This window comes from Bhargavaea massiliensis, from assembly GCF_050480245.1.
Lineage (GTDB): Bacteria > Bacillota > Bacilli > Bacillales > Anoxybacillaceae > Anoxybacillus.
This window is the reverse complement of record NZ_JBCNEQ010000046.1, coordinates 1-40,708: the sequence shown is the minus strand read 5'-3', so window position 1 is coordinate 40,708 and position 40,708 is coordinate 1. Positions and strand designations below refer to the sequence as shown.

Sequence of the window (40,708 nt, the reverse complement as noted above, 5' to 3'; positions counted from 1 at the left end):
TCCTTGCGTAAGTTTCGTGAAGCGCTTGTGTATGCCGAAAAAGCAGGATTAGACCCCGAACGCGTCTTGCAAAGCATTTCGCAAGGCGCCGCATCGAGTTGGTCGCTGTCTCATCTTGCGCCGCGCATGCTCGCTGGCGATTTTGCCCCTGGCTTTTACGTAAAACATTTTATTAAAGATATGGGCATTGCCCTTGCTGAAGCAGAAACGCTCGGGTTGTCGCTTCCGGGCTTAAAGCTTGCGAAACAATTGTATGAAGCGCTTGCCGAGCGCGGAGAAGAACAAAGCGGAACGCAAGCGTTATATAAATGGTATAAAGAGTGGTAAAAAAAGGTGCTGTTAGCGAGCACCTTTTTTTATGTACGATTCCATGCGATCCAACCCTTTTTCTAGCTCTTCCATTGAACAAGCGTATGAGATGCGAACGTATCCTTCGCCGTATGTCGAAAACGCACTTCCAGGCACGACAGCGACTTTCGCTTCTTTTGCTAGCTGTAATGCAAAGTCAAAAGATGATTGATGAAACTGTGCAATGGACGGAAAAATGTAAAACGCTCCGTTCGGTTTTTGGACGTCAAAGTCCATGGCACGAAGGCGATCATATACATATGTCATTCGTTCCGCGTATTGCTTTTTCATATCGTTCGCATCGTTTATTCCGACCGTTAACGCTTCTAACGCCGCTTTTTGCGCAATGGATGTGGCACATGACACGTTATATTGGTGCACTTTTACTATATGTTCAACAATCCATTGTCGCGCAAATAAAAAACCGATGCGAAAACCGGTCATCGCATGCGATTTACTAACGCCGTTAATGACGATCGTTTGATCAGGAAGCCATGTCGCAATCGACTCGTGTTTGCCTGTAAACACAAGTTCACTATAAATTTCATCGGAAATGACCCAAATTGGTTTGTCTTTTACAAGTGCAGCGATTTGTTTCAGTTCATCGCTCGTTAACGTCATTCCTGTCGGATTGGACGGATACGGCAATACGATGCACCGCGTCCGCTCGGTGATGAGCGGTTCGATGTGCTCGGCTAACAGTTTAAAGCCGGTTTCTCGCGTATCGACATATACAGGTGTTGCCCCACATAAACGAATAATCGGTTCATATCCTGGATACACAGGGGCAGGGAGAATGACTTCTGCGCCTTCCGTTAAAATGGTACGAAACGCAATATCAAGCGCTTGGCTCGCCCCGACGGTAACGATCACTTCATCGGTCGTATAGCGCAGTCCATATTTCGTTTCAACGAAGCGACAAGCGGCTTCACGTAACGGCAAATATCCGGCGTTATGCGTATAAGAAGTAAACTGTTCATCAAGCGCTTGTTTTGTCGCTTCTTTAATATGATCGGGCGTCGGAAAATCCGGCTGTCCAATCGTTAATGAAATCATATCTTTTTCTTGGGCAACGAGATTAAAAAATTGCCGAATGCCAGATAGTTGAATATGTTGCACACGTTCATTCATCGGAAGCATCTTGATCGTTCACCTCTTCGTTTTTTTCTTTATTAAACAATAAAAGGTGAACGTTTCGCAATGTGTTTTGCTGAAAACGTTCACCTTATGTGCTGTCCTGTCGTTTCACAGTCGATCATGCCAAATCCTCCAAGTGACGATAGCGTTGAAGAAGCTCATTGTATTGCGTCGAGAGGGTAAGAAACAACGCTTCATCCCGCTGCTCAAGCGACTGATCGATGTCGCGCATGAGCCGATCCCTTTCGAAACGGAATAACGCCTGTTCGATAATGAATTGTGCCGCTTGCTTATAATCGGCGAGATCGTACGGCTGCGATACGAGCGCCATATCATTGTATTTTCCATACATGTTTCATTCCCCCTTAGCGAGAAGAATAATCTTCTCCCTTTTCTACATTATAAAGAGTTTTTTATAAATTGTAAATAAAATTCCGAAAAATAAAAGCAAAAAAATAAAAGCTGACGAGCGCCAGCTTTTTAAACGATAGGCATGCGCTTTTCGCTTTTCTTATATTAATAACCGTAATCCCAGTCGATTTCTTCATCGTACCAAAGAACTGCTTCTGTTTCTTCGTCTACCACTTCTTCAAGTTGTTCTTTTTCTACATCTTCTACAATTGTTACTGTATGGTTTTCATCAAAAAGAATGGCTAACCCTTTCATGTCGACACCTTCTCTTTTCGTGTTTTTCTTCACAATCATTGTAACGCGTTCCGCTTGTCCACGTCTATCATGTTCATAAAGATGTCAATGTGTTTGTTTTTTCTGAAAATAAAAACGAATATAGCCGTCACACTTCTTATGTTACGATTTTATTTTCACTCGTTTTTGATGCGAACTTATTTTTTCCATTCCGAAGAAAAATGGTGCTCACATGGAAACAAAAAGTCATTTACGTTGCCATTGTACGGAGGGGATTAGTCCCCTTGCTACCCCGGCTTCATTTGTAATTTGCAAGATGGTCGTCTGTTCATATCCTTGTTTTTGAAAAAGACGAAGTGCTGTTTGTTGCAACAATATTCTCGTTTGCTTTTTTTGTCTCTCTCTCTTTTCATGGAAAATCCCCCATTGTCTCTATATATTTTTATTATAGTGGTTTTTACCTAGGAATAAAGTAATATTTATATAGGTTAAAAATTTTATTTAGACATGTATCATTCACATACATTTTCGCATACATTATGGAAGGAAGTGTAAAAAAAGAGGAATGATGCATGTGGGGTGTTGATTCAGCGGCGAAAGCACCAACATTTCGCCCGAACGTCCCGAACTGCCGTGCAAACGTCTGGATATGGCAATATGGGCGCGATGCCGACCTTTGCCCGATCGACACGAACGTCGCGAATCGAAAAGTAAGCGAGTACTTATATTAAATTTTGTTCGTGCACACAAGAAATATGATAAAATGGCAATAAATGATGTTGTAACGGAGGCTGTTTCATGGAAAATAAACATGGAATTTTGTTAGAAAGCGGAACGAATGAACTAGAAATTGTCGAATTTTTAGTCGGTGACAATCGTTTTGCGATTAACGTCATTAAAGTGAAAGAAATTATTCAGCCGATCGCACCGACGAAAGTGCCACATGCGCACCCGTACATTGAAGGCATTATCGAATTGCGCGGCGAGGTGCTTCCGCTCATCGATTTAGCAAAAGCGCTCGGATTCGGACCATCGCAAAACCCAGCGCAAGATAAATATATTGTCGCACAGTTTAATCAACAAAAAGTTGTGTTTCACGTCCATAACGTTACACAAATTCATCGCATATCATGGAAACAAATCGAAAAACCGTCGCAAATATATCAAGGATTAGAAAGCCAAATTATCGGCGTTGTGAAATTAAACGGAAACATGATTTTATTGCTTGATTTTGAAAAAATCTTTGTCGACATTAATCCGCAATCAGGCATTCACGTCGACCGCGTGAAAAAACTAGGTCAACGCGACCGCTCGAATAAAAAGTTAATCGTCGCTGAAGATTCTCCGCTTTTGCGCAAACTGCTTCACGATACGCTTGCTGAAGCGGGCTATGTGTACGTTGAGTTTTTTGAAAATGGGGAAGATGCGCTTCACTATTTACAATCGATCGTTGAAAAAGGAAAGCCAGTTGAAAGCGAAGTGCAGCTCGTTATTACCGATATTGAAATGCCGCAAATGGACGGTCATCATTTAACGAAACGCATTCGCGAACATGACAAACTAAAACATTTACCTGTCGTCATTTTCTCTTCGCTCATTACAGATGACCTTCGTCATAAAGGAGAGCGTGTCGGTGCGACAGCGCAAGTGAGTAAACCAGAAATTGCTGAACTCGTTCAAGTGATCGATCAATACATTTTATAAAACAGTAGGGGATTGTTATGGGTCGTTACGACAAATATCAACAACACTTTTTGAAAAATATTCGCAAACGGTTAGAAGAATGGGAAACGGTTGAAGAAATCGCCCCTCAAGACGTCTATCGTCTTCTCCATGCCATTGCCGGTACAGCGGCGATGATCGGCATGAACGATGTCAGCAACTATGCTCGGAAGCTGATGGAACAATGGGGTGAAGATGAACAAAAAAAATGGGGGGCAAAAGAAGTGAAAGAGCGGCTCACTCCGCTTTTTCAACTTTGTTACGAACATCAAATTGGAGACGTGGCATCAAATGAGCAAGGGGCGAAAAAAGGGGACGAACCGACCGTTTTACTCATTGATGATGACCCGTCGTTTTTAATGTATGTGAAAGAACATCTCGAACAAAGCGGATGGTATGTCGTCGCCATCGCTGATCCGATCAAAGCGGTCGCTTCTTTTTATGACGTTCGCCCGGATTGTGTCGTCATCGACATTCATATGCAAACGAAAACTGGCTTTGAAGTATTGACGTTTTTAAAAGAAAAACTAAGGCAACAATTCGTGCCGATGATTATGGTGAGCATTGACGACCGAAAAGAGACGCGCATGAAAAGTTACGAAATGGGCGCGGACGATTTTATTCCAAAGCCGTTTGCGATCGATGAATTTATCGTGCGCATTCGCCGTCAGCTCGAACGGAAAAAGCTCATTGATGAACTGCTTTTATTAGATGAATTGACGCACGTCTATAATCGAAAATATTTAAAACAAGCGTATGAACAGTTAAAAAGCGACTGGCATCGCACACATGAGCCGTTTTGTTTGGCAGTGCTCGATATGGACCATTTTAAACGGGTAAACGACCAATACGGCCATTTAATTGGCGATGTTGTCTTAAAACAATTTGCCCAATTTGTAAAAACGAACGTTCGCGCGCGTGACATTGTCATTCGTTTCGGCGGGGAAGAATTTGTCGTGTTATTGCCGGCGACCGAAGCAAGCGAAGCGTTTCTCGTGTTTGAACGCCTGCGCGAACAGTTTGAACGCATTCCGTTTCAAAGCGGTGAAACGACGTTTTTTTGCACGTTTTCGACCGGCATTGCTGAAGTGAACGACCCGTCTAAACCGATTGGATATTGGATTGAATTAGCAGATTCCGCATTATATAAAGCGAAAAACACAGGAAGAAACTGCGTCGTACTTGCAAAGCAACAAGAAACGTCGTATCGCCGCACAGTGAAAGTAGCCATTGTCGATGATGATGCGATCGTGCGTGCCATTGTAGCAGATGTCGTACGAAAAATGTCCCCTAAAGAACGAGTGGCGCTCGAGTTTCGTACGTTTAAAGATGGAGAGCAATTTATGTCATGCGATTGGCATGAAGGAAAAGAGCCGTGTCTCGTCATTTTAGACGGCGTCATGCCGAAATTAGACGGGCTAGAAGTGCTCCAACAATTGCGCAACAAAAAAGATGCATCGCGCTACAAAGTTATTATGTTAACCGCTCGAAAAAACGAAAGCGACATTGCGCGCGCGCTCGAATTAGGAGCGGATGACTATATGACAAAGCCGTTTAAATTGCTTGAGCTTGAAGCAAGAATACGTCATATGTTAAAAGGGATGAATTAATGATGTCGAATCCACTTATGTTATTTAGTTTGATCGTCGTGATATTATCGATCATTTTGCTAGCGATCTTCCTTTATTTAATTGTGCAAAAAAGAAAAGACGCGCGTTGGAAAAAAAAAGTAGAGACGTACAAACGATTGTACGAGCCAATGTTACTTCGTTATGTAGCGTACGGAGATGAACAAGTGCCCGCTCCATCTTCGCCTGCGCAATATGTGGCGATGATCGAATTGCTAGACCATTTTATCCGCGTGCTCGCCAACGGAGATGTGAGGGCGCGCGCGACATCGTTAGCTGAAGCGTATTTTGCTGACTATTTGCATAAGCAATTGTATCATCGCCGGCTCGGCAGACGAATGAACGCCCTCTTTTACATTGAAGATTTTGGGCTTCGCTCCCTTTTGCCCGAATTAGAAAACATGTACGAACAAAAACGTGTGACGACGATGGAAAAGCGCCAACTATTGAACATGTTTGCGCTTTTTCAACATCCGCACGTATATGAATATATGAAAAACGTTGACGAGTCATTTACGCAATTTGATTATCGTCTCATTTTATCGCGCATGGACGACGATACGTTTGCGAAAATGGTCGATCATTTTTTCGATTGGCATGAAAAAATACAATACGCGATCGTTGACATGATTGGCATTATGAAAAAGTTTCCTCACATCCGATTTTTACTTACACTGCTCCGACATGAACAAAGTGAATATCGCGTTCGTGCATTAAAAGCGTTAGCACAAATGTCATATCCACTCGACGTTGAACAACTACACATTCATTTCCAATCTCCCGTTTGGCAAGAGCGTTTAATGGCATTACGACTGTGCGCACGTACGCGCCGGCAAGAAATGGTCGATCATATTGTCTTGTTAATGAAAGATGCTGTATTTTCCGTTCGGTCGCAAGCAGCGGAAGCTTTGTTGCGCATGCCGAACGGACTGGACATACTCGAACACATTGCGCAAACATCAGACGACCGCTACGCGCGCGATATGGCGCTTGAATGGTTAGAAAGGGGTCGGGAACATGATTGAAATGGCAGCGATGTTCGTCTTTTATTTTATGGTGGCGGTCATTTTGTTTTATACGTTTTTACTCGTTGTTTCGTTCGTTCAATTGCGACGCATGTACGAATTGGACGAATGGGAACCGTATGAAGAAATGCTCGATGTCAGTTATACGAAACCGGTTTCTATTTTAGTGCCTGCTTACAACGAGGAAGCTGGTATTCTTGCGACGGTGCGCTCCCTTTTAAGCATCGAATATCCGGAGTATGAAATTGTTGTCATTAACGACGGATCAACAGACGATACGCTTGAGCGATTGAAGCGAGATTTTGACCTTGTTGAAATGAAGCGCGTCATTCGCCAACAGCTACCAACGGCACGTGTCCGAGCGGTATATCGCTCGCGAAAGTTTTCCCATTTATTCGTCATCGATAAAGAAAATGGTGGGAAGGGGGATGCGTTAAACGCGGGCATTAATTTTTCATCTTATCCATACGTTTGCTCCATTGATGGCGATTCTGTCATTGAGCGGCGCGCCTTTTTAAAAGTGATGAAGCCGATTATCGACTCAGATGAAGAAGTGATCGCATCAGGCGGAAGTGTGCGTATCGCCAACGGCTGCGACATTGAAAAAGGAGAAATCGTGCGCATCGGGCTATCCCGTCAGCCGCTCGTCGTCATGCAAGTCATTGAATATTTGCGCGCGTTTTTAGTGGGGCGCATTGGACTAAGCCGCCACAATTTACTGCTTATCGTTTCAGGCGCATTTGGCGTGTTTTCGAAACAATGGGTCATTCGCGCGGGCGGATATGCGCATACAGTCGGGGAAGATACGGAGCTTGTCATCCGTCTTCATCGACTAGTGAAAGAAACGAACGCGAATAAAAAAATTGTGTACGTTCCTGATTCGGTTTGTTGGACGGAAGCACCAGAGTCGATGACAGATTTACGCAAACAGCGCCGCCGCTGGCATCGCGGGCTACTTGAAAGCCTTTGGCTTCATCGCCGCATATGGTTTAACCCGCGCTACGGTTCGATCGGGCTCATTTCGATGCCATATTTTTTACTTATTGAATTTTTTGGACCTGTCGTCGAACTGTTTGTCTATATCCTCATCCTCCTCTCTCTCATCTTAGGAGACATATATGTTGAATTTGCGATTTTACTATTCCTCGTTTTCGTTTTGTACGGCTCGATTTTTTCAATGGCTGCTGTATTGTTAGAAGAATGGACAATGCGAAAAATTTCAAACGTATCCGACGTCGTGCGCCTCCTTTTTTACTCTTTTACAGAGACGTTATGGTATCGTCCGTTGACAGTATTATGGCGCTGTGAAGGCATTGTCGATGCACTTTTAAAAAGAAAAGGTTGGGGAGAAATGAAAAGAAAAGGTGTGTCGAAATGATGAACCGACAACGATGGCTCATTGTATATATCGTATGTATTTTTCTTGCCATTTCTTCGCCATATTGGTTGTGGAATATCAAGCCGACAACGACATTGAATGTGCTGATTGTGAATAAAACAGTTCCCGATGAGACGTATCGCGAACATGCAGGGCTCGTTTGGCTATTAAATCAACAAAAATATGTAAAACCAAACGGAACGCGCTATGAATTATCGAAAGATTACGTCGGTTTTGTGCCGACAACGAAACAGGAACGTCCATGGCCGACATCGTTACAACCGTACGATGTCATTTATGTGGCGGATACGTATGGTGTATATGAAAATGATTTCACTGTGGAAAAAAAGAAAGGGAAACGCTCGAAAAAAGTGTATGGCGGTTTGACAGAGCAAGAAGTGAATCGCTTGCACGATGCGATGTTTGCAGGAAACAAAACGCTTATTGCGGAGTTTAACTCGTTTGCGAGCCCAACGGATCGAGCTGTTCGTGAAAAATTTTATGCGTTATTAAACGTTGAATGGACGGGCTGGATTGGCCGTTATTTTCCGAAGCTTGAAGATGACGAAGTGCCTGTATGGGTGAAAGAAAACTACGAAAAACAATACAACAAACGATATACATTCACCGGACCGGGCTATATGCTTGTCGATGAATATGATCGGCTTATCATTTTGCATAAAAAAGAAATCGGAAAACAAGGCGTGCTTTTTACTCCGACAAAAAAAGGGGAAAAAGAGCTTGGCGTGAGCGGTTCGACTCCGTATTCCTATTGGTTTGATATTGTCAAACCGTTACACGACGAAGAAGTGTTAGCGACATATACGCTTTCGTTATCGGAAAGCGGAAAAGAGAAGTTGCAAGCGATCGGTTTGCCGACGACGTTTCCAGCGATCGTTTATCATCACAACAATCGGTACGATGCGTACTATTTTTGCGGCGACTACGCCGACCAACCAGATGTACCAAACATATATCAAACGGCCGGTATCGACATATGGCGGAAATGGACGACGCGCCACGATCCAAACAGCACCGCATCGTTTTATTGGAAAGCGTACGTTCCAATGATGAAAACGATTTTAAAACAAGCGTCTAACGATGACAAGCAATGGAGCGAGCGTGCGATCGCCAAAACAGACGACGGCATTCAACTCGCTGGTCGCGTTGGTGAGCAATATATACAAATTTACAAAAATGGCAAATGGGAAAATATGTTGTTGAAAGGGGTCAACATGGGCATCGCAAAGCCGGGGCATTTCCCGGGAGAAACAGCGATTACGAAAGAACAATATTTTCGCTGGTTTAAACAAATTGGGGCGATGCATGCGAATGCCTTACGGGTGTATACGATTCATCCACCTGCGTTTTATGAGGCTTTTTACGAGTATAATCAAATCGCAAAACAGCCTTTATATTTATTTCACGGTGTTTGGGTGAATGAAGAAACGTTTTTACGTACAAACGATGCATTTGCAAAAGAAAATACAGATGAGTTTGTCGCAGAAATAAAGCGAACGATTGACATTGTGCATGGACGGGCAACGATTTCACCTCGTCCCGGTCATGCGAGCGGTGTGTATAAACACGACATTTCACGATATGTACTCGGTTGGATTTTTGGCGTCGAGTGGGAGCCGACCGTCGTCCATGCGACAAATACGAAACATGCGGGCTTGTCAGATTATCAAGGGGCGTATGTGTATACAAAAGGTGCTTCCCCATTTGAAATTTGGCTCGCGCGCATGATGGACGAAGCGATCGCCTATGAAACGAAAACGTACAACTGGCAACGGCCAGTCAGCTTTACAAACTGGTTGACGACCGATTTGTTAACACATCCGAGCGAACCGTTAGAAAAAGAAGATTTCGTATCGGTCAATCCGAACGTCATATATGCGACAAAAGCGATGCATAGCGGCTTGTTTGCTTCGTATCACATTTATCCGTATTATCCAGACTTTTTAAACTATGAGCCGAAATACGTCAATTATATCGACCATCGCGGTGAGAAAAACAACTATGCAGGTTATTTGCACGATATGAAGCGAGTGCATCGTATGCCAATCGTCGTCGCCGAATTTGGCGTCCCTTCATCGCGCGGCATGACGCACCGTAACGTATACGGGATGAATCAAGGGTTTCATTCCGAGCAAGAGCAAGGTGTTATCAACAAAAAACTATTTGAAGATATCGTCCACGAGAAGATGGCGGGCGGATTTATTTTCACATGGCAAGATGAATGGTTTAAACGAACGTGGAACACGATGGACTACGACAATCCAGATCGTCGGCCGTTTTGGTCAAACGCGCAAACGAACGAACAGCAATTCGGTCTATTAAGTTTTGACCCTGCGCCAGACGAAACGAAAATGATGAAAGTCGATGGGAGAAAAGAAGACTGGGCATTGCAAAAAATCGCTCCAGCGTTCCAACAAAACGGCCGCGCGCTCTATATGACAAGCGACGAACGATACGTATACATTCGTTACGATACAACGGTAAAACAAAACAAAGACGTATATATATTATTTGACACGATCAACAATCAAGGACAATCGACTATTCTCGATGTGCCGAACGTACGAACGGAAGGCGTTGACTTCGTCCTCCATTTACGCGGTGAAAAAGAAGGGCGATTATTGGTTGATAGCTACTACGATTCGTTTTATTATCATTACGGACATATGTTGCAAATGATTGATCGCCTGCCGTATGCGCACAAAAAAAATAACGGCATGTATCATCCGATTCGCCTTACGCTCAATAAAAAGTTACCAATTAAAGGGAAAACGTATCCGTTCGATTTTTATGAAACAGGTATCATGACGTTCGGTACAGCTAATCCGAATGACGAAGCATACAATTCATTGACGGACGTCAGTGTCAGCCAACAAGAAGACGGATATGAAATTCGCATCCCTTGGGCGCTTCTTAACGTAAAAGACCCGAGCATGCATGAAGTGATGGGAGATATGTGGCAAGGTGGACTAACAAGCAGCAAAACGATTGACGGCATTCGCATCGGCGTATATGAAAAAAATTTTTCATATCCGGCCCATTTAGATCCAAACCATTTTTATCTCTATACATGGGATGGTTGGGAAGAACCGACATATCACGAACGGTTGAAACGTTCATATGACATTGTAAAACAAACATATAAAGGGGAGACGAAGTAATGGCGAAAATTTCACTTTCGAAAAAGTTTAGCAAGACAATTTATTCCGTTGCCAAAGGAGGAAGCCAATTAAGGTTTCCTCTTTTTTTGCATAAAAACGAGCCGTCATTGCAAACTAGTAAAAAACGGAGCGGAAGAAAAAGGGGGGCAACATCATGTGGTTTACGGAAAAAAATCGAGTCGATGATGTCGCGAAACGGCTCGCCCATTCGCCAGATTTCATGTGCCGCCGCATTCAATGCAAAGGAAAAATGGTCGATGTCTTATTTTTAAGCAATTTAATTAATCATGACCAATTGCAACAAAACGTTCTAGCGTTTATTTATGAACAAGAGAACGTATCGATTGAACAGTTGGCGCGCTGTTTGCCGATTGGCGCGGTGCACATTTGTGAAACGACAGACGATATGGCGACATATATACGTGATGGCTGGGCAGGCATTTATATTGAAAAAGAAAAGAGCGGGCTTGCCGTCAACATCGCAGAAAATATCGAACGGTCGCTTGAAAAGGCAGAGACGGAATCGCTCGTTTTAGGACCAAAAATATCATTTACCGAGGCGATTGATAAGAACATTCGCATTTTGCGCCAAAATGTGACCGATACGAAATTAGTGACGGAAAAAATGATGATCGGGATGCGCAACAAGCTTGAAGTGCGCGTCGTGTACATCGAAGATATTGCCGATGAAGAAAACGTTCAAACGGTGAAACAACGGCTGTCTGAGCTTCACATTGACGAAGTGACCGACAGTTCCGTATTAGCTCAACTATTGGACGATCATGCGTATACGATTTTTCCGCAATATTTATTAACGGAGCTTCCTGACCGACTAGCGTACAATTTAATGAACGGGCGCATCGGCATTTTCGTTGATCGCAGCCCGACAGTTATTATTTGTCCGACGACGTTTTTTAGCTTTTTTGAAACGACAGAAGACATTTATTTACGTTGGACGATGAGCACGGTGTTGCGCGCCATTCGCATGCTCGGCATTTTTTCCTCCATCTTTTTATCGCCGCTTTATGTTGCTGTCATTACGTATCATCCCGAAGTCATTCCTTCCGCTTTGCTTTTGACGATTGGTCAATCGCGTTCGCGCGTCCCGTTTCCCCCGTTCATCGAGGCGCTATTGCTTGAATTTATGATTGAACTGTTGCGCGAAGCAGGGGCGCGCTTGCCGACAAAAGTCGGTCAAACGATGGGTATTGTTGGTGGTATCGTCCTCGGACAAGCAGCGGTAGCGGCAGGCTTTACGAGCAACGTGCTCATTATTATCGTCGCATTAAGTGCGCTCGGTTCATTTACAGCGCCGAGTTATGAAATGGGGACGACGTTTCGCATTTTACGCTTTCCGATTATTGTTTTAGCGGCGTTTTTGGGGCTCGTTGGCATTTTTATTGGCTTCAGCTTTTTGCTTATTCATTTATTAAAACTTACATCGCTCGGACGTCCATATTTATCGCCTGTTTATCCGTTTCGTTTGGCGGATATAAAATATGCGCTCGTTCGCCTTCCAATTAAATTTTATAGCCAACGTCCGAAAACGAACCGTCCGCAAAACTCCCGCCGTTTTTCATGGCGGGAAGCGGCGAAACGAAAGGATTTAGATGAATGATGAAAACGCCACGCGAACGGATATCGATTAACGCTTATCTCGTTTTTTTTCTCGTTCACAACACGCAAATCGGGCTTGGCATCGTCGGTGTGCAGCGCGTCATTTTTGTCGAAGCGCGCCAAGATGCGTGGATTGCTGTGTTACTGAGCGGCTTATGGATTCATCTTGTCGTTTTCATCATTTGTCAAACGTTAAAACAAACAGAACATGACAACATTTTTTCGCTTCATACGTTCGTCTACGGGCGCGCGCTCGGCTGGATCGCCAACGGCGCAGTTGTTGTTTATTTTTTAATGGCGTATACGTCCATTTTGCTCGGTTATGTTGAAATGATGTCAACGTGGATGTACCCTGATTTTCCGCTTTGGAGTGGGGCATTAATTTTATTACTGTTAACCGTATATGCGTTGTACGGGGGAGGATTTCGCCTTGTAGCAGGTGCAAGTTTTTTAACGTTTTTCATGACGATTTGGATTGTGTTTGTCTTCTGTCGACCGCTCAAATACGCGGAATGGATTCATTTACTTCCTATTTGGGAAGCGACGCCAAAACAAATGGCAAACGGCGTATTAAAAACAGCATACACAATGCTCGGATTTGAAGTATTGTACATCATTTATCCGTTTGTAAAAGAAAAAGAACGCGCGCATCGTTATGCCCAATTTGGTGTTTTATTAACGACGTTTCTTGTAGCTGCAGTGACTGTCATCGCCATCGCCTTTTTTGGCCCGAAGCAACTCGATGTCACCATTTGGGCATCGTTATCGATGGTTAAAATCGTCAGGCTCCCATTTGTTGAGCGATTTGAACATCTCCTCATTCCGCTTTGGATTCTTGTCGTTTTACCGAATTTACTTATGTTTATGTGGGCGATGACGCGCGGCGGAAAAGAGCTTTTTCGTGTGAAACAAAAATATTTACTTTTCGTTTTTGCGTTTTTATCGTACGTTGTTGCGATTATGTTTGAAAAGCGGGCAACGATTAACGAATTTATTGACCAAGTCGGTTATTACGGATTTGGGCTTAGCTTTGTATATCCGTTTATATTGTACGTGCTTGTGCGCATAAAAAAATGGGCAAAGGGGAGCGCGAAATGAAACGGCTTATCGTTTGTATGTTATTGTTAAGCGGATGTATACAGCCACGCATCTTAGAAAAACAAGGCATTATTACCGCTGCTGCCTTCGATAAAAAAGGAAAGTCGTATGAAGGTGGTGCAGTGATGCTTTCGTTTCAAACGGGCCGCTCTTCGATGTCCGAAGTGATTGAAGCGACGTACAAAACGGGCAAAGGATTTCGTCAAGTTTTAGAAGCGCGAACGAGCCACGATTTAAGCTCAGGGCAATTACGCGTTGTTGTGTACGGAAAAGAACTAGCGGAGGAAGATGGCATTTTTAAGATAACCGATTCGTTGCAGCGCGATGCCAGTATCGGATCGCTCGTTTATTTAACCGTTTCCGAACCGAGCGCGAAGCAAGTGATACAAAGTAAAAAGCATGAAGATATGCCCGACATTGGCACGTACTTATATCGACTAATTGAAAAAAACTTGCGCAGCGAATCATTGCTTGCGGCAACGTTGCATGAGTTTGTTCATAGTTATTACGATGTCGGCAGAGACCCGATTTTACCTTATTTATCGGTGCGTGATGATAAACCGATTGTTGAAAAAGTGGCGTTATTTCGCGGAGACAAACTAGTCGGAAGCGTGTCGCTCGATGAAAGTTTTTATATTAAAATATTAGCTTCCGAATATAACGTCGGGTTGAAAAGAATATCGGTGTCTTGCGACGAAGTAGCTCCGTTGCTGCTCAAGAAAAAAGGGAAGAAGATGGATATCGTCATGAACGAAATTCACACAAAACGGAAAATTAAACTCATCAGCCAAAAGCCAGCGCCGCATTTTCGTGTCACAGTAAAAATAAAAGCAGAAATTTTAGAGATGTCGGAAAAAATGAAGCCGATTACGCAGGCGAATATACGCACGCTTGAACGAGCGATTGAAAAACAAATGAAAAAAGAAATAGAGAAACTATTAAATAAACTAAAAGCATACAAAACCGATCCGATCGGCTTCGGGGAAATATACGACCACTCGGTGCGCGGATTGCAGTTGACGGATAAACAATGGTACGAATTGTATCGAGAAGCTCAAATGGATGTGGATGTCAACGTATCGATTTTACGCACAGGAACAATTGACTAATCTGTATTTCTTCGTGAAAAGCTATTTTCAATCTTTATCACGTATGGTTTAATAAAAAAAGGAGGGACAATACAAAAAGCGAGGATTACAGCATGAATGAACAACAGTTTCTGTACCAACACCCCCCATCCATGAAATGGGAGGTCGTTGGGCAACAGTTTGATCAATATGCCATTTTTTTTATTACGAATGAAAAAGGGCGATCTCATTAAGAGGCTGCCCTTTTGTGTAATATGATAAAGTATGTTTGCCGTTTTTCGAGGAAGGCTTGTCCTTAGCGAAATGTTTTCCCTAACCGATTCGTGCGTGGCCACTCGTAGCGTTTCGGCTTCGGCTGTACATCTTCTGGCGAAATGCCTGTATACGCTTGTAGTAATCGCTTCGCTTGAGACAAAGGCATTTTAACAACAGGGTTGCGATAAGAATCGTCCAACGTACCGAGATGAGGCAAATGCTTGAAGTCTTCTTTTGTTGGAGGTATGTGGAAGTAGTACGCACCGATCGCCACAAGCACATCCGATTTTTGCTGGCTGTACTTCGGATTTCGGGAAAAATGAAGCCCAACTTTTTTCGCTTTTCCTTCTTCGAGCATTTTTTCAATCGTTTTTTTCTTCAACAAATACAAGTACGAAGGATTTAAAGCGGTTTTCGCATGACGATTGACAGTAAACAGCGCAACCGACAAATTTTCAACGGTGCATTCGACTGTTTCCATTGGCATTCAACTCCTTTTCATTTGGTTACACTTTTATTATACACGATAACCTATGTTTTTGGAAAATTTTCAATTTATTTTTTTTTACATTTTATTCATAAGGGAGGACGAACGTTGAAATACGGCATTATTGATATCGGCTCAAATACGATGCGCCTTGTCATTTACGAACGAAGCAAAAGCGGTCGCTTGAGAGAGAGAGAAAATGTAAAAATCGCAGCCCGCTTGCGCAACTATTTAACGGAAGACGGATGGTTGACAGACGAAGGATTACATGTGCTTTTAGAAGGGTTGCTTACCTTTCAAGATGTTACGCGTTTTCATCGCTTGCACGATGTGAAATGTGTCGCGACGGCAACAATTCGCCAAGCGCGCAATCGCGATGACATCGTTCGCATCGTCGCGGAGCGCACTGATTTTCATATTCGTATTTTATCCGAATATGAAGAAGCATACTACGGTTTTTTAGCGGTTGTCCAATCGACATCGTTTCACGAAGGCATTACGGTTGATATTGGCGGAGGAAGTACGGAAGTGACGTATTTTCACAATCGCGAACTTGTCGATTATCATAGCTTTCCATTTGGGGCGCTATCGTTAAAACGCGATTTTGTTGCGGGGAACGTTCCGACCGATGAAGAGTTGCAGAAGTTGCGTGCGTACGTCGAAAAACAATTTCAGTCGCTTCCGTGGCTAAAACAACGCCGTCTGCCAATTATCGCGATTGGCGGAAGCGCCCGCAACGTCGTGCAAGTGCATCAAATGCTGCAAAACTACCCGATTGCTGGCATTCATCAATATGAAATGAAGCGCGACCATATCGTTGAAGTAAAAAAATATTTACGTTCGTTGACATTTGAACAGCTACAAAAAGTGGAAGCATTATCGAAAGATCGAGCCGATTTAATTATTACTGCGGTTGAAGTATTTCAAACGTTATATGAAACGGTAGATGCCACGATGTTTATTTTAAGCCGAAAAGGCTTGCGCGACGGCATTTTTTATGAACAGTTCGGACCGAGTGCTTTTCCCAGCGTATTAGAAGAAAGTTTTTTTGAATTAGCCCAAGACTACGAAGTGAATACAAATCATGTCCAGCACGTATTAAAACTTGTCATTCCATTGTTTGAACAAATACGTGCGCTCGCCCTTTTTCCGCTTACCGGGGAAGACCTCGTCTTATTAAAACGCGCTGCCCATGTGTTTTATTTAGGGCAATATGTCGATGAAGAAGCGAGCAGCCAACATACGTTTTACATTTTGGCGAATCGAACGATTGACGGATTAAACCATCGCGATCGCGTGCAGCTTGCGCTTGTCGCCTCATTTAAAAATAAAACATTGTTTAAACAATATATTCAGCCGTTTCATTCGTGGTTTACTCGTGCAGAACAAAAAAAGCTTCGTTTTCTTGGTGCATTATTGAAATTTGCTTATAGTTTAAACGATACGAAACGAAACATCGTCAACCGTTTGCAGCTTGAACGTCACGAGGAAACGATCGTGATACACATCTTTTGCAACGAATCGTTTAAGGCGGAAGAATATCAAGCCGAAAAACATAAAAAGCATATCGAAAAAATGTTAAAACGACCGATTTTATTACAGTTTCATATGGGGGGATGAGGATGGATTTTAGTCATCCGATGTATTACAATAACCGCGAATTAAGTTGGCTCGCATTTAACGAGCGCGTTTTGCAAGAAGCGATTGACGAGCGTAATCCGCTATTAGAACGATTGAAATTTTTAGCGATTTTTAGTTCGAATTTAGATGAATTTTTTATGGTGCGCGTGGCCGGTTTAAAAGACCAAGTGAAGGCTGGTTTTAATAAGCCAGAAAATAAAGCCGGGTTAACGCCGAAAGAACAGTTGAAAAAAATTGCGAAAAAAACGCACGAGCTTGTCAAGTTGCAGTATGACATGTACAATCGGACGTTGTTGCCGATGCTACGTGCTGAAGGGGTACATTTGCTTGCCCCAAATGAATGGAACGACGAACAAACAACGTATTTGCAGTCGTATTTTATGAAAAACATCTTTCCTGTTTTAACGCCGATGGCTGTCGATGCGTATCGTCCGTTTCCGATGTTGCTAAATAAAAGTTTAAACTTGGCGATCGTTCTTGATGACGATGAGCGAAAAAAATTAGCGATTGTGCAAGTGCCGGCTGTGTTAAATCGTTTTATCCCTCTCCCGACGAACAACGATATTCGCGCTTATGCGCTGTTAGAGGATGTCATTACGACGTTTATTCATACGCTATTTAAAGGGTATACGGTGCTGTCTGTCACGCAATTTCGCATTACGCGCAATGCGGATTTAACGATTCATGAAGAAGGGGCGCGCGATTTATTAAAAGAAATTGAAAAAGAGTTAAAAAAGCGGAAATGGGGCGCAGCGGTGCGGCTTGAAATGAGCAAAAAAGGATTTGACGAATGGGTGCTCGATTATTTATTAGATGAGCTAGAAATTCACGAAAAAGATGTGTACAAAATAGATGGGCCGATTGATTTGACGTTTTTATTTTCGTTTTATCATGAAGTGGCGCACTACAAAGAACATTTGATTTTTGAAACGCTCATTCCGCAGCCGCCAAAAGACTTAGATGATGAAGAAGACGTATTTGAAAAAGCGAAAGAAAGAGATTTATTGTTCCATCATCCGTACGAGTCGTTTGAACCGGTCATCGACTTTATTTCCGATGCGGCAGATGACCCAGATGTGTTGGCAATTAAACAGACGCTGTATCGCGTCAGCGGTGATTCGCCAATTATTGAAGCGCTCAAACGCGCAGCAGAAAACGGCAAACAAGTGACCGTTCTCGTCGAATTAAGAGCGCGGTTTGATGAAGAAAATAACGTGCAATGGGCGAAAGAGCTTGAGAAAGCAGGCTGCCATGTCATTTATGGCATGACGCATTTAAAAACGCATAGTAAAATTACGTTAATCGTTCGGCAAAAACATGGAAAAATTGAGCGGTTCGTTCATTTAGGAACAGGCAATTATAACGATGCGACTGCGAAAGTGTACACCGATTTCGGCTTCATTACTGCCAATGAACAATTTAGTGAAGATGCGACAAACTTTTTTAATTATTTAAGCGGCTATATGGAAAAACCGGAATTTCATCATTTAGTCGTCGCCCCGTTTGATTTACGGCAACGATTTTTACAGCTCATTGACGACGAAATTCGCTCTCATCAACAATACGGAGATGGTCGCATCATCGCAAAAATGAACTCGCTTACGGATAAACAGCTGATTATGAAGCTATACGAAGCGTCACAAGCGGGCGTACAAATCGATTTAATTGTGCGCGGCATTTGTTGTTTGCGCCCGCAAATCAAAGGAGTAAGCGAAAACATTCGCGTGCGCAGCATCGTCGGTCGCTTTTTGGAACATAGCCGCGTCTATTATTTTCATCATCATGGGAAAGAGCGCGTCTTTTTATCGTCTGCCGATTGGATGACGCGCAATATGGATCGGCGCATCGAAATTTTATTCCCGATTTTCCGTCACGAATTAAAACAACGGCTCATTGAGGTGCTGCACATTTTGCTTGCTGATAATGTGAAAGCGCGTGAACAAAATGAACATGGGGAATATCATTATGTGAAACGAAAAGATGGCGAAGAAGATGTTGATAGCCAAATGACGTTATTTCAAATGGCATACGATGTCGCAGATGATGAAGAATGAGGTGATATGATGAAAGAAAGCGGAGCGGTCGCCATAGGCGGAGCGTTAGGAGCATTATGTCGTTACGGCGTTGCGCTTGCTTTTCCGTTTCTCACATTTCCGTGGGCAACGTTAATGGTCAATTATATCGGCACCTTTTTGCTCGGTGTGCTCACGTCTTACGCCGGAAAAAGAAAAGTTGCTGAATGGCTGCGGCTTGCGATCGGCACAGGGTTTTGCGGCGGATTGACAACAATGTCGACGTTTAGTAAAGAAACGATGGCGTTATGGCACGTACAGATCGCTAGCGCAAGTTTGTATGTTGTCGCTTCACTTGTTGGTGGCTTGCTTCTTTGTTATGCAGGAATATATGTCGGTGAACGAGTTGGTGCAAAATATGTAGGTGAGACGTCATGATGTATGTTGCCATCGGTGGTGCATTAGGGGCGTGGTGTCGGTACAAACTTGGCATATGGTTGTTGCGCTGGACGAAACAGTCGCCTATACCGCTTTCCATTTTGTTCATCAACTGGCTCGGTTCATTCGGGCTCGGTTTTGCTCTTTCGTCCGGCGTTCAAACGATTGGAGTTACGGTCGGATTTTTCGGAGCGTTTACGACATTTTCCACATTTAGCGTCGAAGCCATTCAACTCCTATCGCATAAAAAATATAAAGAAGCGCTTCTTTATGTCGGCGCTTCAATCATTGGGAGCATATGTTTATTTCAAGCCGGATTGATGTTATGACCCGGCTTTTAACGTAAACAACGTAAGTTCTGGCGGTGTTAAAAAGCGAAACGGCATGCGCGTCGTTCCAAGTCCGCGATTGACGTACAATGTAAGTTGCTGTACGTCGTAAAATCCTTCGACGTATTGTTTCGCTAACGGAGGGGTAACGAGCGGACCGATCCAAGGCAGTTGAATTTGTCCGCCATGGCTATGACCTGACAGCTGAAGATGAAATGGATATACGCTTGCTTGCGTCACAAGATCAGGTTCATGAATTAAAGCGATCGTATACGCTTCTTTCGGCATATGTTGCACCGTTTTCGCGAAATTTGGCTTACCGAGCATAAAATCATCCAAGCCCGCAATGACAATTTGTTCGTTACCTTGTTTGACGGATACCCATTCATTTACAAGTAAACGGAATCCACTTGTTGTCATCATTCGTTTATATATGTCTGTACCGTATCCGCCATGATCGTGGTTTCCGTAAATGCAAAATTTCCCAAGAGGAGCGTGAAGTTGTTTCAATAATGTCGTAATCGTTTCAACGTGCTCATATTTGTTCGGCTCATCAAGCAAATCACCTGTAAAACAAATCAGATGCGGATCGAGCGCATTTATTTGTTCGACTACTTGTCGAAAATGACGAACAGTATAATGATACCCGATATGCACATCGCTAAATTGAAGCAGCCGGCATCCGTCAAAGCTTTTTGGAATAAGCGGATGCACGACATCATAACGGCGCACCGTCAACCGTCGCGGTTCAATATATTTCGCATACATATATCCCGCTGTTGAAAGCAACGCCCCTTTGACGAACAAAGAAAAAAACGTTTTTAAAAAATCTCGTCGTTTCATTCGCTTCAAACCTTACTATGAAAATGTTCTTCACTCATTATAAAAGAAAAAAGTCGATAAAAACAACAAAAAACAATGTTAAAAATTTTCTAAATATATAGTACAATAAAAATGAATGAATAACCATTCATAAAAAGGGGTTGAGGAGATGAACGGAAAAGTCATTATTGTTACAGGCGGTTCAAGCGGTATGGGGAAATATATGGCGAAGCAGTTCGCTGAACAAGGGGCGCATGTCGTCATTACGGGAAGACGAAAAGAAGCGCTCGAAGAAGCAGCAAACGAAATTGGCGGAAGCGTTTTCCCGATCGTCATGGACGTGCGCAAACCGGAATTAGTCGCTGCGATGGTGAAAGAAACGGATGAGCGTTTTGGAAAAATTGATGCGTTAATTAACAACGCCGCAGGCAACTTTATTTGTCCAGCGGAAAAGTTATCCATTAACGGATGGAACAGCGTCATCGACATCGTTTTAAACGGGACGTTTTATTGTAGCCGAGAAGTCGGGAACTATTGGATTGAAAAAGGACAAAAAGGGTCCATCATTAATATTGTCGCTACATACGCTTGGGGAGCTGGCGCAGGTGTCATTCATTCCGCATGCGCCAAAGCAGGCGTGTTAACGATGACGCGCACGTTAGCGGTCGAATGGGGGAAAAAATACGGTTTTCGCGTGAACGCGATCGCTCCAGGTCCAATTGAGCGAACAGGCGGAGCAGAAAAACTCATTTTATCCGAAGAGATGGAAAAGCGCGTGAAAGATAGTGTGCCGCTCGGACGCTTCGGTACACCAGAAGAAATTGCAGCCGTCGCCTCGTTTTTACTTTCCGATGCAGCCGCCTACATTAACGGTGAGTGCATTACAGTTGACGGCGGTCAATGGCTCAATCAACATCCGTTTTAATGCGACGTTTGCCGACGTCGCTTTTTTTCTCGGATGATGTACGATGAACGCGCGCGTTTCTTATGATATTTATGATATAATGAGTGAAAAAAACGGGGGAGGAAGCGTCGCTTTGGATGCGCTAGATATTTTAACACACATCGATCAAGTCATTCCGCATTATCAACCGATTTTTAGCGCCGATGAGCAATGCATTGTCGGGTATGAAGTGCTTGGTCGCTTTCAACATGGCAACGAAGTCATCAGCCTCGGCCCATTTTTTCACGACGAAACGATTCCAGAAGAGTTTCGCATGGAAGTCGATCATACGGTGACGGCGAAAGCGCTCGAACAGTTTGTGAGCGAGCAACCATCATCGCTTATTTTCATTAACCGCGATGCAAACGTGCTAATGATTGACCGCGGCGAGTCATTTTTACAACTGCTTCTTCAATATAAAGAAAAAGGATTACAATTTAACCAAGTTGTTCTTGAAATTACCGAACATCAGTTTAAAGGCGACATTCAACAGCTCGGGCATGTGTTGACGTATTTGCGCACATACGGCATTCAAATTGCGGTTGACAACATTGGGAAAGAAAGCAGCAACCTAGACCGCATTCGTTTGTTAGCGCCAGATTTATTAAAAATCGATTTGCATTCGTTGCGCACGTCAGCGACGACGGTATCGTACGATGACGTGCTTTATTCCATTTCGCTTTTAGCGCGCAAAATTGGTGCGACACTTTTGTATGAAGACATTGAAAGCGCCTTTCAGCTACAATATGCATGGCGAAACGGCGGACGATATTATCAAGGCTATTATTTGCATGAACCTTCGCCAACATTCCTTCCGAACGATTTATTAAAAGAACGGTTGCGCGACCAATTTCATACGTTTATTCAACATGAAAAAAAGAAACTGCAGGCGTTATACGATATTTCTGAACAATTTCAAGCGCGTGTATCGGAGCTTGTCGCAAAACATAAAAAAGCGTCATCGTTTAACGAGCTCATTTCCGTCTTAGCGAAACAGTTAAGCGATTGCAGTTTCCGCATTTACGTTTGCGACGAAGACGGCTTTCAACAATCAGCCAACATATTTAAAAAAGGTGAAACATGGGAATTACAGCCGCAGTATTATATGAAAAATTGGAGCTGGCGCCCATATTTTTTAGAAAACATCATTCGCATGCGCTCGCGCAAACGAGGCATTTTATCTGATTTGTACAGCGATATTGAAACAGGGGAAATGATTCGCACGTATTCGTATCCAATTGACAAACACCATTATTTATTTATTGATTTAACGTATGATTATTTATTTGAACATAACGTCCATTTGTAATAAAACATCGCTTGCGGTGGAAAAGTAAGCTTGAGGTGAGTGATGATGGACACATTTTCTTGGATGCTTTTACTGATCGCAAGCGGGGTATTAGTCGGGGGATTTGTGTATACGTATCAAGTTGGCAAGCGCCAAAAAGTGCAAGGCGAATACGATGCGAGCGTCGGTGAAAAAGTGGCCGCCCATCCGTATGTACGCAACCCGGTTTTTATTGCATACATCGTGTTTGTCGTCCTTTTGCTCGGATATATTGCATACGTTGCGCTTCAAACGTAAGCCCGCTATGGTGGGCTTTCGTTTTTGTTTACTTTTTATGCGAATCTTGGTACAGTAGTGAATAGTCGTTGAAATACGTATCGGAAAGGAATGAACGTCGTGTCGCAATTATTAGGCATTATCCAACGTTTAATTAGCTTACAAGAGCAGAAAACAGGAACGAACGAAGCACCGCAACGCAATTTTGAAGTAAACGGTGAAAAAAAATGTAGCGTTACATATTATGAAAAAACAAACACGTTCGTATTAGAAGTGTACGAAAAAGGAGAAAAACCGAAGTCTTATCAATTTGACAACATTGATATGATCGCCATTGAAATTTTTGATTTGTTGAATTAAGTCTTCACATGTGTGAAGGCTTTTTTTGTTTTACTTCTCGCTTTTCCTTATCGAAATGAACATGGTACAATGACAAATGGGGATTATATCGTGAAAGGCGGAATGACGATGCAACAACCATCGCTGACTGAGCTGATGATTCCGTCCGATAAAGTGGCGCACGTGCAAGCGGGGAATCATTTAGAGCACGCATTATTAGTATTGACGCGCACAGGATATTCAGCTGTTCCGGTGTTAGATACGACGTATAAACTACAAGGGCTCATTAGTATGACGATGATTATGGATGCGATTTTAGGCATTGAACGCATTGAATTTGAGCGGCTGGAGACGATGAAAGTCGAACAAGTGATGCAAAAAAATATGCCGCGTTTACATGTGAACGATTCATTTTTAAAAGCGTTGAAGCTGCTTATTGACCATCCGTTCGTTTGCGTCGAAAACGATGACGGCTACTTTGTAGGGATTATTACGCGCCGCGAAATATTAAAACGGTTTAACCGCTCGATGTACGAAAAGCGACAATAAGCTTGTCACCGTTTGTTTCATTTGTTAAAGTAAAAAAATAAAGCGATAAGGAGGAGCTGACCATGATGATGGATGCGAATGAAATTATTTCGTTTATTCAAAACAGCAAAAAGAAAACACCTGTGAAAGTATACATAAAAGGAGACATCGCTGACATCGACTTCGGACCGAGCGCGAAAACGTTTATTACAGGTCATACCGGCGTCGTGTTCGGCGAATGGGCAGACATTGAAGCGGCGCTTGAAGCAAACAAACATAAGATTGAAGACTACGTCGTTGAAAACGACCGCCGCAATTCAGCCATTCCGCTTCTTGATTTAAAACATATTAAAGCGCGCATCGAGCCGGGAGCAATCATTCGCGATCAAGTGCAAATTGGCGACAATGCCGTCATTATGATGGGTGCCGTCATTAACATCGGTGCCGTTGTTGGCGAAGGAACGATGATTGATATGAACGCGGTGCTCGGCGGACGGGCGACAGTAGGGAAAAACTGCCACGTTGGCGCAGGGGCGGTACTTGCTGGTGTCATTGAGCCACCTTCAGCTAAACCGGTCATCGTAGAAGACGATGTTATGATCGGAGCGAATGCGGTCATTTTAGAAGGAGTAACAGTCGGAAAAGGTGCGGTCGTTGCCGCTGGGGCAATCGTCACAGAAGATGTGCCGCCATATACGGTCGTGGCAGGCGTGCCAGCGCGCGTCATTAAACAAATTGATGAAAAAACAAAAGCGAAAGTAGAAATTAAACAAGAACTTCGTCAACTATAAAGCGTGGATCGATTCCACGCTTTTTTCAAAAGGGGGATCGAAATGTTTGTAAACATTCGGCGCGATTTGCATCAAATTCCTGAACTTGGCTTTCAAGAATTTAAAACACAACAATACATATTGAACTATATCGCAACGCTTCCGCAAGAACGAATACAAATCAAAACGTGGAAAACAGGCATTTTCGTTCGTGTGCTCGGCACGGCGCCAACGAAAACGATCGGTTATCGCGCCGATATGGACGGGCTGCCGATTGATGAACAGACGGACGTCCCGTTTCGCTCGACGCATGAAGGACGCATGCACGCCTGTGGGCACGATATGCATATGGCGATTGCGCTCGGCGTGCTTACTTACGTCGTCCATCATCCGATTCGCGATGACATGTTGTTTATTTTTCAACCTGCCGAAGAAGGACCGGGCGGAGCGCTTCCGATGCTTGAGAGCGATGAAATGAAACAATGGATGCCCGATATGATCCTCGCTTTGCATATCGCTCCGGAATATCCGGTAGGAACGATTGCGACAAAAGAAGGATTGTTATTTGCGAACACGTCCGAGCTGTTTATTGATTTAATCGGCAAAGGTGGGCATGCCGCATTTCCGCATGAGACGAAAGATATGGTCGTTGCGGCCAGCGCCCTCATTATGCAACTACAAACGGTCGTCTCGCGCAACGTCAACCCGCTTGATAGCGCCGTCATTACGATTGGCAAACTGACAAGCGGCACCGTACAAAACGTAATCGCAGAGCGGGCGCGGCTAGAAGGGACGATTCGCACCCTTTCGCCAGAAGCGATGGAAAAAGTGAAAGGGCGCATCGAAGCGATCGTGCGGGGCATAGAAGTGGCTTACGACTGCGAGGCGCATATCGATTACGGTGCAATGTATTATCAAGTATACAACGATGAGAAGCTAACGAATGAATTTATGCAATTTGTTGAAAAAGAAACGAACGTCCGCCTCATTCGCTGTCAAGAAGCGATGACAGGCGAAGATTTCGGCTACATGCTTGCACGCATCCCTGGGTTTATGTTTTGGCTTGGCGTCCAATCTCCGTTCGGTTTGCACCATGCGAAATTAAACCCGAACGAAGAAGCGATTCATGTTGCGATTCAGCTACTGACGCGCTACGTCGCTTGGAAAGGGAATGACAACGTCCTAAAATAAAAACGACATGACAAAGCAAAGGAAGAAGAACGATGAAACTACGAGAGCCGATGCCATCATTAGACGGAGCAACACTTGTACTCAACGGAAATGTCACGCGTGAACAGCTCATCGGAAAACCGACGCTCGTTCACTTTTGGGCAGCAAGCTGTCACCTTTGTAAAGAAGGAATGAAACAAGTGAACGCTTTTCGTGACCGCTATCAAGGAGAATTAAACGTCATTTCCATTCATATGCCGCGGCGCGAAAGCGATAAAAACGTTGAAGTCGTCAAACAGCTTGCTGAACAATACGGCATTACGCATCCGCTTTTTATTGATAACGATCATCGCCTGAAAGAAGCGTTTGACAATCGCTGCGTGCCGACATATTACGTGTTTGATGCAGATGGCATATTTCGCCACTATCAAGCAGGAAGCGGTGGCGTGCACATGTTAGAAAAACGGATTTTGCGTGTGCTTGAACAATATCGAACAAGAGGGGATTATTGATGAAGAAAAAAGAATTTGTAGTCATCGGTCTTGGGCGCTTTGGTGGCAGCGTATGCCGGACGTTAAGCGAACAAGGAATGGAAGTGCTTGCGATTGATATAAACGAAGATAGAGTGAACGAATATGCATCGATCGCGTCACAAGCGGTCGTTGCCGATTCAACGGACGAAAACGTCTTAAAAAGTTTAGGCATTCGCAATTTTGACCATGTCATCGTCGCCATCGGTGACAATATTCAAGCAAGCATTTTGACGACATTAATTTTAAAAGAGCTCGGTGTCGAAAAAATTACAGTCAAAGCTACGAGCGACTATCATGAAAAAGTGTTGAAAAAAATTGGAGCGGACCATATCGTTCACCCGGAACGAGATATGGGCGAAAGAATTGCAAACAATATGATTTCAAACAACGTGCTCGATTATTTAGAGCTATCTGATCGCCATAGCATCGTCGAAATTGTCGCAAACAAACGGCTCCACGGTCACTCGCTTCTCGAGTTAGACATTCGCGCGAAATACGGTATTAATATCGTAGCGATTAAACGAAATAACGACATTATCGTCTCGCCGCTTGCGTCAGAAATCATTTGCGAAGGCGACATTTTAATTGTCATCGGTGCGGATCAAGATATTGACCGCTTTGAAAACGAAGTTGTTGGGGAATAAGAAAAGAAGGTGTCCAAACGGGCACCTTCTTGTTTATACTTCCATAATAATCGGTAAAATCATCGGTTTTCGCTTCGTTTTTTCGTATAAAAACGGTGCGAGCGTATCAGTAATTTCCGTTTTAATGTCGGACCATTGATTTGTTCCTTGTTCGAGTAGCTGTTGTAAATGTTTCGCAATCAGCTGTTGTGCATCGCTAATTAAATTGCCTGATTCACGCATATAGACGAATCCGCGTGAAATAATATCTGGTCCTGCAGCAATTTTCATTTCTTTCATATTAATGCTCACAACGACAATAACTAATCCTTCTTCCGATAAAATGCGGCGGTCGCGCAAGACGATGTTGCCGATATCTCCAATACCGCTTCCGTCAATATACACCGAGCCGGATGGAATTTTGCCGACTATGCTTGCGCCTTCTTCACTAATGCCAAGCACCTCGCCGTTGTCCATAATAAAGCAATTTTCTTCTGGCACACCGCAATCAACCGCAAGTTTCACATGCATTTTTTGCATGCGATATTCCCCGTGAATCGGCATAAAATATTTCGGCTTCATGAGGCGAATCATCAGCTTTTGTTCTTCTTGGCCGCCGTGACCAGACGTATGAATGTCGCTAAGCGGTCCGTGAATGACTTCCGCTCCTGCACGCGCCAGCATGTTAATGATGCGATTGACGCTTACTGTATTGCCCGGAATCGGCGAGGATGAAAAGACGACTGTATCGCCCGGCACAATTTGAATTTGACGGTGCGACCCGTTGGCGATGCGCGATAACGCCGCCATCGGCTCACCTTGGCTTCCGGTGCAAAGAATGGTCACGCGATGAGCAGGAAGGCGGTTAATTTGTGAAGCGTCAACGAACGTATCTTTCGGGCATTTAATGTAGCCGAGCTGTTGACCAATTTCAATCGCTGCTTCCATGCTTCGTCCGAATACCGCAATTTTTCGATTGTTTAATACAGCGGCTTCGGTGACTTGTTGCAAGCGGTGAATGTTTGAAGCAAACGTCGCGAAAATAATGCGCCCTTGCACTTTTCGGAAAATGTCGTGAATGCTTTCACCAACGCGCCGTTCCGACATTGTAAAATGCGGGATTTCGCTATTTGTACTATCCGACAATAAACAAAGGACGCCTTCTTTTCCGATCTCGGCCATTTTCGTTAAGTTCGCCGGCTCGCCGACAGGGGTGAAGTCAAATTTAAAGTCACCTGTATGCACAATTTGACCGACTGGCGTTTTCACAACGATCCCGTAGCTATCTGGAATGCTGTGCGTTGTGCGGAAAAATGTCACCGCTGTTTTTCCGAACGAAATGACATCATCTTCTTTAATTTCAATCAGTTTCGTTTGACGCAACAATCCGTGTTCTTCTAGCTTATTGCGAATAAGTCCGAGCGCCAATTTACCGCCATAAATCGGTATGTTCACTTGGCGAAGCAAATACGGAATGCCACCAATATGGTCTTCATGTCCGTGTGTAATAAATAGCCCTTTAATGTTTTCAGCATTTTTCACTAAATAGCTATAATCAGGAATGACGTAATCAATTCCGAGCAATTCGTCTTCGGGAAACTTAATGCCGGCATCAATGATGATAATTTCGTCTTCATACTGCACGCCATATGTATTTTTCCCGATTTCGCCTAGACCGCCGAGAGCGAAAACACCAACTTGTTTATTTTTTAAAATGTTCATTGTTCAATCTCCAATACGTGAAAATCAGGGTTTTGTTGCTCGTACGCTAAATGCGCCCCCTCAAGCGGTTGAATGTATTCAATATTGATATGACGGTCTTGTAATTTTCGGCGTACATCTCGCTCGCTTTCCGCTTCAATATAGAGCGTCTTCGTTTTTTCTCTTACCGGCACTTCATCGATCGTATCTTGGTAAAACACTTTAAAAATCAACGTTCATCTCTCCTTATGTGTAATGTTGCTTTTTTTACTATACTACAATGCATCGTTCTCTTTTAGAAAGTAAAGCGATATGTAGCTCCGGACGCTTTCCGCTTTTCTTATTATATATAACAAAGTGGGGAATGGGAAACAAAATTGAAAAGAAGCCCTTCGATCGAAGGGCTCGTACAACTAAGCAATGGATTTTCTGCGCAAAAGTTCTTTCCATTGTTTGAGCAGCTTGCGTTTCAACTTTTTCAACATGACGCATCACTCCTCACTTTTATTGTATCCGATTTTGTCGGAAAGTAAATGTCTTCTCTATATATTTATTATAAGAAGATGATCGACAAATTTTGCATAGGAAAATATATACATTGAAACAACCAATTTATTGACAATACGGCGCAATTCCGTTACGGTAAGTTTGTGAACTTTTACACGAGGAGCGCGAGAAGCATGGAGAGAAAAATCGTCTTTTTTGATATTGACGGAACGTTGTTAGATCATGATAAACAGTTGCCGGAATCGACATATGAAGGGATACATGAATTAAAAAAACAAGGGGTATATGTAGCGATCGCCACCGGACGAGCGCCGTTTATGTTTGAATCGTTGCGAAAAGAGCTTGACATTCAATCATTTGTCAGCTTTAACGGACAATATGTCGTTTTTGAAGGGGAAGTGATTTACAATCAACCGCTTGATCGCAAGCAACTTCGCGCATTAAAACAAATGGCACGCGACAATGACCATCCGCTTATTTTTATGGACGCCGACACGATGCGTGCAAGTGTAGCCGATCATCCGTACATTCACGAAAGCATGGGAAGTTTAAAATTTACTCATCCACCGCACGATGAAACGTATGACGAACGAAACGACATTTATCAAGCGCTTTTATTTTGTAAACCAGAAGAAGAACAGCCGTATATTCAATCGTTTCCGACGTTTCACTTCGTGCGCTGGCATGCGGTGTCAACGGACGTATTGCCGTATGGCGGATCGAAAGCAGAAGGAATTAAAAAAATGATGAACGAACTCGGCATTCCGCGCGAAAACGTTTATGCGTTCGGCGACGGGTTAAACGATACAGAAATGCTTCGCTTTGTCGGTACAGGTGTCGCGATGGGAAATGGGCATGAAGAAGCGAAAAAAGTAGCTGATTTCATTACAAAACCGGTCGATGAAGACGGCATTTTATTCGGCTTACGCCACCTTGGTTTGTTAAAATAAAAGGGCCCCGTCATGGTAGCCCTTTTATTATTACCTTTCAATCGGAATGGCGCCAGCTGGCACGTCGTACGGATTTTGTTTATTAATATGGTCATAAAACATAATGCCGTTTAAATGGTCAATTTCATGTTGAAATACGATCGCAGGCAATCCTTTCAAGCGCAGTTTCACCGTTTCGCCCTCAAGCGTCGTTCCGGTGACCGTAATGCGCATATAGCGCGGCACGTAACCCGGAATTGCTTCGTCTACAGACAAACAACCTTCTCCGCTCGTTAAATAGCACATCTCAACCGAATGGCTCACAATTTTCGGATTAAATAACGCATAGCTATGCAACGTTCCTTTTTCATCCGTCACATGCACAGCAATCATCCGTTTTGAAACGTTAATTTGTGGGGCAGCTAAGCCAATGCCTGGACGAAGCCCGTATGCCTTCGCTAGCTCAGGATCTTGGCTCATTTTTACATATTCCAATAAACTCGCTAAAATGCGGCGATCTTCTTCAGAAGGGGGAAGGGGAACTTCTTCCGCTACTTTTCGTAACGTCGGATGTCCATCTTTAATAATATCTTTCATCGTAATCACGTCGTTTCACTCCTTATCCACAAAGTAGACTACGTTTTATTATGGGCGATTATGCACAAAAGTGCAATTGGCTGACGAAACATACATAAACACGTTGTAAAACAGAAATAATACAGATTTAAAAAAATAAGTATAACAGATTCATAACACAGTTAAAATTTTCTAAATTTCATTTTTACATAGAACGTGTCAAGCAAACTGGTTGACGTGCGTTGTCGAAGGGTGTAAACTGAAAGATGTAAAAAAACAGTTGTATTAATCGTAATTGCTTTTTTTATTAATACAGCTTTTCATACACAAGCGTAGTAAAAACAAATCGTTTTTGGGCAAATTAAAAGGTGCATCATTTTACGTGTTGAAAAAGAAAGGATGAGGTGAACAACATGGGTAAAAAGCCCCTATTTGATGTGAAAAAGCAACTTGAAAAAGTCGCTGAGCAGTTCCCGACATTTCAAATTTTAAATGAAGAAGGCGAAGTCGTAAACGAAGCGGCAATGCCAGATTTAACAGATGAGCAATTGAAAGAATTAATGCGCCGCATGGTATACACGCGCGTACTTGACCAACGTTGCATTTCGTTAAACCGTCAAGGACGTCTTGGCTTCTATGCGCCAACCGCAGGACAAGAAGCGAGCCAATTAGCGAGCCATTTTGCGTTAGAAAAAGAAGATTTCATTTTACCGGGCTATCGTGACGTTCCACAAATGATTTGGCACGGTTTACCACTTTACCAAGCGTTTTTATTTTCACGCGGTCATTTCCATGGCAACCAAATTCCAGAAGATGTAAACGTGTTGCCGCCGCAGATTATTATCGGTGCGCAAATTATTCAAGCAGCCGGCGTTGCGCTTGGTATGAAAAAACGCGGCAAAAAAGCGGTTGCGGTTACATATACAGGTGACGGCGGTGCATCACAAGGGGACTTCTACGAAGGAATTAACTTCGCAGGGGCATTTAACGCGCCAGCGATCTTTATCGTTCAAAACAACCGTTTTGCGATTTCGACACCAGTCGAAAAACAATCTGCGGCAAAAACAATCGCACAAAAAGCAGTCGCAGCTGGTATTCCGGGCATTCAAGTTGACGGAATGGACCCGCTTGCAGTATATGTAGCAGTTCGTGACGCTCGCGAGCGTGCAATTAACGGTGGAGGACCAACATTGATTGAAACGCTTTGCTTCCGTTACGGTCCGCATACGATGGCAGGAGACGACCCAACACGTTATCGCTCTAAAGAACTTGAAAACGAATGGGAGAAAAAAGATCCGCTCGTTCGCTTCCGTAAGTTTTTAGAAAACAAAGGATTATGGAGCGAAGAAGAAGAAAATCGCGTCATCGAACAAGCGAAAGAAGATATTAAAGAAGCGATTAAGAAAGCGGACGAAACACCAAAACAAAAAGTAACCGACTTAATGTCGATCATGTACGAAGAAATGCCAGCGTTCTTAAAAGAACAATACGAAATCTACAAAGAAAAGGAGTCGAAATAAGCAATGGCGCAAATGACAATGATTCAAGCAATCACGGATGCGTTGCGCGTAGAAATGCGCAAAGACCCGAACGTTCTTGTGTTTGGTGAAGACGTCGGTGTAAACGGCGGGGTATTCCGCGCGACAGAAGGGTTGCAAGCAGAGTTTGGCGAAGACCGCGTATTCGACACACCGCTTGCAGAATCAGGAATTGGCGGTTTAGCGATCGGTTTAGCATTACAAGGATTCCGCCCTGTGCCTGAAATTCAGTTTTTCGGATTCGTATATGAAGTGATGGACTCGATTTCTGGTCAAATGGCGCGCATGCGCTATCGTTCTGGCGGCCGTTTCCATGCGCCAATTACCGTTCGTTCGCCATTCGGTGGTGGCGTACATACGCCAGAATTGCATGCCGATAGCTTAGAAGGGCTTGTTGCGCAACAACCAGGATTAAAGGTTGTCATCCCATCGACACCGTACGATGCGAAAGGTTTATTAATTTCAGCCATTCGCGACAACGACCCGGTCATTTTCTTAGAGCATATGAAATTGTACCGTTCGTTCCGTCAAGAAGTGCCAGAAGGCGAATATACAATTCCAATCGGCAAGGCGGACATTAAGCGCGAAGGAACAGACGTATCGGTCATCACATACGGTGCCATGGTACACGAATCATTAAAAGCAGCAGCGGAACTTGAAAAAGAAGGCATTTCTGTTGAAGTCATCGACTTGCGTACAGTTCAACCGTTAGACATTGAAACGATTATCGCATCAGTTGAAAAAACAGGTCGTGCGGTTGTTGTACAAGAAGCACAAAAACAAGCAGGTATTGCCGCAAACGTTGTTGCAGAAATTAATGAACGTGCGATTCTTAGCCTTGAAGCGCCAGTATTGCGCGTCGCGGCACCAGATACAGTATATCCGTTCTCACAAGCAGAGCCGGTATGGTTACCGAACTTTAAAGATGTCATCGAAACAGTGAAAAAAGTCATGACGTTTTAATGGAGGGGGCATTCCCCTCCACATTTAAGAAATAGGAGGTCGAGATACATGGCATTTGAATTTAAATTACCAGACATCGGCGAAGGAATTCACGAAGGCGAAATTGTTAAATGGTTTGTCAAACCGGGCGATGAAGTCAATGAAGATGACGTACTTTGCGAAGTACAAAACGATAAAGCAGTAGTAGAAATTCCATCTCCAGTCAAAGGAAAAGTATTAGAAATTTTAGTGGGCGAAGGCACAGTCGCAACGGTTGGCCAAACGTTAATTAAATTTGATGCGCCAGGATACGAAAACTTAAAATTTAAAGGCGATCATGGCGATGAGCCAAAAGTGGAAGAAAAGAAAGAAGAAGTGAAACAAGAGCAAGCAGCACCAGCACAACCGAAAAAACGCGTCATCGCGATGCCATCTGTGCGCAAATACGCACGTGAAAAAGGTGTCGACATTCGCCTTGTGCAAGGAACAGGCAAAAACGGTCGCGTGTTAAAACAAGATATCGATGCATACTTAGCAGGCGGTGCAGCGCCACAAACAGAAGCGCCAAAACAAGCGGTCGAAGAGAAAGCAATGCCAGCACAAGAACAAAAAGCAACACCAGCTCCACAACCAGTCGTTCTTGAAGGCGAGTTCCCAGAGACACGCGAGAAAATGAGCGGCATTCGTCGTGCGATCGCCAAAGCGATGGTGAACTCGAAACATACAGCCCCACACGTCACATTAATGGACGAAGTCGATGTGACAAAACTTGTTGCGCATCGTAAGAAATTTAAAGACGTGGCAGCGCAAAAAGGCATTAAGTTAACGTTCTTACCATATGTCGTTAAAGCGTTAACGTCTGCGCTTCGCGAATATCCAGCGCTCAATACGTCGATTGACGATGCGACAGAAGAAATTATTCATAAACATTACTACAACATCGGAATCGCAGCTGATACAGATAAAGGATTGCTTGTTCCGGTTGTGAAACATGCGGACCGTAAATCCATTTTTGCGATCGCAAAAGAAATTAACGAGCTTGCGACGAAAGCGCGCGAAGGCAAATTAATGCCAAACGAAATGAAAGGTGCGACATGCACAATTACAAACATCGGTTCTGCAGGCGGTCAATGGTTTACACCAGTCATTAACCATCCAGAAGTTGCGATTTTAGGTATCGGCCGCATTTCAGAAAAACCGATCGTGCGCGATGGCGAAATTGTTATCGCTCCGGTATTAGCGTTGTCATTAAGCTTCGACCACCGCATGATCGACGGTGCGACAGCGCAAAACGCATTAAATCATATCAAACGTTTATTAAACGATCCTGAATTATTATTAATGGAGGCGTAATACGATGGTAGTAGGCGATTTCGCAATTGAAACAGAAACTCTCGTCGTCGGTGCAGGTCCTGGCGGTTACGTCGCAGCGATTCGCGCGGCGCAACTCGGTCAAAAAGTAACGATCGTTGAAAAAGGAAACCTTGGCGGTGTGTGCTTAAACGTTGGATGTATTCCATCAAAAGCGCTCATCTCTGCCGGTCATCGTTACGAAATTGCGACACATTCGCAAGATATGGGAATTTTTGCGGAAAACGTAAAAGTTGACTTTTCAAAAGTGCAAGAATGGAAAGCAGGCGTCGTAAAAAAATTAACAGGTGGCGTAGAAAGTTTATTAAAAGGAAATAAAGTAGAAATCGTGCGCGGCGAAGCGTATTTCGTTGATGAAAATACCGTTCGCGTCATGACAGAAAATAGCGCGCAAACGTACAAATTTAAAAACGCCATTATCGCAACAGGTTCCCGTCCAATCGAGTTGCCAGCGTTTAAATTTTCAAAGCGTGTCCTTGACTCGACAGGCGCATTAAACTTGCCTGAAATTCCAAAATCAATGGTCGTCATCGGCGGCGGTTACATCGGTACAGAATTAGGAACAGCATACGCAAACTTCGGAACGAAAATTACGATTTTAGAAGGTGCAGATGAAATTTTATCTGGCTTCGAAAAACAAATGAGCGCCGTCGTTCGTCGTCGCTTGAAGAAAAAAGGTGTTGACGTCTTCACAAACGCCCTCGCGAAAGGTGTTGAAGAGCGTGAAGACGGCGTAACAGTCACATTTGAAGTGAACGGCGAAACGAAAACAATTGATGCCGAATACGTGCTTGTCACAGTTGGTCGTCGTCCAAATACAGAAGAAATGGGACTTGAACAAATCGGCATTAAGATAACGGAACGCGGCTTAATTGAAATCGACAAACAATGCCGCACAAGCGTACCAAACATTTACGCGATCGGTGACGTCGTTGCGGGTCCACCGCTTGCGCATAAAGCGTCATACGAAGGAAAAATTGCCGCAGAAGCGATCGCTGGCCATCCGTCTGAAATTGACTACTTAGCGATTCCAGCTGTCGTCTTCTCTGACCCTGAATGCGCATCTGTTGGTTACTTTGAAAAACAAGCGATCGAAGAAGGCATTGACGTCATTACCGCAAAATTCCCGTTCGGTGCAAACGGCCGTGCCCTTGCGTTAAACGAAACAGACGGCTTCTTAAAGCTCGTCTTAACGAAAGACGATGGCGTCATTATCGGTGCACAAATCGTCGGACCGAACGCATCGGATATGATCGCAGAGCTTGGCTTAGCGATCGAAGCAGGCATGACAGCAGAAGATATTGCGATGACGATTCATGCGCATCCAACGCTCGGTGAAATTACGATGGAAGCAGCGGAAGTGGCGCTCGGTAGCCCAATTCATATTATTAACAAATAAAAGAGGATGGCTTCGCCGTCCTCTTTCTCATTATTTTTCCCTTGCCGTCATATGATGTTTGTGAGGGGTGTGTGAACATGTATGTCGTCTTTTTACTTCAATTACTTATTTGGAGCTTATTTTCACTCGTTGAATGGAGATCGGCCCACGATCATTTTATTTTCAAAGCGTTGCTGTTTATGATGTTTATGTATGTTGCTTTTTTGCTTGCGCTTCGATTCCGCTTAACGAAAAGACAAGCATGTTGGACAACCGTCTCGACGATTGCCATTTATTTTCTTTGTCGTCAGCTTTTTTGGGCTTATCGTTTGTAATAATACATGATGCGCCCGTTAAATAAATGCAGTTTTCCTGCCATTTGTTTGGCGAAAAATTTGCATAGTTCATTCGCTTTTCCTTTATCGCCGTGCGTCGCTTGTTTCGGTAAAGCAAACTCCACCGCGCGCTCATGAATGCGACATTCAATCATATGATAACGTGCATCTTTTCCAACTAAAACGATGCGATCTTCTTTTGTTACGATGTCATACGGGAAAGCGGATTCCGCATAGTCCCAAGCGAGCTGTTCGCCCGTTTTTCGCGCGATGTCCCGAAATTGTTCAAGCAATTGTTTACATCGTTCTAGCGTGACCGTCTCCCATGTGGATGCAGGGACAAGTTCAATAGTAGCTGTATAAGCCATTTTGTTCACCTCATATATGTTGAAATCACTTTCATTGTATCACGTACATATGTGAAAAAACAAATAATTGCGAAAATATAAACGATAAGGTATAATGAAATTTAATATACAAGAAGGAGGGAAGAAGATGTTTGAAAAATTGTATGATGAGCATGAAAAAGTAAAAGTGAGGTTTGTCGGCTTTACGACAAAAGACGTCCGTTACGATTTCGGCATCGTTTATACGAATATGTTTTTTGGCAAGCCGCTCGTCATCTGTATGCAAACAGGCCGCTCCGCTCTCCTCGACCCGAAAGACATCGAAGACCACGACTACTTACAACGAATATTTCGCATCGACACAAAAGAACAAGCTGAAGATTTAGCGGAATTTTTCTCATACATTTTACCAGCTACTCATCTTGCCGAACAATACGAATAAAATGGAGGAAGAGGCGTGAATTGCGTCTCTTTTTTTGTTTAAATATGTCATACTAATTACTATTGACAAAATAAATGTGACATATTATTATGTAATCAGTAAAACGTTTTCAAACATTCCAAAGGAAAAGGGGTTATCGGGGATGGGTACAATTGTATGCCAAACATGCAATGCGACAATTGATCATTTTGAAGATGAAAAAGTGACGGTATTGTACGGTCAATGTAGCGGTTGCGATTGTGAAGACGAAGAATAACATATAGAGCGGAACAAACTTTGGGGGATGGGGAGGATATATATAGAAAAGAGACTGGTTTTCGCCAGTCTCTTTTTTTAAAAGCGGAGTGTAGCACTCCGCTTTTATCGTTTATGATGTTCTTTAATGACGCGCAACGTTCGCAACGTATCGTCTTCTGGACCTTGAACAGGCAAGCCGACTTCGATATTTTTGCGAATGTAATTTAAATTTTCTTCCGTAATAATTTCGCCCGGAATAAAAATCGGGATGCCCGGTGGATATACCATGACAAACTCAGCGATAATGCGCCCTGCCGATTCGTCAAACGGCACGACTTCTGTTTCCGCATAAAACGCATCACGCGGCGTAAGCGCAAGCACAGGAATATCTGGTAAAATCACTTCCGCTTTTTTCCCGACTTCCGCTTGATGGCGAAATTCATTCGATAAATGACGAAGCGCATCAACTAATACGTTCGTTTCCTGCTCCGTATCGCCCGGTGTAATAATACATAAAATGTTATATAAATCCGACAATTCGACTTCAATATTGTAGCGTTCACGAAGCCATTTTTCCACGTCGTAGCCAGTGAGTCCAAGCTCTTTGACGGAAATAATGAGCTTTGTCGGATCGTAATCAAACGTTGCTTCTGTCCCGAGAATTTCTTTTCCGACGCAATATAAATAATCGATGTCGTTAATTTTTTTGCGCGTTTCATTCGCCAGGCGAATCGCTTGTTCCGCAAGCTCATGTCCTTCTGTCGCAAGCCGTTTGCGCGCCACATCGAGCGAAGCGAGCAATAAGTAAGATGTTGATGTCGTCGTTAACATGCTTAAAATCGCTTGTACGCGCTTTGGTGACACAAGCCCTTCTTTTACGTTTAAAATGGAACTTTGCGTCATCGATCCGCCGAGTTTATGCACGCTCGTTGCAGCCATATCCGCACCTGCTTGCATAGCTGAAAGCGGCAACTCTTCATGAAAGTGAATGTGCACACCGTGCGCCTCGTCCACAAGAACAGGAACGCCGTATGCGTGCGCAACGTCAACGATGCGTTTTAAGTCGCCCGCAATGCCAAAGTATGTCGGGTTAATGACGAGCACTCCTTTGGCGTCAGGATGTTGTTTTAATGCCGCCTCCACTGCTTCTGGCGTAATGCCATGTGAAATACCAAGTTCTTTATCAATTTCAGGATGAACGAAAATCGGTGTCGCTCCTGAGAAAACGATCGCTGACATGACAGACTTATGCACGTTTCGTGGGACGATAATTTTATCGCCCGGTCCTGCGACAGACATGACCATCGTCATAATCGCTCCGCTCGTTCCTTGCACAGAAAAAAACGTATAGTCCGCCCCGAACGCTTCTGCCGCAAGTTCTTGCGCGCGTTTAATCATTCCTTTTGGCTGATGTAAATCATCAAGCGGACCGATATTAATTAAATCCATCGCTAACGCATTTTCTCCAATAAAGGAGCGAAACTGCTCGTCCATGCCTGCTCCTTTTTTATGGCCAGGAATATGAAATTGAATCGGATTTTTCTTTATATGCTCTAACAGTCCGGTAAATAACGGTGTTTCATACTGTGACAATTTCGCTGTACACCTCTTTAACTTGGATTTACATAAAACAAAGTGAATTATAACACTTCTCTATACGTTTGGAAAGACGGTTTTTTTGCTTAAAAATCAAAACGATTGCATATTTCTTCATTTATTGTTTGTGAAGGACTTTTCTTTATAAGTGAAGAATGATAAAAAGTAAAGGGGGAATGGGTTGTGAACTGGAACACGAGAGTAACGGAATTGTTAGGCATTCGTTATCCGATTATTCAAGGGGGACTTGCGTATTTAGCGTATGCCGATTTAGCGGCGGCGGTGTCGAATGCCGGTGGGCTCGGGCAAATTACAGCGATGTCGCTTGAGACGCCAGATGCGTTGCGGGAAGAGATTAAAAAAGTGCGGGAAAAAACGGACAAACCGTTTGGTGTGAATTTTGCGATCGGACAACATGGGCGTCCGTTTGCGCACATGCTTGACGTAGCGATTGAAGAAAACGTGCCGGTCATTTCGATGACAGGTGGAAACCCTGCTCCGATTTTTGAACAGTTAAAAGGCGTGCCGGTGAAAAAGCTTGTGCTCGTGGCGGCGGTACGCCAAGCAGTGAAAGCAGAGGAGCTCGGCGCAGATGCGGTTATGGTCGTCGGTCAAGAAGGGGGCGGACATCTCGGCAAACACGATATCGGAACGTTCGTCCTAGTGCCGCGCGTCGTCGATTCCGTATCGATTCCTGTCATCGCGTCAGGCGGCATTGGCGACGGGCGCGGGCTGATGGCTGCCCTTGCGCTTGGAGCGGAAGGAATCGAGATGGGCACGCGCTTTATTGCGACAAAAGAGTGCATTCATGCCCATCCTGTGTACAAACAAATGCTTGTCGAGCGCTCCGAAAGCGACACCGTCGTCATTAAACGATCGCTCGGTGCCCCTGCGCGCGCTTTGTTGAACGAATGGACGGAAAAAATTTTACAGTTTGAACGAGAAGGAAAAGGGTATGAACAACTAAAAGAGTACATTAGCGGACAAGCGAATAAGCGGTTCATTTACGACGGCAATACGGAAGAAGGGTTTGCATGGGCGGGGCAAGTGATCGGACTTATTCACGATGTGCCGACCGTTAGCGAACTTTTTGGGCGCATGATCAACGAGGCGGAACAAATTCGCACCCGTTGGGCAAACTAAAGGAAGACAACGATGGGAGAAAGGTGAACATCATGAAATATGCGTATCCAATTGATTACAGTTGGTCAACCGAAGAAATCATCGACGTTATTAAATTTTACGAAGGCGTTGAACAAGCGTACGAACAAGGGATTGAGCGAGAGCAACTCATGAACTTATATCGCCGCTTTAAACAAATCGTTCCAAGCAAAGCGGAAGAGCGAAAACTATGTCAACAACCCAATGACTAAAGTCATGGGCTTGTAAGCCCCATGTTGACCAGACCAAGGCTTGAAACAGAGCCTACGTTATAGATGTCATGACACGTTCGGGTGCTTCTCCAGCCCGTTCCTCTGTCGTGCAAG

General features: G+C 43.8%; 43 protein-coding genes and 1 pseudogene. 33 read left to right on the top strand and 11 right to left on the bottom strand.

What is annotated here, in order from left to right; genetic code table 11:
- On the top strand, positions 1-327 hold a 327-nt coding region (locus tag ABEV15_RS09505), incomplete at its 5' end, for an NAD(P)-dependent oxidoreductase (protein WP_498853062.1).
- Positions 328-339: 12 nt separating this feature from the next.
- Here the strand turns inward: ABEV15_RS09505 and ABEV15_RS09500 are convergent.
- The 4 genes from ABEV15_RS09500 to ABEV15_RS09485 all read right to left on the bottom strand — a co-directional run bounded on the left by ABEV15_RS09500 (position 340) and on the right by ABEV15_RS09485 (position 2,502).
- Positions 340-1,488, bottom strand: coding sequence for an aminotransferase A (locus ABEV15_RS09500; RefSeq protein ID WP_498853061.1), 1,149 nt, complete (start codon positions 1,486-1,488; stop codon positions 340-342).
- A gap of 115 nt (positions 1,489-1,603) precedes the next feature.
- Positions 1,604-1,837 carry an IDEAL domain-containing protein gene (locus tag ABEV15_RS09495; protein WP_498853060.1) on the bottom strand — a complete coding sequence of 78 codons (234 nt, stop codon included), beginning with the start codon at positions 1,835-1,837 and terminating at the stop codon, positions 1,604-1,606.
- 164 nt (positions 1,838-2,001) lie between these two features.
- Entirely contained in the window at positions 2,002-2,151 is a 150-nt protein-coding gene (locus ABEV15_RS09490) for a protein YkzT (RefSeq protein ID WP_429632006.1), read from the bottom strand.
- A 225-nt stretch (positions 2,152-2,376) separates the two neighbouring features.
- Entirely contained in the window at positions 2,377-2,502 is a 126-nt protein-coding gene (locus tag ABEV15_RS09485; RefSeq protein ID WP_498853059.1) for a helix-turn-helix domain-containing protein, read from the bottom strand.
- A gap of 200 nt (positions 2,503-2,702) precedes the next feature.
- Between ABEV15_RS09485 and ABEV15_RS09480 the strand changes: the two genes are divergently transcribed.
- The 9 genes from ABEV15_RS09480 (at position 2,703) to ABEV15_RS09440 (ending at position 14,889) form a co-directional block, all read left to right on the top strand.
- Positions 2,703-2,861, top strand: a complete 159-nt coding sequence (locus ABEV15_RS09480; protein WP_155116432.1) for a hypothetical protein — start codon at positions 2,703-2,705, stop codon at positions 2,859-2,861.
- Between the two features lie 67 nt (positions 2,862-2,928).
- Complete coding sequence (locus tag ABEV15_RS09475; protein WP_498853058.1) at positions 2,929-3,834, top strand: chemotaxis protein; 906 nt, start codon at positions 2,929-2,931, stop codon at positions 3,832-3,834.
- A 17-nt stretch (positions 3,835-3,851) separates the two neighbouring features.
- The gene (locus tag ABEV15_RS09470) at positions 3,852-5,462 is read left to right on the top strand and encodes a GGDEF domain-containing response regulator (protein ID WP_498853057.1); all 1,611 of its coding nucleotides are present in this window, start codon (positions 3,852-3,854) and stop codon (positions 5,460-5,462) included.
- Positions 5,463-5,464: 2 nt separating this feature from the next.
- Entirely contained in the window at positions 5,465-6,505 is a 1,041-nt protein-coding gene (locus ABEV15_RS09465) for a HEAT repeat domain-containing protein (protein WP_498853056.1), read from the top strand.
- On the top strand, positions 6,498-7,883 hold the full coding sequence (locus ABEV15_RS09460) for a glycosyltransferase family 2 protein (RefSeq protein ID WP_498853055.1): 1,386 nt from the start codon (positions 6,498-6,500) through the stop codon (positions 7,881-7,883). Before ABEV15_RS09465 ends, ABEV15_RS09460 begins: the two co-directional genes overlap by 8 nt.
- Positions 7,880-11,065: a hypothetical protein gene (locus ABEV15_RS09455; protein WP_498853054.1), complete on the top strand. Its 3,186-nt coding sequence runs from the start codon at positions 7,880-7,882 to the stop codon at positions 11,063-11,065. The genes ABEV15_RS09460 and ABEV15_RS09455 overlap by 4 nt, the downstream gene beginning before the upstream one ends.
- 154 nt (positions 11,066-11,219) lie before the next feature.
- The gene (locus tag ABEV15_RS09450; protein WP_498853053.1) at positions 11,220-12,683 is read left to right on the top strand and encodes a spore germination protein; all 1,464 of its coding nucleotides are present in this window, start codon (positions 11,220-11,222) and stop codon (positions 12,681-12,683) included.
- A complete protein-coding gene (locus ABEV15_RS09445) occupies positions 12,680-13,780 on the top strand; it encodes a GerAB/ArcD/ProY family transporter (protein WP_498853052.1) in 1,101 nt (366 codons plus the stop codon). The genes ABEV15_RS09450 and ABEV15_RS09445 overlap by 4 nt, the downstream gene beginning before the upstream one ends.
- A complete protein-coding gene (locus tag ABEV15_RS09440; RefSeq protein ID WP_498853051.1) occupies positions 13,777-14,889 on the top strand; it encodes a Ger(x)C family spore germination protein in 1,113 nt (370 codons plus the stop codon). The genes ABEV15_RS09445 and ABEV15_RS09440 overlap by 4 nt, the downstream gene beginning before the upstream one ends.
- Positions 14,890-15,163: 274 nt before the next feature.
- Here the strand turns inward: ABEV15_RS09440 and ABEV15_RS09435 are convergent, their stop codons facing one another.
- Positions 15,164-15,604 carry a YkyB family protein gene (locus ABEV15_RS09435; protein ID WP_004891336.1) on the bottom strand — a complete coding sequence of 147 codons (441 nt, stop codon included), beginning with the start codon at positions 15,602-15,604 and terminating at the stop codon, positions 15,164-15,166.
- Between the two features lie 114 nt (positions 15,605-15,718).
- On the opposite strand from ABEV15_RS09435, the gene ABEV15_RS09430 reads away from it, so the two are divergent.
- Genes ABEV15_RS09430 through crcB (ABEV15_RS09415) form a run of 4 tightly spaced genes read left to right on the top strand, consistent with a single transcriptional unit; the run spans position 15,719 to position 20,030 of the window.
- The gene (locus ABEV15_RS09430) at positions 15,719-17,230 is read left to right on the top strand and encodes a Ppx/GppA phosphatase family protein (RefSeq protein ID WP_498853050.1); all 1,512 of its coding nucleotides are present in this window, start codon (positions 15,719-15,721) and stop codon (positions 17,228-17,230) included.
- Between the two features lie 2 nt (positions 17,231-17,232).
- A complete protein-coding gene (locus ABEV15_RS09425; protein WP_498853049.1) occupies positions 17,233-19,305 on the top strand; it encodes an RNA degradosome polyphosphate kinase in 2,073 nt (690 codons plus the stop codon).
- A 9-nt stretch (positions 19,306-19,314) separates the two neighbouring features.
- Positions 19,315-19,701 (top strand): fluoride efflux transporter CrcB, encoded by a 387-nt coding sequence (crcB, locus tag ABEV15_RS09420; RefSeq protein ID WP_498853048.1) that lies wholly within the window; start codon positions 19,315-19,317, stop codon positions 19,699-19,701.
- Positions 19,698-20,030, top strand: coding sequence for a fluoride efflux transporter CrcB (gene crcB, locus ABEV15_RS09415; RefSeq protein WP_498853047.1), 333 nt, complete (start codon positions 19,698-19,700; stop codon positions 20,028-20,030). The genes crcB (ABEV15_RS09420) and crcB (ABEV15_RS09415) overlap by 4 nt, the downstream gene beginning before the upstream one ends.
- On the opposite strand, the gene ABEV15_RS09410 is transcribed toward crcB (ABEV15_RS09415), so the two are convergent.
- Entirely contained in the window at positions 20,025-20,873 is an 849-nt protein-coding gene (locus tag ABEV15_RS09410; RefSeq protein ID WP_498853046.1) for a metallophosphoesterase, read from the bottom strand. The two genes, crcB (ABEV15_RS09415) and ABEV15_RS09410, sit on opposite strands and share 6 nt — an antisense overlap.
- A gap of 148 nt (positions 20,874-21,021) precedes the next feature.
- Here ABEV15_RS09410 and fadH point away from each other — a divergent pair, with 148 nt between their 5' ends.
- The 9 genes from fadH to ABEV15_RS09365 all read left to right on the top strand — a co-directional run bounded on the left by fadH (position 21,022) and on the right by ABEV15_RS09365 (position 27,343).
- Positions 21,022-21,777, top strand: a complete 756-nt coding sequence (fadH, locus tag ABEV15_RS09405; RefSeq protein WP_429635133.1) for a 2,4-dienoyl-CoA reductase — start codon at positions 21,022-21,024, stop codon at positions 21,775-21,777.
- Between the two features lie 112 nt (positions 21,778-21,889).
- Complete coding sequence (locus ABEV15_RS09400; protein ID WP_498853063.1) at positions 21,890-23,104, top strand: EAL domain-containing protein; 1,215 nt, start codon at positions 21,890-21,892, stop codon at positions 23,102-23,104.
- Between the two features lie 42 nt (positions 23,105-23,146).
- Positions 23,147-23,380 carry a hypothetical protein gene (locus ABEV15_RS09395; RefSeq protein WP_498853045.1) on the top strand — a complete coding sequence of 78 codons (234 nt, stop codon included), beginning with the start codon at positions 23,147-23,149 and terminating at the stop codon, positions 23,378-23,380.
- Between the two features lie 99 nt (positions 23,381-23,479).
- Positions 23,480-23,719 (top strand): YkuJ family protein, encoded by a 240-nt coding sequence (locus ABEV15_RS09390; RefSeq protein ID WP_003396622.1) that lies wholly within the window; start codon positions 23,480-23,482, stop codon positions 23,717-23,719.
- A 69-nt stretch (positions 23,720-23,788) separates the two neighbouring features.
- On the top strand, positions 23,789-24,247 hold the full coding sequence (cbpB, locus tag ABEV15_RS09385) for a cyclic-di-AMP-binding protein CbpB (protein ID WP_429632085.1): 459 nt from the start codon (positions 23,789-23,791) through the stop codon (positions 24,245-24,247).
- A gap of 62 nt (positions 24,248-24,309) precedes the next feature.
- Positions 24,310-25,017 carry a 2,3,4,5-tetrahydropyridine-2,6-dicarboxylate N-acetyltransferase gene (gene dapD, locus ABEV15_RS09380; RefSeq protein WP_429632040.1) on the top strand — a complete coding sequence of 236 codons (708 nt, stop codon included), beginning with the start codon at positions 24,310-24,312 and terminating at the stop codon, positions 25,015-25,017.
- Positions 25,018-25,059: 42 nt separating this feature from the next.
- Entirely contained in the window at positions 25,060-26,187 is a 1,128-nt protein-coding gene (locus tag ABEV15_RS09375; protein ID WP_498853044.1) for an N-acetyldiaminopimelate deacetylase, read from the top strand.
- Between the two features lie 32 nt (positions 26,188-26,219).
- Positions 26,220-26,678, top strand: a complete 459-nt coding sequence (locus ABEV15_RS09370) for a TlpA family protein disulfide reductase (protein WP_498853043.1) — start codon at positions 26,220-26,222, stop codon at positions 26,676-26,678.
- Positions 26,678-27,343: a potassium channel family protein gene (locus ABEV15_RS09365; protein ID WP_498853042.1), complete on the top strand. Its 666-nt coding sequence runs from the start codon at positions 26,678-26,680 to the stop codon at positions 27,341-27,343. Before ABEV15_RS09370 ends, ABEV15_RS09365 begins: the two co-directional genes overlap by 1 nt.
- A 33-nt stretch (positions 27,344-27,376) precedes the next feature.
- Here ABEV15_RS09365 and rnjA read toward each other — a convergent pair whose 3' ends face one another.
- Both rnjA and ABEV15_RS09355 read right to left on the bottom strand, forming a co-directional pair.
- Positions 27,377-29,044, bottom strand: a complete 1,668-nt coding sequence (gene rnjA, locus ABEV15_RS09360) for a ribonuclease J1 (RefSeq protein ID WP_498853041.1) — start codon at positions 29,042-29,044, stop codon at positions 27,377-27,379.
- Complete coding sequence (locus ABEV15_RS09355) at positions 29,041-29,256, bottom strand: DNA-dependent RNA polymerase subunit epsilon (protein WP_183247260.1); 216 nt, start codon at positions 29,254-29,256, stop codon at positions 29,041-29,043. The genes rnjA and ABEV15_RS09355 overlap by 4 nt, the downstream gene beginning before the upstream one ends.
- A gap of 447 nt (positions 29,257-29,703) precedes the next feature.
- On the opposite strand from ABEV15_RS09355, the gene ABEV15_RS09350 reads away from it, so the two are divergent.
- Positions 29,704-30,480 carry a Cof-type HAD-IIB family hydrolase gene (locus tag ABEV15_RS09350; protein ID WP_498853040.1) on the top strand — a complete coding sequence of 259 codons (777 nt, stop codon included), beginning with the start codon at positions 29,704-29,706 and terminating at the stop codon, positions 30,478-30,480.
- Between the two features lie 30 nt (positions 30,481-30,510).
- Here the strand turns inward: ABEV15_RS09350 and def are convergent, their stop codons facing one another.
- Positions 30,511-31,065 carry a peptide deformylase gene (gene def, locus ABEV15_RS09345; protein ID WP_006321317.1) on the bottom strand — a complete coding sequence of 185 codons (555 nt, stop codon included), beginning with the start codon at positions 31,063-31,065 and terminating at the stop codon, positions 30,511-30,513.
- A 383-nt stretch (positions 31,066-31,448) separates the two neighbouring features.
- On the opposite strand from def, the gene pdhA reads away from it, so the two are divergent.
- The 5 genes from pdhA (at position 31,449) to ABEV15_RS09320 (ending at position 36,599) form a co-directional block, all read left to right on the top strand.
- Positions 31,449-32,555 (top strand): pyruvate dehydrogenase (acetyl-transferring) E1 component subunit alpha, encoded by a 1,107-nt coding sequence (gene pdhA / locus ABEV15_RS09340; RefSeq protein ID WP_429632055.1) that lies wholly within the window; start codon positions 31,449-31,451, stop codon positions 32,553-32,555.
- 3 nt (positions 32,556-32,558) lie between these two features.
- Positions 32,559-33,536 (top strand): alpha-ketoacid dehydrogenase subunit beta, encoded by a 978-nt coding sequence (locus ABEV15_RS09335; protein ID WP_004891307.1) that lies wholly within the window; start codon positions 32,559-32,561, stop codon positions 33,534-33,536.
- Positions 33,537-33,584: 48 nt separating this feature from the next.
- Complete coding sequence (locus ABEV15_RS09330) at positions 33,585-34,868, top strand: dihydrolipoamide acetyltransferase family protein (protein ID WP_429635140.1); 1,284 nt, start codon at positions 33,585-33,587, stop codon at positions 34,866-34,868.
- A 4-nt stretch (positions 34,869-34,872) separates the two neighbouring features.
- Positions 34,873-36,285 (top strand): dihydrolipoyl dehydrogenase, encoded by a 1,413-nt coding sequence (gene lpdA, locus ABEV15_RS09325; protein ID WP_498853039.1) that lies wholly within the window; start codon positions 34,873-34,875, stop codon positions 36,283-36,285.
- 77 nt (positions 36,286-36,362) lie between these two features.
- Positions 36,363-36,599: a hypothetical protein gene (locus ABEV15_RS09320; RefSeq protein WP_498853038.1), complete on the top strand. Its 237-nt coding sequence runs from the start codon at positions 36,363-36,365 to the stop codon at positions 36,597-36,599.
- On the opposite strand, the gene ABEV15_RS09315 is transcribed toward ABEV15_RS09320, so the two are convergent.
- The gene (locus tag ABEV15_RS09315; protein WP_429632063.1) at positions 36,587-36,967 is read right to left on the bottom strand and encodes a DUF1885 family protein; all 381 of its coding nucleotides are present in this window, start codon (positions 36,965-36,967) and stop codon (positions 36,587-36,589) included. The two genes, ABEV15_RS09320 and ABEV15_RS09315, sit on opposite strands and share 13 nt — an antisense overlap.
- Before the next feature lie 127 nt (positions 36,968-37,094).
- Here ABEV15_RS09315 and ABEV15_RS09310 point away from each other — a divergent pair, with 127 nt between their 5' ends.
- Both ABEV15_RS09310 and ABEV15_RS09305 read left to right on the top strand, forming a co-directional pair.
- The gene (locus ABEV15_RS09310) at positions 37,095-37,388 is read left to right on the top strand and encodes a DUF3055 domain-containing protein (protein ID WP_429635145.1); all 294 of its coding nucleotides are present in this window, start codon (positions 37,095-37,097) and stop codon (positions 37,386-37,388) included.
- A gap of 142 nt (positions 37,389-37,530) precedes the next feature.
- Complete coding sequence (locus ABEV15_RS09305; protein WP_019417972.1) at positions 37,531-37,644, top strand: GapA-binding peptide SR1P; 114 nt, start codon at positions 37,531-37,533, stop codon at positions 37,642-37,644.
- A gap of 104 nt (positions 37,645-37,748) precedes the next feature.
- Here ABEV15_RS09305 and ABEV15_RS09300 read toward each other — a convergent pair whose 3' ends face one another.
- Entirely contained in the window at positions 37,749-39,218 is a 1,470-nt protein-coding gene (locus ABEV15_RS09300; protein WP_498853037.1) for an aminotransferase class I/II-fold pyridoxal phosphate-dependent enzyme, read from the bottom strand.
- 186 nt (positions 39,219-39,404) lie between these two features.
- Here ABEV15_RS09300 and ABEV15_RS09295 point away from each other — a divergent pair, with 186 nt between their 5' ends.
- Positions 39,405-40,364, top strand: a complete 960-nt coding sequence (locus ABEV15_RS09295; protein ID WP_498853036.1) for an NAD(P)H-dependent flavin oxidoreductase — start codon at positions 39,405-39,407, stop codon at positions 40,362-40,364.
- Positions 40,365-40,396: 32 nt separating this feature from the next.
- Positions 40,397-40,582 (top strand): annotated as a pseudogene (locus ABEV15_RS09290) (UPF0223 family protein); the annotation flags it as partial.
- Positions 40,583-40,708: the final 126 nt, after the last annotated feature.

What these genes read in the sequence shown, in the direction of transcription:
- ABEV15_RS09500 (WP_498853061.1), bottom strand. Translation starts at nt 1,488, where the DNA reads ATGCTTCCGATGAATGAACGTGTGCAACATATTCAACTATCTGGCATT.
- ABEV15_RS09495 (WP_498853060.1), bottom strand. Translation starts at nt 1,837, where the DNA reads ATGTATGGAAAATACAATGATATGGCGCTCGTATCGCAGCCGTACGAT.
- ABEV15_RS09490 (WP_429632006.1), bottom strand. Translation starts at nt 2,151, where the DNA reads ATGAAAGGGTTAGCCATTCTTTTTGATGAAAACCATACAGTAACAATT.
- ABEV15_RS09480 (WP_155116432.1), top strand. Translation starts at nt 2,703, where the DNA reads ATGTGGGGTGTTGATTCAGCGGCGAAAGCACCAACATTTCGCCCGAAC.
- ABEV15_RS09475 (WP_498853058.1), top strand. Translation starts at nt 2,929, where the DNA reads ATGGAAAATAAACATGGAATTTTGTTAGAAAGCGGAACGAATGAACTA.
- ABEV15_RS09470 (WP_498853057.1), top strand. Translation starts at nt 3,852, where the DNA reads ATGGGTCGTTACGACAAATATCAACAACACTTTTTGAAAAATATTCGC.
- ABEV15_RS09465 (WP_498853056.1), top strand. Translation starts at nt 5,465, where the DNA reads ATGTCGAATCCACTTATGTTATTTAGTTTGATCGTCGTGATATTATCG.
- ABEV15_RS09460 (WP_498853055.1), top strand. Translation starts at nt 6,498, where the DNA reads ATGATTGAAATGGCAGCGATGTTCGTCTTTTATTTTATGGTGGCGGTC.
- ABEV15_RS09455 (WP_498853054.1), top strand. Translation starts at nt 7,880, where the DNA reads ATGATGAACCGACAACGATGGCTCATTGTATATATCGTATGTATTTTT.
- ABEV15_RS09450 (WP_498853053.1), top strand. Translation starts at nt 11,220, where the DNA reads ATGTGGTTTACGGAAAAAAATCGAGTCGATGATGTCGCGAAACGGCTC.
- ABEV15_RS09445 (WP_498853052.1), top strand. Translation starts at nt 12,680, where the DNA reads ATGATGAAAACGCCACGCGAACGGATATCGATTAACGCTTATCTCGTT.
- ABEV15_RS09440 (WP_498853051.1), top strand. Translation starts at nt 13,777, where the DNA reads ATGAAACGGCTTATCGTTTGTATGTTATTGTTAAGCGGATGTATACAG.
- ABEV15_RS09435 (WP_004891336.1), bottom strand. Translation starts at nt 15,604, where the DNA reads ATGGAAACAGTCGAATGCACCGTTGAAAATTTGTCGGTTGCGCTGTTT.
- ABEV15_RS09425 (WP_498853049.1), top strand. Translation starts at nt 17,233, where the DNA reads ATGGATTTTAGTCATCCGATGTATTACAATAACCGCGAATTAAGTTGG.
- crcB (WP_498853048.1), top strand. Translation starts at nt 19,315, where the DNA reads ATGAAAGAAAGCGGAGCGGTCGCCATAGGCGGAGCGTTAGGAGCATTA.
- crcB (WP_498853047.1), top strand. Translation starts at nt 19,698, where the DNA reads ATGATGTATGTTGCCATCGGTGGTGCATTAGGGGCGTGGTGTCGGTAC.
- ABEV15_RS09410 (WP_498853046.1), bottom strand. Translation starts at nt 20,873, where the DNA reads ATGAAACGACGAGATTTTTTAAAAACGTTTTTTTCTTTGTTCGTCAAA.
- fadH (WP_429635133.1), top strand. Translation starts at nt 21,022, where the DNA reads ATGAACGGAAAAGTCATTATTGTTACAGGCGGTTCAAGCGGTATGGGG.
- ABEV15_RS09395 (WP_498853045.1), top strand. Translation starts at nt 23,147, where the DNA reads ATGATGGACACATTTTCTTGGATGCTTTTACTGATCGCAAGCGGGGTA.
- cbpB (WP_429632085.1), top strand. Translation starts at nt 23,789, where the DNA reads ATGACAAATGGGGATTATATCGTGAAAGGCGGAATGACGATGCAACAA.
- dapD (WP_429632040.1), top strand. Translation starts at nt 24,310, where the DNA reads ATGATGATGGATGCGAATGAAATTATTTCGTTTATTCAAAACAGCAAA.
- ABEV15_RS09375 (WP_498853044.1), top strand. Translation starts at nt 25,060, where the DNA reads ATGTTTGTAAACATTCGGCGCGATTTGCATCAAATTCCTGAACTTGGC.
- ABEV15_RS09370 (WP_498853043.1), top strand. Translation starts at nt 26,220, where the DNA reads ATGAAACTACGAGAGCCGATGCCATCATTAGACGGAGCAACACTTGTA.
- ABEV15_RS09365 (WP_498853042.1), top strand. Translation starts at nt 26,678, where the DNA reads ATGAAGAAAAAAGAATTTGTAGTCATCGGTCTTGGGCGCTTTGGTGGC.
- rnjA (WP_498853041.1), bottom strand. Translation starts at nt 29,044, where the DNA reads ATGAACATTTTAAAAAATAAACAAGTTGGTGTTTTCGCTCTCGGCGGT.
- ABEV15_RS09350 (WP_498853040.1), top strand. Translation starts at nt 29,704, where the DNA reads ATGGAGAGAAAAATCGTCTTTTTTGATATTGACGGAACGTTGTTAGAT.
- pdhA (WP_429632055.1), top strand. Translation starts at nt 31,449, where the DNA reads ATGGGTAAAAAGCCCCTATTTGATGTGAAAAAGCAACTTGAAAAAGTC.
- ABEV15_RS09335 (WP_004891307.1), top strand. Translation starts at nt 32,559, where the DNA reads ATGGCGCAAATGACAATGATTCAAGCAATCACGGATGCGTTGCGCGTA.
- ABEV15_RS09330 (WP_429635140.1), top strand. Translation starts at nt 33,585, where the DNA reads ATGGCATTTGAATTTAAATTACCAGACATCGGCGAAGGAATTCACGAA.
- lpdA (WP_498853039.1), top strand. Translation starts at nt 34,873, where the DNA reads ATGGTAGTAGGCGATTTCGCAATTGAAACAGAAACTCTCGTCGTCGGT.
- ABEV15_RS09320 (WP_498853038.1), top strand. Translation starts at nt 36,363, where the DNA reads ATGTATGTCGTCTTTTTACTTCAATTACTTATTTGGAGCTTATTTTCA.
- ABEV15_RS09315 (WP_429632063.1), bottom strand. Translation starts at nt 36,967, where the DNA reads ATGGCTTATACAGCTACTATTGAACTTGTCCCTGCATCCACATGGGAG.
- ABEV15_RS09310 (WP_429635145.1), top strand. Translation starts at nt 37,095, where the DNA reads ATGTTTGAAAAATTGTATGATGAGCATGAAAAAGTAAAAGTGAGGTTT.
- ABEV15_RS09305 (WP_019417972.1), top strand. Translation starts at nt 37,531, where the DNA reads ATGGGTACAATTGTATGCCAAACATGCAATGCGACAATTGATCATTTT.